47 protein-coding genes, 2 tRNA genes, 1 rRNA gene and 2 other annotated features are annotated in these 51,429 nt (G+C 35.2%); of the genes, 12 read left to right on the top strand and 38 right to left on the bottom strand.

Translation table 11 applies throughout. The features are described from left to right. On the bottom strand, window positions 1-259 hold a 259-nt coding region (locus HNR27_RS09040; RefSeq protein ID WP_429339542.1), incomplete at its 3' end, for a hypothetical protein. Between the two features lie 197 nt (window positions 260-456). On the opposite strand from HNR27_RS09040, the gene HNR27_RS09035 reads away from it, so the two are divergent. Together HNR27_RS09035 and HNR27_RS09030 are read left to right on the top strand one after the other, a co-directional pair. Beyond that, entirely contained in the window at window positions 457-1,509 is a 1,053-nt protein-coding gene (locus tag HNR27_RS09035; protein WP_429339541.1) for a CotH kinase family protein, read from the top strand. A 40-nt stretch (window positions 1,510-1,549) separates the two neighbouring features. Then, window positions 1,550-1,930: an SET domain-containing protein gene (locus tag HNR27_RS09030; protein ID WP_429339540.1), complete on the top strand. Its 381-nt coding sequence runs from the start codon at window positions 1,550-1,552 to the stop codon at window positions 1,928-1,930. Window positions 1,931-2,391: 461 nt separating this feature from the next. Here HNR27_RS09030 and HNR27_RS09025 read toward each other — a convergent pair whose 3' ends face one another. The 8 genes from HNR27_RS09025 to HNR27_RS08990 form a co-directional block, all read right to left on the bottom strand. Then, window positions 2,392-3,075, bottom strand: a complete 684-nt coding sequence (locus HNR27_RS09025; RefSeq protein ID WP_212921539.1) for a DUF2642 domain-containing protein — start codon at window positions 3,073-3,075, stop codon at window positions 2,392-2,394. A 408-nt stretch (window positions 3,076-3,483) separates the two neighbouring features. Further along, window positions 3,484-4,905, bottom strand: coding sequence for a hypothetical protein (locus tag HNR27_RS09020; protein ID WP_429339539.1), 1,422 nt, complete (start codon window positions 4,903-4,905; stop codon window positions 3,484-3,486). Between the two features lie 52 nt (window positions 4,906-4,957). Further along, window positions 4,958-5,554: a hypothetical protein gene (locus HNR27_RS09015; RefSeq protein WP_429339538.1), complete on the bottom strand. Its 597-nt coding sequence runs from the start codon at window positions 5,552-5,554 to the stop codon at window positions 4,958-4,960. 338 nt (window positions 5,555-5,892) lie between these two features. Continuing rightward, window positions 5,893-6,891 carry an SPFH domain-containing protein gene (locus HNR27_RS09010; protein ID WP_429339537.1) on the bottom strand — a complete coding sequence of 333 codons (999 nt, stop codon included), beginning with the start codon at window positions 6,889-6,891 and terminating at the stop codon, window positions 5,893-5,895. Window positions 6,892-6,930: 39 nt separating this feature from the next. Continuing rightward, a complete protein-coding gene (locus tag HNR27_RS09005) occupies window positions 6,931-7,701 on the bottom strand; it encodes a TPM domain-containing protein (protein ID WP_429339536.1) in 771 nt (256 codons plus the stop codon). Further along, window positions 7,698-8,726, bottom strand: coding sequence for a TFIIB-type zinc ribbon-containing protein (locus tag HNR27_RS09000; RefSeq protein WP_429339535.1), 1,029 nt, complete (start codon window positions 8,724-8,726; stop codon window positions 7,698-7,700). The genes HNR27_RS09005 and HNR27_RS09000 overlap by 4 nt, the downstream gene beginning before the upstream one ends. An 84-nt stretch (window positions 8,727-8,810) precedes the next feature. Beyond that, on the bottom strand, window positions 8,811-9,416 hold the full coding sequence (locus HNR27_RS08995; RefSeq protein WP_429339534.1) for a PspA/IM30 family protein: 606 nt from the start codon (window positions 9,414-9,416) through the stop codon (window positions 8,811-8,813). Between the two features lie 237 nt (window positions 9,417-9,653). Continuing rightward, window positions 9,654-10,526 carry a TetR/AcrR family transcriptional regulator gene (locus HNR27_RS08990; protein ID WP_429339533.1) on the bottom strand — a complete coding sequence of 291 codons (873 nt, stop codon included), beginning with the start codon at window positions 10,524-10,526 and terminating at the stop codon, window positions 9,654-9,656. 153 nt (window positions 10,527-10,679) lie between these two features. Here HNR27_RS08990 and HNR27_RS08985 point away from each other — a divergent pair, with 153 nt between their 5' ends. Continuing rightward, on the top strand, window positions 10,680-12,185 hold the full coding sequence (locus tag HNR27_RS08985; protein WP_429339532.1) for a DHA2 family efflux MFS transporter permease subunit: 1,506 nt from the start codon (window positions 10,680-10,682) through the stop codon (window positions 12,183-12,185). Window positions 12,186-12,357: 172 nt separating this feature from the next. Further along, window positions 12,358-12,574: a binding site (T-box leader), on the top strand. 27 nt (window positions 12,575-12,601) lie between these two features. Further along, window positions 12,602-12,820: a binding site (T-box leader), on the top strand. A gap of 128 nt (window positions 12,821-12,948) precedes the next feature. Beyond that, window positions 12,949-14,187: a serine/threonine transporter SstT gene (gene sstT, locus HNR27_RS08980; RefSeq protein WP_429339531.1), complete on the top strand. Its 1,239-nt coding sequence runs from the start codon at window positions 12,949-12,951 to the stop codon at window positions 14,185-14,187. Between the two features lie 236 nt (window positions 14,188-14,423). Here sstT and HNR27_RS08975 read toward each other — a convergent pair whose 3' ends face one another. The 4 genes from HNR27_RS08975 to HNR27_RS08960 are packed head-to-tail and all read right to left on the bottom strand — an operon-like array spanning window position 14,424 to window position 18,194. Further along, a complete protein-coding gene (locus HNR27_RS08975; RefSeq protein ID WP_429339530.1) occupies window positions 14,424-15,431 on the bottom strand; it encodes a FecCD family ABC transporter permease in 1,008 nt (335 codons plus the stop codon). After that, window positions 15,428-16,432, bottom strand: a complete 1,005-nt coding sequence (locus HNR27_RS08970) for a FecCD family ABC transporter permease (RefSeq protein ID WP_429339529.1) — start codon at window positions 16,430-16,432, stop codon at window positions 15,428-15,430. Before HNR27_RS08970 ends, HNR27_RS08975 begins: the two co-directional genes overlap by 4 nt. 51 nt (window positions 16,433-16,483) lie before the next feature. Continuing rightward, window positions 16,484-17,398, bottom strand: coding sequence for an iron-hydroxamate ABC transporter substrate-binding protein (locus HNR27_RS08965; protein ID WP_429339528.1), 915 nt, complete (start codon window positions 17,396-17,398; stop codon window positions 16,484-16,486). Next, entirely contained in the window at window positions 17,349-18,194 is an 846-nt protein-coding gene (locus tag HNR27_RS08960; RefSeq protein ID WP_429339527.1) for an ABC transporter ATP-binding protein, read from the bottom strand. Before HNR27_RS08960 ends, HNR27_RS08965 begins: the two co-directional genes overlap by 50 nt. Window positions 18,195-18,355: 161 nt before the next feature. On the opposite strand from HNR27_RS08960, the gene HNR27_RS08955 reads away from it, so the two are divergent. Together HNR27_RS08955 and HNR27_RS08950 are read left to right on the top strand one after the other, a co-directional pair. After that, window positions 18,356-19,405, top strand: coding sequence for an NAD(P)/FAD-dependent oxidoreductase (locus HNR27_RS08955; RefSeq protein WP_429339526.1), 1,050 nt, complete (start codon window positions 18,356-18,358; stop codon window positions 19,403-19,405). A gap of 235 nt (window positions 19,406-19,640) precedes the next feature. Beyond that, window positions 19,641-21,350 carry a serine hydrolase domain-containing protein gene (locus HNR27_RS08950; protein WP_429339525.1) on the top strand — a complete coding sequence of 570 codons (1,710 nt, stop codon included), beginning with the start codon at window positions 19,641-19,643 and terminating at the stop codon, window positions 21,348-21,350. Window positions 21,351-21,506: 156 nt separating this feature from the next. On the opposite strand, the gene HNR27_RS08945 is transcribed toward HNR27_RS08950, so the two are convergent. The 5 genes from HNR27_RS08945 to HNR27_RS08925 all read right to left on the bottom strand — a co-directional run bounded on the left by HNR27_RS08945 (window position 21,507) and on the right by HNR27_RS08925 (window position 24,769). Further along, entirely contained in the window at window positions 21,507-22,256 is a 750-nt protein-coding gene (locus tag HNR27_RS08945; protein ID WP_429339524.1) for an ABC transporter permease, read from the bottom strand. Next, on the bottom strand, window positions 22,257-23,018 hold the full coding sequence (locus HNR27_RS08940; protein ID WP_429339523.1) for an ABC transporter ATP-binding protein: 762 nt from the start codon (window positions 23,016-23,018) through the stop codon (window positions 22,257-22,259). 170 nt (window positions 23,019-23,188) lie between these two features. Beyond that, a complete protein-coding gene (locus HNR27_RS08935; protein WP_429339522.1) occupies window positions 23,189-23,530 on the bottom strand; it encodes a DUF1048 domain-containing protein in 342 nt (113 codons plus the stop codon). Window positions 23,531-23,596: 66 nt separating this feature from the next. Continuing rightward, complete coding sequence (locus HNR27_RS08930) at window positions 23,597-23,917, bottom strand: PadR family transcriptional regulator (RefSeq protein WP_429339521.1); 321 nt, start codon at window positions 23,915-23,917, stop codon at window positions 23,597-23,599. A gap of 345 nt (window positions 23,918-24,262) precedes the next feature. Further along, complete coding sequence (locus tag HNR27_RS08925) at window positions 24,263-24,769, bottom strand: hypothetical protein (RefSeq protein WP_429339520.1); 507 nt, start codon at window positions 24,767-24,769, stop codon at window positions 24,263-24,265. Between the two features lie 538 nt (window positions 24,770-25,307). Between HNR27_RS08925 and HNR27_RS08920 the strand changes: the two genes are divergently transcribed. After that, window positions 25,308-25,991, top strand: coding sequence for an Ltp family lipoprotein (locus tag HNR27_RS08920; RefSeq protein ID WP_429339519.1), 684 nt, complete (start codon window positions 25,308-25,310; stop codon window positions 25,989-25,991). A gap of 1,148 nt (window positions 25,992-27,139) precedes the next feature. Continuing rightward, window positions 27,140-27,475, top strand: a complete 336-nt coding sequence (locus HNR27_RS08915; protein WP_429339518.1) for a YjgN family protein — start codon at window positions 27,140-27,142, stop codon at window positions 27,473-27,475. Between the two features lie 294 nt (window positions 27,476-27,769). Here the strand turns inward: HNR27_RS08915 and HNR27_RS08910 are convergent, their stop codons facing one another. The 6 genes from HNR27_RS08910 to HNR27_RS08885 form a co-directional block, all read right to left on the bottom strand. Continuing rightward, the gene (locus tag HNR27_RS08910) at window positions 27,770-28,369 is read right to left on the bottom strand and encodes a class II aldolase/adducin family protein (protein ID WP_429339517.1); all 600 of its coding nucleotides are present in this window, start codon (window positions 28,367-28,369) and stop codon (window positions 27,770-27,772) included. Window position 28,370: 1 nt separating this feature from the next. Then, a complete protein-coding gene (gene otnK / locus HNR27_RS08905; protein ID WP_429339516.1) occupies window positions 28,371-29,642 on the bottom strand; it encodes a 3-oxo-tetronate kinase in 1,272 nt (423 codons plus the stop codon). A 33-nt stretch (window positions 29,643-29,675) separates the two neighbouring features. After that, a complete protein-coding gene (locus HNR27_RS08900) occupies window positions 29,676-30,935 on the bottom strand; it encodes a TRAP transporter large permease (RefSeq protein WP_429339515.1) in 1,260 nt (419 codons plus the stop codon). Then, entirely contained in the window at window positions 30,932-31,411 is a 480-nt protein-coding gene (locus tag HNR27_RS08895) for a TRAP transporter small permease (protein WP_429339514.1), read from the bottom strand. The genes HNR27_RS08900 and HNR27_RS08895 overlap by 4 nt, the downstream gene beginning before the upstream one ends. A 73-nt stretch (window positions 31,412-31,484) precedes the next feature. Then, complete coding sequence (locus tag HNR27_RS08890) at window positions 31,485-32,492, bottom strand: TRAP transporter substrate-binding protein (protein WP_212921563.1); 1,008 nt, start codon at window positions 32,490-32,492, stop codon at window positions 31,485-31,487. 16 nt (window positions 32,493-32,508) lie between these two features. Then, window positions 32,509-33,534, bottom strand: coding sequence for a zinc-dependent alcohol dehydrogenase (locus HNR27_RS08885; RefSeq protein ID WP_429339513.1), 1,026 nt, complete (start codon window positions 33,532-33,534; stop codon window positions 32,509-32,511). A 207-nt stretch (window positions 33,535-33,741) separates the two neighbouring features. Here HNR27_RS08885 and HNR27_RS08880 point away from each other — a divergent pair, with 207 nt between their 5' ends. Continuing rightward, window positions 33,742-35,508, top strand: coding sequence for a sigma-54-dependent Fis family transcriptional regulator (locus HNR27_RS08880; protein ID WP_429339512.1), 1,767 nt, complete (start codon window positions 33,742-33,744; stop codon window positions 35,506-35,508). A gap of 406 nt (window positions 35,509-35,914) precedes the next feature. Here HNR27_RS08880 and HNR27_RS08875 read toward each other — a convergent pair whose 3' ends face one another. From HNR27_RS08875 to groES, 5 genes are all read right to left on the bottom strand, one after another. Continuing rightward, the gene (locus tag HNR27_RS08875; protein WP_429339640.1) at window positions 35,915-38,296 is read right to left on the bottom strand and encodes an ATP-binding protein; all 2,382 of its coding nucleotides are present in this window, start codon (window positions 38,294-38,296) and stop codon (window positions 35,915-35,917) included. Continuing rightward, window positions 38,296-39,000: an ABC-three component system middle component 1 gene (locus HNR27_RS08870; protein WP_429339511.1), complete on the bottom strand. Its 705-nt coding sequence runs from the start codon at window positions 38,998-39,000 to the stop codon at window positions 38,296-38,298. Before HNR27_RS08870 ends, HNR27_RS08875 begins: the two co-directional genes overlap by 1 nt. Next, a complete protein-coding gene (locus HNR27_RS08865; protein WP_429339510.1) occupies window positions 38,997-40,400 on the bottom strand; it encodes an ABC-three component system protein in 1,404 nt (467 codons plus the stop codon). The genes HNR27_RS08870 and HNR27_RS08865 overlap by 4 nt, the downstream gene beginning before the upstream one ends. Window positions 40,401-40,989: 589 nt before the next feature. Further along, entirely contained in the window at window positions 40,990-42,612 is a 1,623-nt protein-coding gene (gene groL, locus HNR27_RS08860; RefSeq protein WP_212921566.1) for a chaperonin GroEL, read from the bottom strand. Between the two features lie 54 nt (window positions 42,613-42,666). Then, complete coding sequence (gene groES, locus HNR27_RS08855) at window positions 42,667-42,969, bottom strand: co-chaperone GroES (protein WP_280530757.1); 303 nt, start codon at window positions 42,967-42,969, stop codon at window positions 42,667-42,669. Between the two features lie 243 nt (window positions 42,970-43,212). Here groES and HNR27_RS08850 point away from each other — a divergent pair, with 243 nt between their 5' ends. Both HNR27_RS08850 and HNR27_RS08845 read left to right on the top strand, forming a co-directional pair. After that, a complete protein-coding gene (locus HNR27_RS08850; protein WP_212921568.1) occupies window positions 43,213-43,932 on the top strand; it encodes a CPBP family intramembrane glutamic endopeptidase in 720 nt (239 codons plus the stop codon). Window positions 43,933-43,935: 3 nt separating this feature from the next. Further along, on the top strand, window positions 43,936-44,136 hold the full coding sequence (locus HNR27_RS08845) for a YdiK family protein (protein WP_212921569.1): 201 nt from the start codon (window positions 43,936-43,938) through the stop codon (window positions 44,134-44,136). 17 nt (window positions 44,137-44,153) lie between these two features. Here HNR27_RS08845 and HNR27_RS08840 read toward each other — a convergent pair whose 3' ends face one another. Further along, on the bottom strand, window positions 44,154-44,804 hold the full coding sequence (locus tag HNR27_RS08840; RefSeq protein ID WP_212921570.1) for a redox-sensing transcriptional repressor Rex: 651 nt from the start codon (window positions 44,802-44,804) through the stop codon (window positions 44,154-44,156). 187 nt (window positions 44,805-44,991) lie between these two features. Here HNR27_RS08840 and HNR27_RS08835 point away from each other — a divergent pair, with 187 nt between their 5' ends. Further along, window positions 44,992-46,914 carry an ABC-F family ATP-binding cassette domain-containing protein gene (locus tag HNR27_RS08835; RefSeq protein ID WP_429339509.1) on the top strand — a complete coding sequence of 641 codons (1,923 nt, stop codon included), beginning with the start codon at window positions 44,992-44,994 and terminating at the stop codon, window positions 46,912-46,914. Between the two features lie 306 nt (window positions 46,915-47,220). On the opposite strand, the gene tsaD is transcribed toward HNR27_RS08835, so the two are convergent. The 8 genes from tsaD to rrf all read right to left on the bottom strand — a co-directional run. Continuing rightward, window positions 47,221-48,228: a tRNA (adenosine(37)-N6)-threonylcarbamoyltransferase complex transferase subunit TsaD gene (gene tsaD / locus HNR27_RS08830; protein ID WP_429339508.1), complete on the bottom strand. Its 1,008-nt coding sequence runs from the start codon at window positions 48,226-48,228 to the stop codon at window positions 47,221-47,223. Further along, window positions 48,225-48,674 (bottom strand): ribosomal protein S18-alanine N-acetyltransferase, encoded by a 450-nt coding sequence (rimI, locus tag HNR27_RS08825; protein WP_212921573.1) that lies wholly within the window; start codon window positions 48,672-48,674, stop codon window positions 48,225-48,227. The genes tsaD and rimI overlap by 4 nt, the downstream gene beginning before the upstream one ends. Further along, complete coding sequence (gene tsaB / locus HNR27_RS08820) at window positions 48,667-49,371, bottom strand: tRNA (adenosine(37)-N6)-threonylcarbamoyltransferase complex dimerization subunit type 1 TsaB (RefSeq protein WP_429339507.1); 705 nt, start codon at window positions 49,369-49,371, stop codon at window positions 48,667-48,669. Before tsaB ends, rimI begins: the two co-directional genes overlap by 8 nt. A 16-nt stretch (window positions 49,372-49,387) precedes the next feature. After that, entirely contained in the window at window positions 49,388-49,843 is a 456-nt protein-coding gene (gene tsaE / locus HNR27_RS08815) for a tRNA (adenosine(37)-N6)-threonylcarbamoyltransferase complex ATPase subunit type 1 TsaE (protein ID WP_212921575.1), read from the bottom strand. A gap of 4 nt (window positions 49,844-49,847) precedes the next feature. After that, complete coding sequence (gene thiL / locus HNR27_RS08810) at window positions 49,848-50,819, bottom strand: thiamine-phosphate kinase (protein ID WP_429339506.1); 972 nt, start codon at window positions 50,817-50,819, stop codon at window positions 49,848-49,850. Between the two features lie 125 nt (window positions 50,820-50,944). Further along, window positions 50,945-51,021, bottom strand: a tRNA-Asp gene (locus HNR27_RS08805). 46 nt (window positions 51,022-51,067) lie between these two features. After that, window positions 51,068-51,144, bottom strand: a tRNA-Met gene (locus tag HNR27_RS08800). A gap of 191 nt (window positions 51,145-51,335) precedes the next feature. Beyond that, window positions 51,336-51,429: ribosomal RNA gene (gene rrf, locus HNR27_RS08795) — 5S ribosomal RNA — on the bottom strand; the annotation flags it as partial.

The following is a 51,429-nucleotide window of genomic DNA, read 5'->3' as shown; positions in this document are numbered from 1 at the left end:
TTTCCTCTTCTTCAAGCACTAGTAAGTCCAAGTCTTCTACCTCCACTACTGGTACGACTAGCACAAGCTCTTCTGGTGGTAAAGGAAAAGGCAAAGGTGGATCTAGTAGTAGCAGCACCCATTCCTCTTCTTCAAGCACTAGTAAGTCCAAGTCTTCTACCTCCACTACTGGTACGACTAGCACAAGCTCTTCCGGCGGAAAAGGAAAAGGAAAAGGAAAAGGTGGATCTGGTAGTAGTAGTACTGGTACCTCATCCACAGGTTCTACCACCACAAAAACATCAACATCTAGTACATCAAGCTATAGCAGTAGAAGGAAACGTCGAAGAAACAGCACTAGTTAATATCTAAACATTAATTAGGATTGGAGGGGTACTATAACTCCTCTTTCCTATAATTTTTTAATGAAGAGGTGATGTTATTGTGGAGATCCAAATACCAAATTTTTATATTAATATGAAGGAAGAGGATTTGGAAGAGTTAAGGAGTGATATTTGGAACGACTTACCTTTACCGGCAAACTTGATTATCGATAAATCCATCTACGATATTGATATTTCGTATAGAGGATCTTATACAAGACCTTTTCGTAAGAGATCTTATTTCATAGAATTTATTGAGCCTGATATGTTTAATGGAGGAAGGGAAATCCATTTAAATGCTGAATATAGAGACCCCTCTCTTTTTCGAAATAAGCTTTCTCTAGATTTTTTTTATGACCTTGGCGTCTTATCACCTAAAAGCTACCACGTCAACTTAATTAGAAATGATGTTCCTAAAGGTGTTTATTTAGTATTAGAATCTGTGGATGACTTATTTCTAACAAATCGGGATCTCCCAATAGGTCCCATTTATTATGCAGTTAATAATAATGCCAACTTCTCTTATACCAGAGATGGTCGTAAAAAGAGATCCAGGATTTCCGGTTATAGACAAAAAATCGGAAACAAAGAAGATGATGAAGCACTTAGGAATCTAATTGATATTATCAATACTACTTCTGACATGGAGTTTTCTAAGACTATTCCGGGTTTTGTGAACATCAATAAATACATTCATTGGATGATTGGTGCGGTATGTACTATGAATAATGATGGGTTTACACATAACTACGCACTTTATCAAAACACACATACTGGACTCTATGAGGTAATTCCTTGGGATTATGATGCTACATGGGGAAGAAAAGTAGATGGGGGAATAATGAATTGTGACTACGTACCAATTCAAGGAAAAAAAGGGAACTACCTCTGCTATCGTATCTTGCAAGTTCAAGAATTTAGAAAGCAATATAAAGAGAGATTGGAAGAAGTGCTTGAAACAAAATTTACTGTGGACTATATGGAGAACAAAATCACCGCCTTATATCAACAACTTCTCCCCCATGTAATGAATGATCCCTATAAAAAAAGAAAAATAGATAAATTCAAAAATGAACCAGAAATCATCTGTCAATTTATTCTAGATAGAAGTAATTATTTAAAGCAACATTTTAGCGAACTTGATTAACTATACGACTTGGTATGGACACGCGAGAGGAGGAATATTATTGCAAAAGATTTCCGTCCAAGATACAGGAAAATATGGAAGAGGTGTTTTTGCATTGTGCGATTTTGAAGAAGGAGATCTGATAGAATCTGCACCTGTCATTGCTTTACCAAAGTCTGAACGGAAATACATTAAGAAGACAATGCTAAGTGACTACTTCTTTAATTGGGGGAAAGAGAGGAAAAACCCCGCTATCGCATTAGGGTACGGGTCTTTGTATAATCATTCTTATACACCTAACGCAAAATTTATTGTTAATCTAAGTGAAAATGCCATTGACTTTTATTCATTGAGGAAAATAAGAAAAGGAGAAGAAATCACCGTTAACTATAATGGTGATCCAACTGATAAAACAAATGTGTGGTTTGAAGTGATCGACTAGCACAATTATTAATTTAACGCTTCATGCTTTTTAAGAAGGGATATACAACTGGACGTCCTCTATATATCGTGCTCCTTTTTTCTGATGTATCATTTCTTTTGATATACTACAGTTTCAAGATTTATTAGGATTGAATTATGTAGTGTGTGTTGAAAAGACCATTTCAAAAAGCCTTTCATCCATTACGAAAGGCTTCATTTATGTTATTTAACAGAGTCTGGCTTTAAGCACTTTAAGGCAGAATCCCACTAAAACACATTCATTTATTTTAGATACAACGTCTATATCTAAATAAAAACTGCCTTAACAGTATTTGTTTCAGGGCCAATTAAGGAAGTATTTGGTCGACATTAATCTAATAAAGAGATTTTTCCTAGCAAAATAATACTAACAAAAAAGCAAAAAATATGTAGAGACAGAAGTAAGCTTCTTTCTCTACAATTAGATAGTCACAAATCTACTTAAACTTGATGCAATGTTTTTATATGATGCATATTGATAAACAATGGTTTTGATCGTGCACTTTGAATTTTTACTATCGGTCCTGAAATTTCAATTATTCTTCCAATATGATAATTCTTTTCTCCAATATTTAAAACGACAACATCATCTAAAAACTTTTCAATTTGAACCTCAAAGGTTCTAGCAAGCTTAGGGTTTGTTGGCTGAACGGGGAAATTATGCATATCTAATCCATATGGTCGTTGATCTTGAGAATATGGAATCAACCATTTAAGATGATTTAATGTTATATACATCGTTTTATATATCGGTGAATGGAAAACAAAGTAATTATTCATTATACTTGTTATATATCCATGTAATGGTTGATTTGCGGTCACATAGATTTCTACAAATATACCTTTTGCTTCTGTAAGAACCTTACGTAAAGACCAGTCTGTTTCTTCTAAAGATAGAATACTAGTTAAATCTGTTGAATTTAAAGGATAGGAGATTTCATTCGAACTATCTTCTACTGCTCTAATATTTTGGATATGAACAATCGGAATGTATACATAGTCATTTCCGTTGAACAAAACCAATGTATCAGTCCCAATATCAATAATTTTTCCATTAACTAGCTTTTTACCAGAAATCTCTACTACACATGGTTCGTTCAACAGTCCTTGTAATATTGTTTTCATACTTTCACCCCCAATCAAAAAAAGCTCTATCACCTACGTCTACTGTAAAGGTTTATTGAAACGAGTTAATCCTAGTAGAAATGTACTCACTCCACAAATCTCTTACCTACCATATTTTCATTTTCTTTAAAAATTTAATTTCATAGAACTTCTAGATCATTATTGCAATTGCAAGGAATTTTATGTCTTAAAATACTAATCCTGATTATTATTTCTACATACTTATAATTAGGTGAAGCTCTTTACAGTAAAATGTAATAAGTACTCTATTTGCACCAAAATTGAAGTGTCCATGGGTTTATCGTAAAAATGTAATAATTCTGGAGATGTTTTATGTGGATTTCTAGTAAAAAGCAATAAAAAATAAAGGATAAAGGATTTTGATAGAAGTAAAACTGTTCACCACTTTTATATATCTTCTTTATTTAATTTTTGAAGCATTTTTTCAGCATGTCTAATTAATGCATGATACTGTGCTTTTAATACTTCTTTCATTTCAGATGATAAAGGACGTTGAGTTTCCTTATCGAGCTGCTCAGGTTCTTCAGATGAAGAATGGATATTTTTTTGCATATTATGAAATGATTTTACCTCAGTAATATTCATACTCGCCCTTAACTCTTTAGGATTATTGCTCTTTTGTAGCTTGAATCTTGGTTTCTCCATTTTTTCTTTATTTCTCTTATTTATGTGAACCATTCTATAAGATTGGAAGCTGTTTTTTTTCCATTCTTTTTTATTCTGTTTTTGCATTTTTATTTCTGGCATTTGCAAATCTGTTCCCATTGCAGCTTCCGTAAAACGGATCTCCTCGTTAGCTCCTTCATTATATAGTACTTGATCTATTACTTCAGAGTCCTCCTCTGTAATTGATACTTGATTCTTCGCTTTAGTTCTTTTCAGTGCTTTCTTTTTAACGGGGGCTTGGACTTCTACGTCAATATCTACTATATCTTCTATAACAGATTGATGCCCTTCTCCTTCTATTTTTTCCTCTTTGACAGGTGATTGTTCATTTATTTCTACTTCTTCCGTTTCTTTCTTAGGTGCATGCTTATTTACTTCTGCTTCTTCTGTACCTTTCTCTATGATAGAGGCTTGGTCATTCACTTCGAATTCTTCCGTTTCTTCTTCTATGACAGAGGATCGGTCATCCATTTCGTCTTCTTCCGCTTCTTCTTCTATGACAGAAGTTCGATCATTCATTTCTGCTTGTTCTGTTTCTTCCTCCATGGTAGACGTTTGCTCAATTTCTTCTTTCTCTGTTTCTTCCTCTATGATAGAAGTATGGGAAGTAGACCTAAGATTATCAGCTTGTTCCCTTGTGGGAGCTTTATCTAGTAATTCATTTGGGGAATCTGAAGGGGGATCCTCTTCGGCTTTTTCTGCATGAACATCCTGCTTCATTTCAGGATGTTCACCTTCATAAATGTCGGAAATACAGGATTTTTGAAAATATAACTGTTTACCATTATTTACCAAAACAATATAATTACTGAGGATATCTGTTAATACTCCTGAGGTACCCTTTCCAGATAAAATATTGATGGTTACCCAGCTATATTTTAGTGCCTCCAAAACGCTATCTAAGGACCATGCATGCAAATATGTTGACCGATCACCTTTTAAATCATAGTCCCTAGAGTTTTTAGAAAGTGCTATTATATGATTGATGGTTAAATAATGGATTTTATCTAAAATAGCTATAATTAGATAATCCTCATTAACATCTAGTAAAACACCTTCTATATAATTATCATTCTTAAGAAACAATCCAATATTGGTTCCTTTTAAACTATGAAGGACTTTACCTAGAGTAGAGTAAGTCATATAGAATCCCCCTTTTCCCCTAAAGCAAACAACAATAACTATACAATAAATACTACTCGGTTTTTTCTTCTGCCTTTTCTGGTTGTTTTTCTTCTTTCCTATCTGCTTGTTTTTCTTGCGTCTTTTGTGAATTATTGCTTCGTTTACTCTTATTGTTTTTCTGAGCATTTTGATTTTGGTTTTGATTTTGATTTTGGTTTTGTTCTTCATTTGCATTTTGCTTTTCAACTTTTGCACCATAGCTTATATTGCGAAGATGGAAAGTAGATACACGTACAACTTCTTCTCCGGAAACTACAACAATATAGTGATCGGAAACTTCTTCTAGTACACCTTCTAGCTTTTCAGGACCTCCACGGTTTATCTGTATCCAACGGTGTTTTAAGTTGTTCAAAATTTCATGAAACTTATTTGCACAGAGGTATTCAAAATCCTCTGGAACTTCTAGTTCAAAGCAAAATCCCTGCTTAGCATTGCTTGTTAAGCTTTTTATATGCTGTGTATTATAGTAAATGACACCATCATTTTCGGTTAACACCGCTAAATAATCGTCTTCTACTGCTAACACTTTACCGACACGTGATTCAGGTCCACCTCTATCAATTTTAACAACCTTATCCATAAAAGAGAGTAACAAGTCCTTATTCATTTTCTAACCTCCTATTATATTTTCCATATATCTATATGTGTCATAGCAGGTTGTTGTATTAGCCAGAGGCCTATTTTTACCATATTTTTAAAAATTAAGGTATTACCAAAGAGAATTTGAGCTATTACTCTTCATACTTCCTTCTGAAAAAGCAAGCTTCAGTTAGGACATTTTAGAATTAATAAATAATATGCCTAAGTACGGTAAACAGTTCCTATTGTTCCATGGGTATTCTTGAAGAATGGACATAAAATTAAAAAGACTGGAGCAAATAAAATCACTCCAGTCAAATTTAATATTTACTTTTCCTTTAATATCTTAATTAGATTAAGACTATGTTAAATCAACTTCTGACCACAATTAGAGCAAAAGTTAGCTCCTTGCGTCTTCTGACCACAATTTGGACAGAAATTTGGGATGTTATTTGTTGAATTTCCTTGTGATGGTATCGGCTGACTTTGATTTTGTGAATTATTTTGATTTAGGCTCTGATTCATATTCTTCATCACTTCACCGGCCATCGTCATCCCCATCATCATTCCAGCCATATCTGTTGCTGTACCAGAACCCTGTAATTTACCTGAAGCCATCGCATCTGTAATGGAAACCTGCTGGTAGCGTGATAGATCACCAATCATTCCTTGTGAAGCTGCCTTTTTAACCATATCCTGGATTTCCTGAGGATAGTTAAAGCTTGATACATTGAATCCCGTCATGGTCATTCCCATCTCAAGAATTTGCATATCTAAATCTTCACGAATTCCATTAGATATTTCTAAAGCATTTACCTGTAGATTAAAAAGATCCTTACCCTCTTTCGTTATCCACTTCATTAGTAATTGATCCAGGATAGAGGTAATACGAATCTTCACATCATCAACTAAATAGCGATCCTTAATCCCTGCAATATTATCGATTAGCCCAATATAATCATTAACCTTAAATTCGAAGGTTCCATTTGCTCGAATTGGTAGCCCTCCAGGTAGATTTAACTGTGGAGCAGGGATATTAATCGCATTTTTTGTCCCCCACTTCACGTTAAAGATTTTTGTATTAACGAATAGAACCTCAACACGAAGACCACTATTAAATCCAAACTTAAATCCTTTTAAAGTGGATAGAAATGGAATAATTTCGGATTCAATATTGTAATCACCTTCATCCTTGAAGATTCCTTCAATCTTTCCATTGTAAAGAAAAATAGCATCCTGACCAGGGCGAATGATTAAACGACTTCCCTTTTTTATTTCACTATTTCTCCATTTCCAGAAAATCATATCATCACGAAACTCATCCCATTCGATAACATCTGCAAATTGATTTTTGAAAAAAGCCATGTGCAACTTCCTTTCATTCTATCATTTCGGTGTAACCTATTAAAATTTTCCTCGACTCCCGCTGTAGGAGTGTCCCCCACTGGTAATTCCTCCTCCTCCACCGCTTCGATTATTATTTTGAGGCTTTCTACGTTTTGTAACACTTTTCGTTAAATAAACATCCTTACGCTCTAATACTTTAAAATCACCTGTATAGGTTCTTTCATTAACTGTTACTTTCCCACCAGAGTTATATGCCATAGAACCGACTACTACCCCAGCTACCCCTATCGCTAGTAAAATATGAAACCACGTTTTTAATAGAAAACTTTCTGGGTTAACAAAAGGCATGTAACCCATATATTCAGATCCTGTTTCAATGAACAAGGAAAACGCCTCATAGTAATTTCCACCTGATAAGTAGGGGGTAATCTTTTGTCTAATTAAATCTGCACGCTTATCATTGATATATTTTTCACCTTTATAAAAACCGAATATCATAACATCTCTTTTTGCCATATTTAAAGCTACGATGGCAGTATTTCCATGAGGCTTATCAAAGCCGAATGCCATGTCATCATAAAAATCCTCTATATATGGTTGAATATCTCGCCCATCGGCATCTGGTGTAGTCACAATGATAAAATCCATTTCATGCTCTTTCCCATGCTTGAGCGCTAGGTCCTCTAATTCTGCTATTTCATCCTCTGATAATAGATTAGCATAATCATATACTCGTTGTTTATTTTCTTCTGCAAAGGCTGAGGTAAGGAATCCAAATATAAATACAAGAGAAAGAATACTAGTTAAAAATAATACCCGTTTTTTCACCAGATATCCCCCCCAACCATAACGGTAATTAATTTTGCTGCAACAAAGGTAACAGCTGCAATACCGCCAAACCAAGCTGATACTTTCGCAAAGCTTAGTGGTGGCCTTCCAACTACTTTGCCATTAACCCCATTCATAGCAAAGGTGTGTTCCTGCTTGTCATAATCATAATAAACCATCCATACAGGCAGAAGAACATAATGGGCTTTAGTCTCATTCGTGTCTACATTTTTTTCTATGTATTGTACGGACGAATATCCACCAATAGTAGAGTGAATATATTTATCGATGTAGCTGCTAACCTTTGATTTTACACGTGGGAATAAGTCCTTATTATTGTAGTTATACTTTTCTGCTAAATATCCCGCTAAATAAGGTGTTTTAAAGTCTTTTAAACTACTATAATCATATGGCTCTAATTTATCCATTAAATCATCATTCATTTTCTCGGAAGCATCCACCGGAACTTTATTGAAGGTTAAATCAATTTTTCGACGGACATCATAATATTTTGTTTCCGTATAGATATAGTCTCCTTGTGTATAGGAGCTAACCTTCGTTGCCTTCGCAGTCACATCAGCGACACTATGCAAATCATAAAGCCAGAATGGGACATATATGCCTGTAATTCCTTTTATTCGATCTGCTGACATAAAGCCTTTTGGTGTTAGCCTACCATTTTTACACCATTTCTTAAATGCTTGAATGGCTTCCTCCTTGCTAATTTTAAATGGAATCACTTTATCAGGCGCAAGATTACCAGATACGCGGTCAGCCAGGACTACTGCAGCTCCACAAAAGCTGCAGGAAGTAGCAGAAGTATCTGCATCCGTTATAACAGCAGCCCCACAATTATTACATACATATTCTTTTGCTTCATCATCTGAAAATCTGGTTGAAATAAATTCTTCAGAAAAGTCCTCTACGGAATCATTTCTTCCACAACTCTGACACGTTAATTTACCTGAAGCACTATCAAATGCCATGTCATCGCCACAGTTTGGGCATTTATAATGAATGAGCATAATTTCACTCCTTCTGCTTACAATATTTTATTTTTTTATCCTTTTCATATCATCTATTTCCTTATTTATATGAACACTGTTATCTTATTTTGATGAAATTCTTTCTATATCATCATCTAATCCTCTTTTTAGTTGTTCAATTGCTTCCGCCTCTGCTAGCGCCCGTTCTGCCTTTTCCTCTAATTGATCAAAGGCTGTTAAACGAACGTTTGATTGAGATGGTCCGAGCTCATTCATCCGCTGCTTGCTCTTAGCTTCTGTCAGACGACCAACTAGAATGTCCCGACGTTCAGAAAGCCCATTAAAATCCTGTCGGAGCTTTTCTTGTACTAGCTTCATTTGTTCTACATGAACTGTCGCTACCTCATATTGTGCTTTTAGTTCCTGTGACCGCGACTTAAAATTTAATTTCTCTTCTAAAAAATGCCTTGCTTTTCCCTCGTCACCGGATTCTAATGCTTTAACCGCATAGCGTTCCATCTTTTCCATCTCAGAAATACATTGATCTAATTCTCTTTTAACCCGTTTGCAATTTGCTTCAATGGCGCCATATTCCGCCTTCGCTTCTCTTAAATCTCGCTCTATTTCCCTTAATGATTGATTAACTATTAGTTCCGGATCCTCTGCCTCACTTATTCTTGCATGAATATTACTAGCCAAAATGGTCCGAACTCGCTTCAAAATACCCATTTCTCCACCACCTAACGAAATTAAATCATACTATATATACGCAATGCTTTGGTAAAAGGTTTCAAAGGGTGATTGCTATTAATATACTAGTGTTTTGTTTATTTATATATTAAAAAGGTAATTAGCAGAACAAATAGGTTACATGGCATTCATCTGTTTTAGTGTTAAAGCAAAAGTATTCCATAATATTAGAAAAAGCTTCCCAATCACTACTATTATCAGACTGGGAAGCTTCTTTTATATCAATTTTATATAATACCAAACCATATAGGTTAAAGCGTCTATTTGTGTTTTCATGGGTGACTGCTCGAAGGATTCCTTTAACGGATTCAATAGTGCTTGAACAACACTTTTACGAATTCTATCTCTTTGTAGCTCTGTTAATATTGTATCAAAAAAATCCTTTTGTTCGATTGTAAACTCTTCCTGTTTTCCAATATCATCTGCCAACGCCAAGATTTCTTCTAATGTAACTACTTTATCCTCAATCTTGGAGCGTAGAAAATCAAGCGCAGAATAATTTAATAGCTGTGATTTCTTTTCCATCATTTGCGGAATAATTTTTTCAATATAGGAAAATAATACACTAACAACCTCATCCAATGAACGAGTAGAATTAGAAATTCTCATAACTAGAAGAATGGTATAAAGCATTCCAAGGAACAGAATAGCGGCTTCAAAGGCAAAAGGCCTAATCTGTTCACCGTATACTTCAACAATTCGTTCCGAAATCCATTCTGCTTCATATATTCGATGCTGAAAGACGTACTTTTTTAATTCAGGATCGTTTGAACTTAAAATTTTCTCAAATAGCTCATTAATATTTCTCTCTTCATTCAAACGATTAACAATGGAAATTTGTTCAATTAAAACTTTACGATCTTCTTTGTCTTTCCCGAGCTCTAATTCTTTTCGTAATTGGCTCATATCGTAACGTACATCTTCTAGGATTTCTACAATACAATCGTTCTTCGTTGCAAAATAATTATAAAAAGTTCCCTTTGATATTTTCGCATGATCAATGATATCCTGAATAGAAGTTTGTTGAATACCCTTATCGACAAATAATTTAAATGCAACATCAGCTACATGTCTTTTCCGCTTATTCATAAGTCCTCCTAATACACTACCCCTTTTGGAAAAGTATAAAATTGTTCCTCTAAAATAGCAATCGTTTATACTTCAAGTATAAAATTATTGATTTTATTAGACACATAGTTTAAAATCTTTTAGGTGATATTAAATTATAGAGGGGGATATGGAATGAATGCAACTTTAAATGAACAAAAAAAACCTCCATATATTATGTTAGTTGTTTTATTTGTAGGAGCATTTGTATCTTTTTTAAATAACTCATTACTAAACGTCGCGCTACCGACAATCATGACTGACTTAAAGGTAGAATATACAACCGTTCAGTGGCTTGCGACTGGTTATATGTTGGTAAGCGGAGTGCTAGTTCCGGCATCCGCATTTTTAATTGTACGCTTTACAAACAGGCAATTGTTTATTACGTCAATGGCGATTTTTACAATTGGGACAGCCATGTCTGCAATCGCCCCAAACTTTGCCATCTTATTAATTGGACGTATGATCCAGGCAGCAGGTTCTTCTGTCATGGGACCATTATTAATGAACATTATGCTAGTTAGCTTCCCACGTGAAAAACGTGGTGCTGCAATGGGTGTGTTTGGATTAGTTATGATTACAGCACCTGCCATTGGACCAACCTTATCTGGTTATATTGTACAATATTATGATTGGCGTTTTCTTTTCGAAATGATCTTACCGCTTGCGGTTATTTCGCTTATTTTGGCTATTTGGAAAGCTGAAAATGTCATGGATAGATTCAAAAATGCAACCATTGATTATTTATCTGTAATTCTATCTACCATCGGATTCGGTGGCTTATTATACGGTGTAAGTTCTGTAAGCTCAGATGGCTGGACTGATCCTATCGTTTTAACAACATTAATTGTTGGTGCAATTGCACTAGCTTTATTCATTGTTCGTCAATTAGTAATTGAAAAGCCACTATTAGATTTACGTGTTTATAAATATCCTATGTTTGCATTAGCTTCTATCATTTCCGTTGTTAATGCAATGGCAATGTTTTCTGGAATGATTTTAACACCTGCATATGTACAGGATGTACGTGGAATTTCACCACTTGATTCTGGATTAATGATGTTACCAGGTGCAGTTGTGATGGGTATCATGTCACCGATTACTGGTAAATTATTTGATAAATTTGGACCAAAGATGTTAGGTATCATTGGACTTACCATTACAGCTATTTCCACATATATGCTATCCGAACTACAAATTGATTCTAGCTATACCTATATCATTTCGGTATATACGCTTCGGATGTTTGGTATGTCCATGGTAATGATGCCTATTATGACAAATGGATTAAATCAGTTACCAACACGATTAAACCCGCATGGAACTGCAGTTAACAACACTGCCCAACAGGTTTCTGGTTCAATCGGTACAGCCATTTTCGTTACCATCATGAGTAATGTTGCTACCTCAAAAGGTGAAAGCTTAATGGCTAAGGTGGATCCTACTACGTTAACCGAAGAGTCAGTTGCTGTAATGGGTCATAAAGCATTATTAGCAGGAATCCAGTATTCCTTCTTTATTGCGGTTATCGTGAATATTGTTGCTTTGATTTTAGTATTCTTCATTAAGCGTGTTGATGTTAGCGGTGAAGCTGCTGAAAAGTTGGACGGTGGAAATGAAGGAAGTCTAGCAAGGGAATAATATCCAGGCATAAGCTTCTTACTTCATAACTAATAATGGGGCTACCAACAATAGTTTATAACATTGTTGGTAGCCCCATTCTCTTTATCTTTTAAAATAACAAGAAATACTATTGAAATATCGAACCAGATGATATATCATAAATAATAATTTACTTAATCATTTAACTTTTTAAAAGGCAATGAAGAGGACATGGGTTACTTTTTCAGTTTACAGAGAGGGAAGAATTTGCTGGAATCTTCCTAAACATAAGAAGTAGCTTACCGCCTTGGAGCTGTATTAGGGAATATAGTATCTAATACCGTGATGCTGCGTTAATGCATTGGAGCCATATGTCATTACATATGGGAAGTTGGGTGGAACCACGGGTTAACACACTCGTCCCTTTTATAGGGATTAGTGTGTTTTTTTATATGTTAAAAGCGATGAAAAGGACATGAATTATTTTTCTTATTTCACAGAGAGGGAAGATTAGCTGAGAACTTCCTAAACAAAGGAAAATAATTTACCACCTTGGAGCTGTATTAGGGAATATAGTATCTAATACCGTTATGCTACGTTAATGCATTGAAGCCATATGTCGTTACGTATGGGAAGTTGGGTGGAACCACGGGTTAAACATACTCGTCCCTTTTATAGGGATTAGTATGTTTTTTTATTTATATAAATATAGTATTAGAAAGTGAGGGATGTGATTAACTAACACACTATAATTTCTAAGTAGTTTGGTTTTTAAATAATATGATCGACGGAGGGGATTAACATGAAAAATGGATTACGAAAATGGAATCAAATAAGCATTGTAAAGCGAATTCTTTTAGGTTTAGCAATTGGAATTATTTTAGCTCTAACACTACCTAATGGTGCAAAATGGATTTCTATTTTTGGTGATTTATTCGTAGGTGCATTAAAGGCAATTGCACCAATTTTAGTATTTTTCCTAGTCATCCATGCCATCTCTAATCATAAAAAGGGAAATAAAACAAACATGAAGTCCATTATTTTCTTATATGCAATTGGGACTTTTCTAGCTGGTCTTGTAGGAGTTGTTGCAAGCTTTGTTTTCCCAGTTTCATTATCTCTTACCACAGGAGCAGAAGATCTAACGCCACCAAGTGGTATTGTAGAGGTTTTAGAAAAACTACTTTATAATATTGTCGACAATCCAGTAAATGCCCTAATGAACGCAAATTATATCGGTATCTTAACATGGGCAATTTTACTTGGAATTGCATTAAGGAGTGCAAAGGAAACGACAAAAAATGTGTTGGAAAATTTCTCTAATGCGATATCGTTATTAGTAAAGTGGGTCATCAATTTAGCACCAATCGGAATTATGGGTCTTGTCTTTGATGCTATTGTAACGAGTGGACTTTCAACTCTAGTATACTATGGAAGGCTACTTTTAGTTCTCCTTGGATGTATGCTTTTTGTAGCCTTAGTTGTAAATCCATTAATTGTTTACGCAAATATTCGTAGAAATCCTTATCCACTAGTATTTACTTGTTTAAGAGAAAGTGGTATTACTGCATTCTTTACCCGTAGTTCTGCTGCAAATATTCCCGTAAATATGAGATTATGTGAAAAATTAAATTTAGATAAAAACACTTACTCTATCTCTATTCCTTTAGGAGGCACCATTAATATGGCTGGTGCAGCGATTACGATTTCTGTTCTTACTTTAGCCGCTGCACACACACTTAATATTGAAATAGACTTATTTACGGCAGTTATTCTTATCGTCCTTTCTGCCATATCTGCTGCAGGTGCATCTGGGGTTGCTGGTGGATCGCTATTACTTATTCCACTAGCTTGTAGTTTATTTGGTATATCTAATGATGTAGCAATGCAAGTGGTTGCAGTAGGCTTCATTATTGGCGTATTGCAGGACTCCTGTGAGACTGCACTTAACTCCTCTACAGATGTCTTATTTACAGCGACTGCTGAGTATGCTAAAAAACGAAAAGAAGAGTTAAATTCACATCAAACTGAAGCAATTTAAATTCATAATGTAGCGTAATGTATATGTAAAATAGCAGATTGGAGTAGTTTCTCAATCTGCTATTTTTTGTTATAAATTTTGAGCTAGAATTCCAAACTTATAACAATTATTTTACTTTTTTTGATGGATCTCACCATGTATGTACCTGAATTTCAAGTCACCAAGCTTCAACATCATGTGAACCATTTCCTAACAATAGATGAACGTATAGCATTTTCAAGCAATGTCCATCTATGCTATGCTCTCTTAATCAATAAATAGATAAAATAAGGAGCACCAATTATCGCAGTCATAATGCCTGCTGGAATCATTGTATCCATTATATTTCTACCAATGGTGTCAGCTAGTAGGAGTAATACCCCACCTAGAAGAGCAGTAATAGGAAGATAAAGTTGAGCACGTGGGCCAACTAATGCTTTAGCAATATGAGGAGCCAGTAGCCCAATAAAAGCAATTCCACCTGTTACCGATACCGTTGTCGCTGCTAAAGCTATGGCTATTATTAGTAATATGAATCGTTGTTTTTCAATGGAGATTCCAACTCCAGTAGCAACCGGCTCATTTAGGGAAAGCAAGTTCAACTGATTCGCTTTAAAAAATGTCCATGGTATCAAGATAATAACCCATGGCAGTAAAGCTACGATAAATGGCCAATCTGTGCCCCAAATATTACCTGCAAGCCATTGAGCAATAAAATCTACCTTAGCATGTTCGGCACCAGAAATAATGATAATCATTGCACCTGATAGTGCCATGGAAAAGGCTATCCCAATTAGCACTAATCGAATTGGTTGAAATCCTCTACCCTTTTTATATGAAAGAACATAAATCAGAATCGAAGTTATAAATGCGCCAAGAAAACCGAAAATAGGGATAAGAAAAACGAAATTTCCTGGTTCTAACGGTAAAAATAGAAAGCAAACAGCAACAGCTAGTCCTGCCCCAGCATTAATACCGATAATCCCTGGGTCGGCTAAATCATTCCTTGTGATCCCTTGTAAAATTGCACCTGAAATAGCTAGACCCATCCCTGCTAGAATCGTAATTAAAATTCTAGGTAATCGAACCTCAAACAGTACAAAATGCTCCTTAAAGGTCCCTTGACCAAAAAAAGTTGGAAGAATTCTATCAAAGGACACAGAGGAATAACCTACCCCCATTGCTATGATAGCAAGGACTATCATGGAAAGCAGAAGCAGCGCAATCATAATCCGTTGTTTTCTAATGATAGTTGGATGAATCATGAGAATGCTTTGCCCCCTTTATGTACGACGATTAAGAAGAACGGAAGACCTAAAAATGCTACAATAGCTGCGACTGGGGTCTCATAAGGTGCATGGATAGTACGACCCATCAGGTCTGCGAGCATCATAAATCCCGCTCCAGTTATTGCAGAAATAGGTAGAATAACTCGATAGTCTGTTCCCACTATTGCTCGAACAATATGGGGAATCATTAGTCCAAGAAAAACCATATTTCCCGCTAAGGCGACCGCTGATCCAGTTAATACAATAATTAAGATGAAAAGAATTACCTTTACTTTCATGATATTTTGCCCTAATCCAATTGCTACTTCCTCGTGTAAGCTTAGTATCGTAAGCTGGCGTGAAAAAAGTGTAGCTACAATAACCCCTACTAGAATAATAGGGACAATAATTTGTAGTTGGCTCCATGTTGTTCCAATCAGTCCACCAGCAGTCCACATTGAAATATCTTTAGAAAGTTTAAAATAAATGCCAATCGCATCTGCTATAGCGGTTAGAAATGCAGTTATAGCAGCACCTGCAAGCACAATTCGGAAGGGAGAAAATCCAGCTCTCTTCGTCGCACCTATCCCAAATACTAACCCAGCACCTAAACCTGCACCAATAAAACAAGCAACCATCATAGAAAAGTAATTTAATGCAGGAAAAAATGCCAGCCCTATAGCTAAGGCAAGGTTTGCCCCTGCAGTTAAACCTAAGAGGCCAGGATCAGCAAGTGGATTTCTCGTCAATCCTTGCATAATAGCTCCAGCTACTGATAGAGCTGCACCAACAAACATAGCCCCGATAACACGTGGAATACGTATCTCATGTAACATATTAGCGGTCTCGGATGAACCATTTGTCGTAAGGGATAACCAAATAGATTTCAAGCTAATGTCAGCTGCACCAAGAGCCAAGGACATACATAATGCACCTATAAAGCTAACCAATATTATCAACGTTTTATAAAATAAATGTCTTTTTCTCATAATCCTCATACTCTCTCTTAAGTGTAATAGAGAGGGACAACTTATGTTATCCCCTATACACTAGTTTTTTAGAAACGCCTTTTCAAAGGTTTCCAATTGATAGTCAAGTGTTAGAGGATCATTAAAGTAAAATTCATATGCATCAACTTCGATAACTTGATTCGTTTTAACAGCTGGAATATTTTTAAATGATTCAGACTCTAAATAGCTATTATCTTGATCGGAAAATTTACTAATTACCAAGTAATCGCCAGCATACTCAGGAATAACCTCCTGTGAGATAGCATAATAGCCTGGTTCAAGTGCAGTTTCTTTTACTTTTTCAGGCATTTCTAATTCCATCTCTTGATACAGAATTTCAGTTCCCCGACCCCAGTTATCACCATAAATATAGATTTGCTTATCGAAGCTTTCTAAAACAGAAACCGTAGTAGCTTCTCCAATTGTTTGACGAACTTTATCTCCTAAATCTGCTGCGCGTTTTTTGAAATCCTCAACCCATGCTGTAGCTTCTTTTTCTCTATTTAATAATTTACCAATCTCAATATGCTGCTGTAAGTAATCCACCTTACCATATGTAAACGTTACGGTAGGAGCTATTTCCTTTAATTTATCAATGTTCGTTATGTTGGATAATCCAATAATTAGATCAGGCTCTAATTCGATTATTTTTTCTAGATCATCACTAGAAACTTCTTCTACATCCTGTAATTTATCCTGAAAACGTGGATTCATTTTCGACCAGGAATCTACCCCTACAATATTGACATCTAATGCCATAACATTCCCTGCAAAAGAAGATAAAACTACAACACGCTGCGGATCTGCTGGCACTTTTACTGGTCCATTTTCAGATTGATAGGTTATCGTTTTTTCTTTCGCTTTTTCTTCTTTACTTCCCTCAGTAGATGTATTGCCACACCCACTAAGTATTGCTATGAACAATATGAGAACCAGTATGGAAACTTTCTTCATTCTCTTTCTCTCCCTTAATTAAGTTATACGTCATACATATTGGTTTTTTTGTTATGGGATCCTGACGAAGCACAGCATCAATTTGAAAGACTTCTTTAAGTACTTCCTTATTGATTACTTCATCACTGGGACCGGTTTTTACTACTTTTCCATCCTTTAATGCAATGATATAGTCCGCAAATCGCGCAGCTTGGTTAATATCGTGAAGAACCATAATGATTGATCGCCCTTGTTCCTGGTTTAATTGCTGCAAGAGTTCTAGGACCTCTAGTTGATGAGCCAAATCTAAATATGTAGTGGGTTCATCCAGAAAAATAATATCTGTTTCTTGTGCTAATGCCATCGCTATCCAAACACGCTGTCTTTGCCCACCTGATAATGAGTCAACTGTTTTATATTTATAATCAATTGTCCTTGTCCTCTCTAGTGCCCAATCTATCACCTCTAAATCCTTTTTAGTTAACCTGCCAAATCCCTTTTGATAAGGAAAGCGTCCATAGGAAACGAGTTCTCCAACTGTTAATCCAGCCGTCACTTCATTGGTTTGTGGAAGAATAGCCATCTTTTTCGCTAATTCCTTCGTATTCTCCTGTATAATGCTTTGGCCATCAAGGAGTATCGAACCATATTGATGTGGAATGATGCGAGTAATCGCTTTTAATAATGTTGATTTTCCACAACCATTCGAACCAATGATGGTTGTTATTTTCTTATCAGGTATCTGAATGGATAGATTTTTTACAATGATCCTTTCTCTATATCCAATAGAAACGTCTTCCACGTGTAAACGGGACATTACTTACCTCCACCTTCTATCTAAAATTGCTAAAAAACTATTGATAATGATTCTCATTGTCGCTTATAATGTCAATATAAATGAAAATGATTATCATTGTCAATAACTTATGTAAGAAAGGTTTTAAAATACTTGAAATGTACGGAGAGGAGCGTAGCCGTTTGTCTAATTACGATTGTTACGACATCACCATCATAGGTGGCGGGCCAGCAGGACTTTTTTCTGCTTTTTATAGTGGACTTAGGGAGATGAAGACGAAGATTATTGACTTCCAAACACAATTAGGAGGTAAAGTACATATCTATCCAGAAAAAACCATTTGGGATGTTGGGGGAATCACTCCTATTACTGGTGCAAAATTAATTAATCAGTTAGTAGAACAGGGACTAACATTTAACCCAAAGGTTGTTCTAAATGAAAAGGTTGTGTCGATTGAGAAAAACGATGCTATCTTTGAAATTCATGCAGCATCAGGTGCAGTGCACTATTCTAAAGCCATTATCATTGCTACAGGAAGTGGCATTTTAGAACCACAAAAGCTAAACATTCAAGGAGCAGACAGATTTGAGATAACGAACCTTCATTACACTGTGAAATCATTAAATCGATTTAGAAATAAAACAGTTTTAATATCAGGTGGGGGAAATACAGCTATAGACTGGGCTAATGAACTAGAACCAATTGCTAAAAAGGTATATATTACTTATCGAAAGGAACAACTAAATGGACACGAAGCAATGATCACCCAATTACTTAGCAGTTCAGTTGAGAATTTTTCCCATACCAAAATTTCAAATTTAATCGCTAGTAGTACACAAGATAGAATAGAGAGAGTCGAATTAGAAAATGGTATAACTGGCAAAAAATCCCTTGTAGAAGTAGATGATGTCATTATTAGTCATGGTTACGATCAAGACCTTACACTTTTTCAGAACAGCCCACTAAATATTAATTTAGTTGATAATTATTTCATTGAAGGAAATGAAATGGGTGAAACGAAAATAAAAGGTCTCTTTGTTGCCGGAGATATTTTAAAACATAAAGGAAAGGTTCATCTAATTGCTGGAGCCTTTCACGATGCAGCAAATGCCGTTAACAGAGCAAAGCAGTATATTGAACCAGAGGCTAGTGATGTGGCGATGGTTTCGTCACACAATGAAATTTTTCAAGAGCGAAATAAGAAACTAACCAAGAACTTGATAGAATCCTGATTTTCTAAAATTCTTAGATAAGCGTTAAGGCACGGACTATCCGTGCCTTAAACCAAACCGGGAACTAAGCCTATCCCCTCCTCCATTAGTCATTGATTGTTCATGTGATTCTAGTATTTTTTAATTCGTAAGTTGCATATACACGAAGTAATACTTCTACTATAATCAAAATATGTAAGCGCTACAAAGATACTCCACAGTCTATTAAATTTATGAAGGATTAAGGAGGATAAAAATGATTCGTAAACTAATGTACGGTTTGTTGTCTATTGTCCTATTCACGATGATTATATTCCATACTGAAATAACCATCGCCGAATCCAATTACTTTAATGGACCGATTATTGAAAAGAAAAATCAAAAGAAGTCATCCTTAAAAGCCCATCCGAAATTCTCATGGGGGACTCCAGGCCCTTCCTCACCTGTTCTACATCCCGGTTCAGTCAAGGGAGCGGGTATGGTGGAGGAACCATTATTAAATATAGATTCCATGATCGAATCTATGATTGATAGTGGAACATTTCCTGGGGCTGTAACCTTCGTTGCACGCCGTGGACATATTGTTCAGCATGAAGCATATGGTCATGCATACCTTTATGAGGATGACGAATTTACGGAAGCTGACAACAAAATCAAAATGAAAAAGGATACCATATTCGACCTTGCCTCGATTAGTAAAATTTTTACTACGACCGCAGCAATGAAGCTGTATGAAGATGGGTCTTTTAAACTTGATGATCCTGTTGCAAAACATCTTCCTGAATTCGCAATGAATGACAAAGAGAATGTAACGATTCGTCAATTAATGACCCATACATCCGGTTTTCCACCAAGCGCACCTGTCTATAACGTTGAAGGCGACAGAGAGGCGCGCCACCAATATGTTCTCCAGTATCCTCTCACAAATGAACCTGGTACTGTTTATACGTACAGCGATTTAAATATGATTACCTTAGGAATTTTGATTGAACGACTATCTGGTCAAAGGCTTGATCATTATGTGAAGGAGAACATCACAGATCCGCTTAACATGAAGGATACAATGTATAATCCACCAAAATCATTAAGATACAGAATTGCAGCAACAGAATATATGCCATGGACAGATAGAGGAATTGTTTGGGGACAAGTTCATGATGAAAAGGCATGGGCTCTTGACGGTGTTGCAGGACATGCTGGTGTCTTCTCCACCGCTAAGGACTTAGCAATTCTTGCACATATGTTTCTGAACGATGGTCGCTATGGTGGAAAACAACTATTGAAACCTGAAACGGTTAAACTACTCGTAGAAAATCAAATACCTGAATTCCCTGGTGATGATCATGGACTTGGGTGGGAATTATCACAAATGTGGTATATGGAAGGTTTATCGGAAGCAGCCTCACTTGGTCATACCGGTTATACAGGAACATCAATTGTTATCAACCAGAATAATGACACGATTGCCATATTGCTGACAAATCGTGTTCATCCAACAAGGAATACCGTTTCAACCAATCCAGCAAGACGGATGTTTGCAGAACTTGTTGCAGATGCCATTCCTGTTGCGATGCCAACTAAAAAAGCAGAAGCATGGTTCGCAGGCTATGGAGACCTTCTAAATCGGAATCTAACCGCAGAGGTGAATTTAAATACAGCAGCTACGCTTTCTTTTGACACATGGTATCGAACAGAACAAGACGCTGACTTTGGATTTGTAGAAGTAACAAGTGATGGGGAACATTGGCAACAGGTAATGGAGCCCTTTACTGGTACAAGCATCGATTGGCTTTCAAAAGAAGTGACGATTCCAGCTGGTACTACACATATCCGTTTCCGGTATAATACAGACACATATTATCATGGACGTGGTTGGTATGTAGACAATTTGAAGCTTACTAATTCTGCTAATAAAAAGCTACCTATAGATGTAGTCAGTGATGGCTGGACGAAACGTAATTATTAATATATACGAGAAATCTGTGTGTGGCATGTAACAAGTCTTAATTAAGAAAGGGATTCTCATTAACTTACTTACTCATTGAGAATCCCTTCCTTAAGATTTATGGACTTAATATAACTTCTGTTTGGTACAACCTGTACGGTTTTGGCATTCGTATACTTAGACGAACTGCCGTTTAAATAGTTTACTGGCGAAGTAATAAGATACGACCATAATACCAACACACCAAGCAAACGCAATCCAGAGATTGTTGTCAATAGACCCTTCATACAGAAGGGCACGGATTGAATTCACGATTGAAGTGACAGGCTGGTTCTCGGCAAATACACGGACGACTTTAGGCATGGTTTCTGTCGGTACAAAGGCTGAACTGATAAACGGCAGGAAAACCAGTGGATACGAGTAGGCTGTCGCCCCTTCCATAGATTTTGCGGTCAAGCCTGGAATGACCGATAGCCATGTTAGCGCTAAAGTAAATAATCCAAGTACTCCAGCAACTGAAAACCAATCTAGTAAATTAGCATTGGTACGGAAGCCGATCAAGAGTGCGACAAGAAAAACCACGATGACCGTAAGCGCATTTGAAACAAGTGAGGTCAACACATGAGCCCATAATACCGATGAGCGCTTGATAGGCATCGTAATGAAACGTGCCATCAGTCCACTCTGTACATCTGTAAATAGCCGAAGGGAAGTGTAACCAACACCAGTAGCGATAGCCATAAGCAGAATTCCCGGCAATAAATAATTGACATAATTGTCCGTGCCTGTTTCGATGGCCCCGCCAAATACGTAAACAAATAGTAACATCATCATAATCGGTGTAATCGCCACCGTAATAATTGTATCCGGGCTACGCATTATGTTCCGCATTAAACGACCTAATAATACCCCTGTCTTTCTCTTCATTTACATCTCCTCCTTTTTACTAATGATAGCTAGGAAAATTTCCTCCAATGTAGGCTGCTTCTCAATATATTCCACTTTTGCTGGTGGGAACATCGCTTTAAGCTCGGTAAGGGTCCCAGTAGTGATGATTTTTCCATCGTGCAGGATAGCGATACGGTCTGCTAGTTGTTCAGCCTCCTCCAGGTATTGGGTAGTAAGCAATATGGTCGTACCACTATCAGCAAGCTCCTTCACAGTATTCCATACTTCAATTCGAGCTTCTGGATCAAGTCCTGTTGTCGGTTCGTCGAGGAAAATGACTTCCGGCTTACCAATCAGACTCATGGCGATATCAAGCCGGCGCTTCATCCCCCCAGAATACTGGTCAGCTCGTCGATTAGCCGCATCGGTCAGGCTAAATTTTGTAAGCAAATTTTCTACAACTTGAGCGGGTTTAGAAACTCCCCTAAGCTTTGCAATCATCATTAGATTTTCCCGACCAGTAAGCATTCCGTCTAGAGCTGCGAATTGCCCTGTCAGGCTGATGCTCTGGCGAACCTGATCGGATTGGCGCTGAACGTCAAAGCTGCAAATACTTACTTCCCCACCATCAGGCTTCATCTGCGTTGAGAGGATATTCACTGTTGTTGTCTTGCCCGCTCCGTTCGATCCCAGCAGGGCGAAGATTTCACCCTGCCGTACCTCAAAGTCCACCCCTTTTAAGACTTCCTTGTCTTTAAAGGACTTCTTTAATCCTTTTACAGATATCGCTGTATTGCTCATACTATTCTCCTCCTTTTTTACATACACGTTGTATAGCTAGATTCCTTGCTTGCTATTCAGTCTGACTGGTAACCTGTATTACTTAGTACCACTGTAAAAATAAAACTGAATAACGAGGACACATTCCACATTTACAACTAGCTATTCAGTCAGTATTATCTATCGAGTTTTTACTTTTTTCTCAATCGATCCTGGATACTCTGATTCAAGTCTTCACGATACTTAGCGACATAGGTTTTAGCGTTTGCCACCAATTCGTCGGCAAAGGATGCCACATCATCTCCAGTAATATCTAGCACCTGTCTTCCTTCTGCCGCTCCTTCTTCAAACAAATCAATAAGTTCATATTGCATTTGCAGCATATCCATCCCGTTACCTGTAGCAAAATTCCACATGTAGTTTTGAATTTTCTTAAATACGAACTGGTAATCCTCTGGCAGAGCGTCCACCCTTGCCATCATCATTTTGTATTCTTTTTTATCACCGATCAATTTTTTGAACATCTCTAACATGTTATTTTTCCTCCTTTTATTAGCTGAATAAGTCATCGATAGTATCAGATGATATATCTTATGAAGCTACTTTGACCTTAAAATATTAATTTTTGATGATACAAAATCCCACTTTTTCCAAAATAACTCAAGTTCCTCGCGACCAGCCTCATTCAGGGTGTAAAACTTGCGAGGTGGCCCCATGTCTGATGGCTTTTTTTCTATATTTACCAGCTTCTTCTTTTCTAATCGTACAAGGATAGTATATACTGTCCCTTCCACGACTTCTGTGAATCCAAGCTCGTTTAGGCGACGAGTAATCTCGTAACCGTAGGTCTCACGGCGGCTGATGATCTCTAGCACGCAGCCTTCTAGGGAACCTTTGAGCATTTCAGTTAAATTCTCCATGTTTGGTGTCACCTCTATTTTGTATGACTTGTATGCAGTGTTACTTAGTACTAAGGTAAAATTTTACTTAATAGCTTTTGGGTAATCCCGCTATTAAGTACTACTTATTACAAGTATACTGTAACACTGAGTAGTGAGGGTGTCAACTGCTTTTCTTAATTTTTTTTGCAACCATACTTTCTGGGGGTGTTAGTAATACGATGCAGCCGTTTTCTTTCTTTAAAAAGAAGAATAGCCTCCCGCTAGTTATAAAGACTGCGGGAGGCTTCTTTTTACATCGACAAGTATTTTTTATCTTTTTAACATCTTGACAAAAAATAGCAGAAAGGATTTTTATTTTGGTTACTAATTAAAAATATAATTATCCGAAAATACTTTAGTACCTTTTATATTTATTGGAAGCTCTTTTACATGGAGATAATATTTTCCTTCATCTAAAGTAATTACCTCTTCAAGATTTTCATAGTTATTACCCATCTCAATGGTAATTTTCAGCTCCTGATAATCATCTTGAGGATTTTCACCATATACAATATAAAAGTTTTTAAATTGGTCATATTCCTGTCGATTATTCCCAAAGGAAACTAAAACCAAGTTGTCATTTTCTAATATCGCATAACCAATACCTTCTTTATTTTTAAACAAAGCAATTGAATATTTTTTGCCAAAATCCTTTTCCATTAAAATTTCTTCAACCTTGATTTGCTCCTCTTCATCTAAGGCACTAAATTTTTCAATTTCTGCTATTCGATCAGTATTTTTACTAGTTTCTGCTTTAGAGCTAGCACTAAAGTATGCAGCAATAAAAAATAAAGCAACCGCTAAAAAAGTAATTGTTACTATTTTTTTCAAAAGTATCACCTCTTCTCTTTAAGGAAACTTAAACCTATGAAAGGTAAATATTTACTTTAAGATCTAGAACCCTCAAAGTTTATGGTCGACCATATTAGTATTGTGGTTTCTTAATGAGGTTAATTTCCATATGTGGCTAAATAGTTGGGTAGTACATTTCAATATAGGATAACTATATAGTAAATGGATAAATTAATATCCGTTACATGCTGAATTGGGAGATATAAAGATATTTTAAAGAACAGAATACAGGTAGGGAATGATTCATAGAAGTAGTGGCTTTTCTAATCAAAACATGGATTACTATACTTAATACTCATAGTAGCAAATAGTTTAATAATGATAAAGTTTTTTCTTACTTTTCAGAAGAATTTGCACTAGTTAACAACAATGGTACAAATGCAAGGAACTTATAGTCAAACTTATATAAATAGGTTTATTGATTATAGGTTATCCATTGTTGTAAGAAAATTATTATTTTAGTTACAGTTTTATGATATAATCATATCTCGGAACAATCTTAAGGGGGAAAACAGAAATGGAAAAACAGAAAAAACCGTTTTATAAAAAATGGTGGGTTTGGCTAATTGCGATTATTATTATTGCTGTGGGTGTTAATGGCATCGATGGTGATGCAGACGCTAGCAAAAAAGAGACTAAGCCAGCTGTCACCGAAACAGCGAAAGATAAGAAAAAAGAGGACAAGGAACCTGAAAAGAAAAAAGAGGAACCAAAAAGTGAAGATACGAAAGAAGAGGATGACGTTCCAAAGGAATATACGTCTGCCTTGAAAAAAGCTGAATCGTACGCAAAGACAATGAACATGTCTAAAAGTGCTATTTTTGACCAATTAACATCAGAATATGGTGAGAAGTTTTCTACAGAAGCAGCCGAGTATGCAATGGGCAAGCTCGAATATGACTGGAAGGAAAACGCTTTGATAAAGGCTGAGACCTATTCCAAAACTATGCATATGTCAAAACAAGGAATTTATGAACAACTTATTTCAGAGCAAGGTGAAAAGTTCACTGAAGACGAAGCAAAGTACGCTATTGATAATATGAAAGCCGATTTTAAAGAAAACGCTTTGGAAAAAGCAAAGAGTTATCAGGAAACAATGAGTATGTCACCTGAAGCGATTAGAGACCAATTAACCTCTGAGTACGGTGAAAAGTTTACACAAGAAGAAGCTGATTACGCTATTGAGAATTTAAATAAATAAAATCGCAAACATGCCCTCACCTTTTTACTTGGTTGAGGGCTAACTACTATAAATTATTCTTAACTTTAGACGGTCTATTAATCTTGAGAAAACAGGAAAGTTCTCGAGTTATTCGATCTAATAAATTACATTATTATATCAGTATATGAGGACTTTGAAGAGGAGGATAATATGAAACTAATAAAATTGTCTAATCAACAAAGACTTGCAGTTATATTACCCGTGTTTTTTGTTACTATCATATTTTTATTATGTGCATGGAATTTTTTTATTACTAAAGAAGTTAGTTATCTGACAGAAAAATGCTATTCCGATGGTGGTTATCCAAATATACAATTATTTACTTTTGATTATTCCTTTTCTTGTGACTAAGAATATTAATACGATCTGTATGGAGGATATCATTAAAATAAAATTACTTTTTTATTTGATAAAAGAATTGAAAAGTGCGTGGAATAATAATCAACTCACCCGCTTTTCGTTTTTTTAAAATGTTCATTAAAAATCATTAAAAATTAGTCCATTACTTTTTATAGCATATCCTCCCCCTATCTAATAATCGAATATTCGATAGGTTAATAACCCTTCTAAGAAATGAAAAAGAAGCTTCCCAAATGTTCGCTGAACACCCCATTATTAGAAACATTATGTTAACATTTTATTTTCATCTTCAATAAAATCCTTATATATCAGTGAATCAAGCTACTTATTACAGCATGCATCCATTTGAAAACTTGTAAAAATTAAGAGATCTCTTATCTGACTCCTAAAAAGTTATAAAATATAAATAAATCCTATCTTAATAAATCAAGTATACCTATTTTAATTTGAACATTATTTTGGTACTATATAATAGACATACTTTTTTAAATTTTTAAACAATAATGAACATACTATAACTATAAATAAAATACGGTTTTAATTCTCATGTTTCAAGATAGTTCAGTTTTAAATAACAATAAACAGGTTGTTGAAGCTTCCAATATCTTTTACAATTAGATGATACTATCGAATAATTTTTATAATAAATAGCAAATTTTACAGTGCTTAATTTATGTTTCACGACCTCGCTAACAGGAGCAAAGGACAGCTAGAAGAGGTTTATAAATATATAAAGTTTAATAGAAGTCAAAAAAGGGGGAATAGAAATGACTACAGAAGTAATTCAAACTCACAAGGGAAGAACATCGTATTTTGATGGCGGTTTAGCACAGTATATTGGATGGAGTATATTAGGATTTCTTGTAACTGTTTGTACACTAGGAGTTTGCTTTCCATGGGCAGTAACTATGATTTACAGGTGGAAAATTAACCACACTGTAATTGAGGGTAAAAGAATGAATTTCAATGGATCTGCAATTGGACTTTTTGGTAACTGGATTAAATGGTGGATTTTAACTGTTATAACTATTGGAATCTATGGATTTTGGGTATTTATAAAACTAGAAGATTGGAAGGCCAAGCATACTACCTTTATGAATTAAAATAGGGTGTACATGAAGTCGTACACCCTATTTTATATGTGAAAACGGAACACATTTCCATTTTAATGACCGACTTGTATACATGTTGGACAAACATTTTAATGCGACATCAAAAGATAGTATGAATCTAATTACTATAGAAGACTATTATGATGCCATTTTGTATTTTGTAGATTAAAATTTTTAAAAACCTTACAAAGTGACCATACCCGATCGGTAATACATATTTAATCTTTTACCCATCGTAAAACGTACAAAAGGATTCAGTACCTATGGTACCGAATCCTTTAAAATTTATGAATTTATTAGGACAGCTTTTTCATTCCGAAGCTCCCATGCAATTCTAGCACTTTCTTCTAGTTCTTCTAGTACGTAGAAAGCAGAGATTAAATCCTGATCGCCTACAATAGGACCATGATTTTGCAATAGATAGCCATCACTATCATTCACACGTTCCTTGAATAATGAAAATAATTCCTCAGAACCCGGCTTCGCGTAAGGTACTAATCCTACTGTTCCGAGTTTCATTCGTAGATATGGTGTGTAGTTTGGAATAACATCTGTAACATTATCATGCTCCATACAAGACCATAGCGTTGAATAGAAACTATGGGTATGAAGTACCGACTTAATTCGAGAATCTTTTTCATAAAGAGCCATATGCAGTGGGAGTTCTTTACTAGGTTTGATCCCACTAATATGATTACCGTTTAAATCTACAACAGAAAAGCTGCTTTCTGTCAAATTACCAAAACAAGTACCGCTAGCTGTAATATAAATCTTATCCTCGTGCATAAAGCTTAAATTTGCAGATGATCCTGTTGCTTTATTTCTATCAAACAGGACTTTACCTACCCAAATCGCATCGTTCAGTTTTTGTTCAAAATTGGACATTTCAATCCTCCTTTGTTAACTTAGCAGCTCGCAGGAAGAAATCTTTTTGCCCAAAGTTTCCTGACTTTAAAACTAGCCTTAAATCTTTATTTTTAAGTGGTACCATAATTGGTACACCTGGTGCAATGCTCTCTCCAATTTGATAAGAATCATATCCGAGAATCTTCGTAACTGCACCTGATGTTTCCCCACCAGCAACAATAATACGATTGTAGCCATTCTCAACAGCTTTAGTCGCTAAGTATGCTGTGGTTTGTTCCAATAAATAAGATACTTTTTCTGTACCAGCTGACTGTGCTTTCTTAACATTTTCAGGCTTATCTGAGCTATATACAAGTACGGCATCATCATTAGAAGCTTGTACGTGATCCCAGATTTCTTCTTTTGTTTGGGTGCCATTTCCTAAATCAATCGGATTAATTTTAATATATTTACCATTACTGTCTTTAAATGTATCAATTTGATCTAATGTTGCTTGGGAACAGCTACCAGCTAAAATGATTGCTTTCCCCTTTGTTGAACGAATAAGTTTTTCAGATACATGATTGCTCTCTTTATTATATTTTTTTCCAAGTGCTGTCATGAGTCCCGACCCACCTGTTAATAACTGAAGGTCTCCGAACAGTTCAACAATCTTCTCTGCATGCGTTTCTTCCATATAATCAGGAATAATATAGAAACGTTCATGTTCAAGCGCAAAATCTTCCACTATTTTTAAAATTTTCTCATTTTCCATTTCGAGAATTTCATGATTGAGCTTTAATGAAGGGTACTTCCCTTGTGGCTCCATTAATTTTGCTAAATCCGATTCCCACATTGGTGTTAATGGGTGGAACCGCATATGCGTTTCATTTAATGGAACACCATTTACGATTAAGTGACCATCTTTTACAATTCTTCCATTTACCGGTAAAGCTGGAGCGAGCACTGTGTATGGAATATCATATTTTTCAAGAACCGCATCGATTATTGGCCCAATATTCCCTTCTTTTGTTGAATCAAAAGTAGAACAATATTTCACATATAATTGAGATGCACCGTTATTTTTCAACCATTCGAAAGCCTCTAGTGATTGTTGTACAGCTAACGTCGTTTCTTCTGTTCTTGTTTTCAATGCGATGACAATAGCAATATTCTCCTTGGTATCGAAATGTTCTTCAGCAGGCGTACCATTAAATAAATATGTTTTTATTCCTTGCTGAACAAGAAAGGACGCAGCATCACTCGCACCTGAGAAGTCGTCTGCGACTATACCTAAAACAATTTTCCCCACACTATCATGCCTTTCTATATTCAATATTAATATTTAGTAAAGTAAATGCGTAATTGCTGGTACAAATGCTACTAAGATAGCAATGAAAATCATAATGATCCAGAACGGAATCAATTTCCTCGATAACTCCAAGATTGGAACTTTGGAAATGTTGCTGGCTACATACATTGCTGTACCAACTGGAGGTGTTAATAGTCCGATTGTTAATGTGATAACCATTACAATACCAAACTGCACAAGGTCCATACCCAAACTCGTCGCAACTGGAACAAGAATAGGTGTTAACAATAGAATAGCTGGACTACTGTCTAAGAACATTCCAACCACTAGAAGAAGTCCAATGAGAATCAATATAATAATGGTAGGATTATCTGTAATACCCAATAAAGCATTCGTTACTTTTTGCGGAACTTGTTCGCTCGTTAATAACCAACCGAATAAGGAAGTTGCCGCAATGATTGAAGTAATTACCGCAGTACCAAGAGCTGCTTCATAGAAAATTTTTGCAAAGTCTTTGATTTTAATTTCTTTATAAACAAATACTCCGATAATTAATGCATAGACAGATATAACAGCTCCACCTTCCGTAGCAGTGAATATACCTCCTCTAATCCCTACGATAATAATGACAGGCATAAGAAGCGCCCAGAACGCAGATTTAAAATTCTTCCACACATTTGCCCAAGAGAAGCTACCTTCTTTTGGATAGTTCTTAATCCTAGCAATAATATAGCAATAAATCATGAAACCAACTGCGATTAATAGCCCAGGAATGATCCCTGCCATAAATAAATCACCAATGGAAGCCTGTGAACTCGCACCATAAACAATTAGTGCGATACTCGGTGGAATGATCAGTCCGATACTTCCTGCAGATGCAACTAGAGCCGCAGAAAATCCCGGGTCATAATTTCTTTTCTTCATTTCAGGAACCATAATTGATCCTAATGCTGCAGTATCTGCAACCCCAGAACCGGAAACTCCACCTAACACAACACCAGACACACTAACTACTTGTGACAATGCTCCGCGGAAACCTCCAACGATGGATAAAGCAAAATCAACAATTCTTCTCGTAATACCACCATGACTCATAATAGCACCCGCCAACATAAACAGAGGAATAGCCATTAATGAGAAAGAATCAAGCGAAGTGAAAAATCTTTGTGCTAACAATTCAATCGGTAATCCTGTGTAATAAATTGCACCGATAGAAGAGATAGCTATAACAAATGCTATAGGGACGCCTAAGATGAGTAAACCTAAGAACACACCAAATAATATACTAGTCATGAATTAGGCATCTCCTTTCCTTTTAAATCTTGAATCATATTGCTAATTACAAAATAAACGATGAGAACACCCGATATTGGAATAATAATATATACAAATTCCATAGGTAATGATAGGGAAGGACTGTTTTGACCACTTCCAATTTCCATCATTTTTATTCCACTGAATGTAAATAGAACCCCAAAGCCAGCAACTAAAATATTGATAATGTATTGCAAAACCTTTTTCACATTACCTCGCACACTTTTTAGTAATATATCAAGTGCAATATGCCCTAATGTCTTTACCCCTACTGCCATTCCAAGTATAGACATCCAAATAAATGTGTATCTACCCAATTCTTCTGTCCATGTGAAGGGACTACCAAATATATACCTAGAAATAACTTGCGCTGTAATAGCTAAAACCATAGCGAGCATCAATAACCCTAACACGTAGTAAAGGACTTTCATGATTAGATGATCGACTTTCTGCATTTCTGAACCCCCTAAACCTTTTCATAAAGTCAGAGAGAGTAAAGTAGTCCTTTACTCCCACAATAAATATCAACTATTTTTTAGCTTCTAAAATTTTGTTATATAAATCGATGTCTACAGTCTTTGCAAACTTCTCATGTGCAGCTTTTGCAGCTTCAGCAAATTCAGCTACATTTGGCTCGACAACTTGTAGACCTTCTTCTTTCATTTTTTCAAGGATTTTTCCAGTTTCCTCTTTCACTAAATTGTTTTCAAATTCAGTTGCAGCATCACCAGCTTTCTTGATAATTTCTTGTTGCTCTGCAGTCAACTTAGAGAATGTATTTTCACTCATAGCTAGTGTTACATATTCATACTTGTGAGCGGTTAGAGAAAGATATTTTTGTACTTCATGAATTCTCCCACCATATGTGAATGGAATTGGATTTTCTTGCGCTTCGATAGTTCCTTGCTCAAGCCCTGTGTACACTTCATTCCATGCCATTGTTGTTGGAGCTGCTCCCATTGCATTCCATGTGTCTTCCATTGCTTTAATTTCAGGAATTCTAATCTTTAATCCTTTAACATCTTCAAGTGTTTCAATTGGCTTATTTGCTGTTACGTGTCTTGGTCCACGATCCCACCAGTTTAAGATACGAATGTTAGAAGACTCTAGTACTCTATCAGCGATTTCTTGACCAACTTCACCGTGAACAACTTTGTTATATTCTTCTTCATTTTCTAGTAAATATGGTAATTCTAGTAATTGGATGGAAGGCTCAAAGTTACTTAATACACCTGCAATTAAAGCAAAGTCAATTGTTCCCATTTGCATACCTTCTGCCATATCTCTGTCTCCACCAAGTGTAGAGTTTGGATAAATTTCAACAGTCATGGAACCATCAGATAATTTCTCAACTTCTTCTTTGAACTTCAATGCTCCCTCATGCCATAGATCGCTTTCAGATTGAATATGACCTAATTTAAGAACAACCTGTTCGCCATCCTTAGCTTTTGATCCTTTTGAATCTCCCCCAGAACATCCTGCAAGAACTGCACTAATTAATATTAAAAGTAGTGCTCCATAAAGTAATTTTTTCATATTAACTTCCCCCTAATTATTTTTCTACTTCTATAATTACTTTTACTACATTTTCTTTCTTTTCATCTAAAATACTTAAGCCATGTTCCGTTTCCGCAAACGGTAATCTTTGGGTAATAAAGGCGTTTAAATCAAGACCTTCATTCACCATTTCCGTCGCTTTCTCGAAGTCCTTTGTTTCGTATGTCATTGCACCAAACAACGAAATTTCATTAAAGACAAAGTTGTATGTATTAACAGGGATTTTTTCTGTAATCATGGCAACAATACCAACTTCCCCGCGACGTCTTGTCATTGATGAAGCTTGGTCGACAATTCCAGGTGCCCCTGCACAAACTAATGCAACATCAACACCTCTACCATTCGTGAATTCTTTTACTTTTTCAACAACATCTACTTCTAATGGATTCAGTGCAAGTGTTGCACCTTGCTGTAATGCCATATCTAGATTGAATTGTTGGGTATCTGTACAAATGATATTTTTATAACCTGCTTCTCTTGCAGCGACTAAAGTTAATAAACCAATTGTTCCTGAGCCTAAGATAGCAATCGTATCTTTCTCAGAAACTGAAATTCTATCAATAGCATGTACCGCTACAGCTAATGGCTCAATTAGAGTTCCTAGCTCATAAGAAATGTTATCACCAATTTTATAAACAACCTCTTCCGGTGCATTGAAATATTCAGCAAATGTTCCAATCCATCCTGGTGTTCCAGGTGCCTTTTTATTTAAACATAGATTCACTAAGTCTTTTTCACAATATTCACATCCCCCACATCCAATATGTGGTTCAACTGTAACACGATCCCCTACTTTAAATTTTGTCACATTTTTTCCTACTTCGACTATATCACCTGCAACTTCATGCCCTAAAATAACAGGAGGCTTTCTAAAAGCATGGGTGCCTTTATATAAGTGTAAGTCCGAACCGCAAATCCCTACGGTTTTAACCTTTATTAATACTTCATTGTCTTTTATTCTTGGAACATCGATGTCTTTTATCTCTACTTTGCATTCATCGACAACGTAAGCTGCTTTCATGTATAACCCTCCGTTTGATTTTTTATTCCTCTATATTTTATGTATAACATAAAACGCTTTCAACATAATTTCGGTAAAAATACGTTTCAATTTGCGACATTTTGTAGTTTTGTGTCGAAACACGAATTACTTTTACATTAATTGTTTCAATTTTAAATGACATGATTGTATAATAATGTATGAAAATGAAAATTAGGAGTAAATGAAATGAAAAATATAAAACTACTCGCAATCGCCCCTTATAATGGATTAAAGGATCTAATATTAGAAGAGGCGAAAGCACGTAATAATTTGGATGTTGAGGTTCATGTTGCTGATATGCTAGAAGGGGTTGAGCTAGTAAAAACGTTACAGAACAAGGATTTCGATTGTATCATCTCACGTGCAGGAACAGCTGAATTAATTAGAGAAGTAACGGATATTCCTGTCATTGATATTAAAATATCTATTATTGATATGATCAGTGCAATTAAACTAGCAGAAAACTACTCTGGCTCCTATGCAGTCGTAGGGTTTCGAAGTATTACTGAAAAAGCAGAAATTGTCCGAGAGCTGAACGATTATTCCATTGATATTCAAACCATTAACTCCTTATTAGAAATAGAAGGATATTTGACAGATTTAAAAATGAAAGGTGTCAGCCTCATTGTGGGTGACGTGATTACTTCAAGTAAAGCAAGAGAGCTTGGTCTAAACACTATCCTTGTTACCTCTGGAAAGGAAAGTGTTAAAAATGCATTCGATGAAGTAGTGAATTTGTTAAAGCTTCTAGTAATTTTTGACCAAAAAAATATATTGATTAAAAAAATTATGGACTACTCGGATATGGAATATATTGCATTTAATAAGGAAAGAAAGGTTGTCTTAACAAATATTAAAACGAAACGTCAATATTTCACAGACTTTGCTAAGGAGATAGTTGACCAACTATTCAAAGAAAAAGAATGTGAAATCATAAAAGAAATGGATAACAGTTTAACTTTAATACGCGGGAAATTGTTTGAATCCAACGAGGAAGTATATGCATGCTTTTACTTTAGAGCGATAAAACCTTCAACTAAATTAGCAGATCCAGCAATTACATTTCTAAATGTTTTTGATGAGTCTAAAACAAATCTAGAAACGATTCCAACCAACAATAAGCAGTTGTTAAAGGTAATAAAGGATGTAAAAAGCTATTCCAACGCAACCAACCCTTTATTACTAATCGGTGAAATAGGAACAGGGAAGGATTTCCTGGCACATGCCATTTATAAGAATGGTCCATATCAAAAAAGTCCATTAATCGTTATTGACGCAAAATATATGGATGAGAAGAAATGGTTGAACTTGATAAATAAAGACAATTCCTTCTTAACAGAGAGTAACATTACAATCTATATGAAAAACCTGCAAATGCTAAACGAAGCCTGTCAGCAGTTATTGGAATCCTATTTTATCAATACGTATATTCATAAACGGAATCGATTTATCTTCTCTTTTGTTAATGGCTATTCCGATGTATTTGACAAAGGACCGTTTCTCCAATTCATACGTAATGAGCTAGGTGCTTTCCCTTTAGTAATGCCTACGCTAAATGATAGAAAAGAAGATATATCCAGTCTAACTAGTTTATTTATGAGTGAACTAATATTGAAGTACGGAAAACAAGTAATTGGACTTGAACCTAAGGCGCTTCAGCTACTGCAAGAATTTAAGTGGACAAATCATATCGATCAATTAAAGAGGATTATTGAGGAATGCATTATATTGACTGATACGTATTTCATCAGTGAAGAATCCGTTCAGAGTGTTCTTGCAAACGAAAGATTCCCTACTGCAAATACAACGACCTACTTAGATTTGCAAAAACCTTTGGACGAAATTAATAAGGACATTATTAACCTTGTTTTATCTGAGGAAGGGTTTAACCAATCAAAAGCTGCAGAACGGTTGGGCATTAGTAGGAGTACGTTGTGGAGGAAATTGAAGTAGTGGGTGTGGGGAGATCACTAGACGTTGACGTGAGTATACGTCTTAATATTTTTATCCCAACTATTAGAAACAAAAAGGCTTCTCAAAAGTTTGCTTAAACTTTTGAGAAGCCTTAATTAATTATACTTGATATAGCATTTCACTCGCAACTTACTTAAATAACCTCTTATGTTATGGTGTTGAGGGTAGATTACATTATGCCACCCGTCTTTGAGGGGATATTTTATATAAACATACAACAGCAAAAGTACGATATTACAAGCATTTATCTATCTTAATATTCCATAACATTCAATGAAAATTAAAAAGTAGTTAGCAAAAAGTTAGCATTACATATTATTTGTTTTAATTGCTATGTGTAAAAATTGTAAAATTATTTCTAGCCATTGACTGGAACCCTTTCACTTTAAATACTATTGGAATAAATTTCGTTTTTAATATTTATTCTTTTGGTATTTAAATTATATTTTGCAAATTTATAACGTATATACCTAGATACTTCTTCTTCATGAGTAGACATTATTATCTGTTTTTCCTTAAATTCATTTCTAAGTATCTCAGTCAATGAAGCAATGTTAATTTCATCCATTGTTTGAACTGGATCATCTATCATAATTAAATCGATAGACTTCTCTCCATATACTTTGTTTAAAGCTAATGTAAGTGCAATTGCTAAACCAGATAACTGTCCCGATGATAGATAGTTAATAGCATCATGATCAAATTTCATATCGGAAACAAATTTGATACTTTTTTGGCCAAAATTGTCACTTTCACTTATGAATAAGCCACAGCCTTTTTGATAGTTTTGTATAATCTTACCACTGTAAATATAAAATGGTATTTCAATATCTCTAATAATGTTTTTCCAATGATCAAGTATTCTTTCTTTATATATATCTATAATTGCTTCGAACTTTTGCTGAGCCAGTTTTAACTTACTCAATTTCACAGTTATATAATCAATTTCTTTCTGTAGATTATTTATACTTTCAGTACTATTATAATAATATTGATACTCTATATATTGAACTTTTTTAATTATATCCTCCAAGTCGATTTTAAAAACTTTCTTAAGATCATTCTTGAAAACTGAACTCAATATTTTCACATTGTCTTTGTGGTTAGAATAACTGTCTACCACAGGTTTTATCTGCTGTAATAAGTATTCGATAAGTCGCGATAACCTTGTTTCTAAATCATCATCTTGCTTCTTGAATCCATTGTTTAAAAATATATTAATATCCAAATTGTTTTTTTTACACCATTGAACAAATTGATTTATAGAAGATTTATTAGATATAGCACTAACCAATTCATTATAAAAGTCCTCATCCACAATATTATCTTCTGTCGATAAGTATCCTTCTATTAATAACAAAGTATTATTAACATATTTAAAGAAAAACTCATTATAAAATTCATCATATTTTTTTGTATCTTCATCTAACATTTCTAAAAACAGTGTTTTCTTCTCATCAATTGAAGCAATCAATTGTTCATACGATTTAAATTGGCTTCCACACAAAGGGCATTTTGTATTATCGAATTCCTCTTTAATTTTATTAAACTGAACTAATAATGATTCCCTCGTAAGATTCAACTGATGAATTAACTCAGAAACCTCACCCATTCTTGATTTATAAACTTTCAGACTGTCTATTTCATTTAGAATGTCATCAGTATTTATCGAAGTGTCTAATATGTTGTTTAATTCCTTGAAATAAGTAATATTTAAGTTATCCTTCAAATTCTCTTTACTAAGTTTATTTTTTATTCTTTTTAATGACACTTCATTATCTCTTAATTTTTTTATACTTTGGTAATTTTCAAGTTGATTATATGTAAGGATAGTTTGTTTAAGAAGTGTTTTATTTTCTATAACTTTATAAATATAATTATTAAATTCAGTATCCCTAAATTTTTCTCGATCTTTAACAAGAATATATATTTCTCTTAGTTCCTGTAAGAACTTATCTCTACTTTCTTTATTTACTATCGTTAACTCTTTATCCCACTCTTTAATATTTTCCTTTTCTTCTAAAAGCGAAAAAAACTCTACTTCTTTTATGTTTTCAGATTTTATCTCTTTTAACCCATTTTTCAATAATTCTATGGTTTTTTTCCTATCAGCTAATAAGCCTTTTGGTCCATCTATCTCTCTTAATTCACTGGTGATTTTGTACTTCAATTTTTCTAACTTTTCTAACTCTCTTTCCTCTTTATATGTATCAAATAATTGCGAAATATCATCCATTCTATCTTTAGCATCCTGCTTTAAAAATAAAGTGTTTTCTTCTTGTTGAACATAATAAAAAAGGCTAAAATATCTTTTTAAGTTGTCTATCGATAGAATGCTTCCAATTTCTTCTTGGGTAATAATTTTTCCTTCTTCAATAGGTATATTAAAGTCGGATAATAGATATGTTTCAAAAATATCCCAGTTATCAGGCTTTTTATCTACAGCTTTAAAGCTATTTTTAGAATTAATTCTCTTGCCAATAATCAAGTTCTCAATCTCACCTGAAAATTCGACTTTGATTTCGGTGTCTACATCATGATTATTCGAAAATAGAACCTCACGGAATCCATACCGCCCATCAACTGTGTTCTTTATTCGACTTATTACTCCTGTTAATATTAATTCTATAGCATCGAAAATAGTAGTTTTTCCAAATCCATTTGGCCCATCTAATACAATCAAGTCTGTTCCTGAAAAATCCAATAACAGCTCTTCAATATGCTTAAAATTTTTCAAATAAATTCTACTAATTTTATATCTATTCATCACTCAATACCATCCTCTATTAAAGTAAGAATATTGTCTGATATTTTCTCATTATTTTCATCAAGGTTAAGTAGGGTATCTTTAAATGTAAATAGTTCTTTTTGTTGCAATTCTTCATTTATTACTGCACTTAGATCTTCCATTTTTTCCAGTCTCTTTTCTAGCCTTAAAAAAGGTATTTTAATCATTAACTTTGTGCATATTTCATATAAAACAGTAGTGTCATTTTCTTCATTCTTTTTAAAAGCTAAAAACTTATTAGTATCATTGATAATTCTATTTAATATGCTATTGGAACTTTCGTCCTTTCCTCCGAACAACTTTTCTAATTGTTTATAGCTATCTATATTATAAGTAATTACATACTTTTTAAAGAAATAAGGATCCTCTTCAATTTCAAATATTTTATCAGTTATTTTTTTTGTTTTACTATTGGTCGTATTCACACAAACAATCATCGATAGATTTTTATCCATTTTTTCATCATATCCATTTACTAATTTCTTTATAGAATTAAAATATGTCGGCACTTCATTAGATAAAAAATCTTCCTTTATATCATCCACATACAATACTAAATAATAATTTACAGCATACTTACTGTTATTCACCCAAAAATCAACAAGGTTCCCTTCGAAGGGAGTTTCTAATTCAATATTACTAAAACCATTATCATAAAATATTTGTCTTATTATCTTATTCAATTGATTATTTCTCCCTTAGCGTTATTTAAATCTATTAGGCTAATATTTTTAATTTTGGTGATCCTATCATGGTAATCATTTGATCTCTGCATCTCTAAATCCTCTGGCTCGGGGACATTTGAATGAAATTTAGTATCCTCTAACGTATCCATATTGATAGAAGTTGTAATAATCTTATCTACTTCATTTAATAATTCTGGATGTGCATTATTTAAGATAGCTTTAGCCAATTTTTGATTTCGAACTGGATGATTTTTATCAATTATTGTTGATGGTAAGTATGTAACATTTATTCCTTCCTGATTTTTTTGATTGTAGACCCACATGTTTTGTTCCAATTCCTTTTTTACTTGTTTTGTTATTTCGAAGAAACCATCATTTAATCCTGTTCGGTTTAAACATTGCTGTATCATTTTTACAATATGGTCGGGATGATCTTTATTAACTTCATTGTTTGGTGTAATTTTTAAACAAAACTCTAAGAACTGCTCATCATCCAGTTCATAAATCTGTTTAATTATTTTATTTACTAGAAGTATTTCTTCAGCCGATATTGTTTCCATTTGATATTCCTCTTGTAAATCATCTAAATAACTTTGAGAAATACTATTAAATTCATTCTTTAAAAAATACGCTGCATATTCTTTACTAACTGATTCAAAATTATGTTGCACTACTTTTTGAATTTCTATAAAATTTATTGATACTTTTTCCACTTTATTTCCCGATTGAATATCAATTTGTCTCTCTCGAATATTCTTATCTATTAAACCTAATAAAAAGTGATACGCTCTAACCACTCTTGTCTCTGTAGCTGCAGTTCCAATAATTTGTTTTAATCTAGCTTTAATAAGTTCTTCTATCTCTTCAAGTGAACAAAAATAATTACCATTTTCGTACTCATATAAATCAAATTTTTCAAATAAATCATGATACTTTCCGGACCCAATAACTTTATCACGACATTCTATTGAACTAGCATATTTTTTACCTTTTGATTTAGCTTTACCTGTCTCCTTTTCATTCATTGTATACGTTAGTAATTTTTCCTCGAGTTTTTCAAAGTTTGTTAATTTTTGAGTGACATGTAAATAAGCATTTTCGAGCTCTTTTATTTCTAACAATTTTGCTAATAATAACCAAGTTGCTTCTTTATATGATGATGTAGCTGTGTCTGGCATTGTTTTAACTTGGTGTATAGAAATATATCTTCCCTCTTTTTTAATAGAAAAATCTTCAAGCCATTCTAATTCTATCTCAAATTTTTCTATATCTCCTTTAGGGATTTCCTCCATCAACTTTAAAGCTACATAAATCGCTACTTTACCTTGATGATTATAACCGTTCCAACTAGGACTGGCATCAGTAGTATATGGAGCCATTACCTCGAGCATAGTCATTTCTTTTACCTCCTTTTTAAAATAGTATTTCTAGTAAAACTATAAAACTATGAACTTATTAGTTATCTAATTTAATTTTCCTCTACAAATTCTATCGTGATTTTCTTTAATCGTTTATTTTTACATTACAATTTCTTTACAATAATCATATCAAGCTATTCATAATGTAACAAGTTAATAACTAACTCAATAAAATAGTTTGTTACTAGAATTATGTAAGTATCCTATTGTTTAGGTTAATTTTTGATTGCTTCACATATATAAATTATGTCCTTTCTCTTGGCATTCCCATAGGTATTGCTTAATATGGCTGTAATTAATGTCTCCCACATTTACTACTCCATTATCAATGCAATAATTGATAAATTCTCCAAGCAACGTCTGATAATTCCTTATGTTCGTCTTCGTTGCGTTCTTAAATCTCCTATCATCCAAAAAATCTTGAAAAGCAAATTTTAACAACATAAAAAGACTACCTCCGTAAATTAGGAAGTAGTCTATACTTTAGAAAAAAATCATTTACATGACTGGTTCTCAGAAAGGGTGAAGTATAGCTTTAACTATTTCTCAGATGTTTGGCTCAAAAGCCTTACATCATTCCACCCATTCCACCCATATCAGGCATTCCGCCGCCAGCATTCTCTTCAGGAATGTCAGCTACTACTGCTTCAGTAGTTAGGAACATAGCCGCTACAGATGCTGCGTTTTGTAGTGCAGAACGAGTTACTTTAGTTGGGTCTACAATACCAGAATCAACCATGTTTACCCATTCTCCAGTTGCTGCGTTGAAACCAACACCAATTGCTTCGCCTTTTAGACGTTCTACAATTACAGATCCTTCTAGACCTGCGTTAATTGCGATTTGGCGTACTGGCTCTTCTAGTGCACGAAGAACAATTTTAGCTCCTGTTGCTTCGTCACCTTCTAGGCTTAAGCCAGCTACTTTGTTGTATACGTTAACTAGTGCAGTACCACCACCAGCAACGATACCTTCTTCAACAGCTGCACGAGTTGAGTTTAATGCGTCTTCGATACGTAATTTACGTTCTTTTAGTTCCGTTTCAGTTGCAGCACCAACTTTGATAACTGCTACACCACCTGCTAATTTAGCAAGACGCTCTTGTAATTTTTCCTTATCGAACTCAGAAGTAGTTTCTTCTGCTTGAGCACGGATTTGAGATACACGAGCTGAAATAGCTTCTGGGTTTCCAGCACCTTCAACAATTGTTGTATGTTCTTTTGTGACAACAACTTTAGATGCGTTACCTAGTTGCTCAATAGTTGCACTCTTAAGCTCTAAGCCAAGATCTTCTGTAATCACTTGACCACCAGTTAGGATAGCAATATCTTCAAGCATTGCTTTACGACGATCACCGAATCCTGGAGCTTTAACAGCTACAGCGTTGAATGAACCGCGAAGCTTGTTTAGTACTAGTGTAGCTAGTGCTTCACCTTCAACATCCTCAGCAATTAATAATAGTGATTTACCTTGTTGAACTACTTGCTCAAGCACTGGTAAAATTTCTTGGATATTGCTGATTTTCTTATCAGTGATTAGGATATATGGATTTTCTAGAACTGCTTCCATTTTATCTTGGTCAGTAACCATGTATGGAGAAGCATATCCACGGTCAAATTGCATACCTTCTACAACTTCTAGTTCTGTAGAGAAGCCTTTTGACTCTTCGATTGTAATAACTCCATCGTTACCAACACGTTCCATTGCTTCTGCAATTAAGTTACCAACCTCATCATCAGCGGAAGAAATTGCAGCTACTTGTGCAATGGATTCTTTTCCTTCAATTGGTTTTGAAATAGCATGTAGCTCTTCCACTGCAGTAGTAACAGCTTTTTCAATACCACGACGAATACCTACAGGGTTTGCACCTGATGTAACGTTCTTTAGTCCTTCACGAATCATTGCTTGTGCAAGTACTGTAGCAGTTGTTGTACCGTCTCCAGCAACATCATTTGTTTTTGATGCAACTTCAGATACAAGCTTTGCACCCATGTTTTCAAATGCATCTTCTAGTTCAATTTCTTTTGCAATGGTTACACCATCGTTCGTAATTAGAGGTGAACCAAATTTCTTATCTAGAACAACGTTACGACCTTTAGGTCCTAAAGTTACTTTTACAGCATTAGCTAATGTATCCACACCACGAAGCATTGCGCTGCGTGCGTCTTCACTAAACTTAATTTCTTTAGCCATATATAATGCCCTCCTTAGAAATAATTGTTATTATTAATGCTTTCATTCTAATTGTTATTGAACAACAGCTAAAATATCGCTTTCACGTAGAATTAAGTATTCTTTTCCATCGTACTTCACTTCAGTTCCAGCAAATTTAGAGAAGATGATACGATCTCCCTCTGAAACCTCAAGTTGAACTCTTTCTCCACTTTCTGTGACGCGGCCAGAACCTACTGCGACAATGCGTCCTTCTTGTGGCTTTTCCTTTGCAGAGTCTGGAAGCACAATACCGCTTGCAGTCTTCTCTTCTTGCTCAACAAGCTCGATTACAACACGATCTCCTAGTGGTTTAATCATGTAGACAACCTCCTTAATTCTTTTAAAGTGTTTTTATAAAATGATTGTTAGCACTCATAACTGTTGAGTGCTAATTCCAATTAATATAATAAATAATTTTGTTTGGTTTTGCAAGCACCATGCAACGAAATTTTTTAATTTTTCTTGTACAGGTTTATTCTATTATTATATAGACGATGAATATGATACAATACACAGGAACATTTCGCATTATGTACGATACTGATAACAACCTATGTAGACTTTAAGGAGCTGTTTTCATTGCCAAAAAGGTACTGGTTGGTCATACTAACCTACATCATTGTGCAACTTTCAGGTGGTATTTATATACCAATCCTAAAACAATTTTTTTCGAATCATGCATTAATGGTATCCGTCTATTACACGATGATAGCTAGTTTTGTAATCGGGTTAATTGTTATATTGACTTTAATGAAGCCGGATATGGAATTAAAGCAAACTCGTAGTCGCCCTAGTACTGAAAATATAGCCTTATGGGCCATCCTGGGTGTTTTTATGGCTTACTTTGCACAAGCTATCGCAGGAGTAATAGAGACCAATATACTAGGTATTGAGCTTGGTTCAGAAAATACCCAAAACATTATGGACATAACAAGAGCTGTCCCATTGTTTGCGGTTATTCCAGCAATAATTGCGCCGATTCTAGAAGAAGTTATCTTCCGTAAGATTATTTTCGGATCTCTCTATGAACGGACCAATTTCTTTATTGCTGCTCTTTTGTCAGCCTTTATATTCGGGATTATCCATGGGGAACCAGAGCATCTTCTCATTTATGCATCCATGGGATTTGTCTTTGCATTCTTATATATAAAAACAAAATCAATCATCGTACCAATAATTGTCCATATGACGTTAAATACCATTTCCGTCATCGTACAATTTACTTTTTCCCCTGAGGACTTAGAGAGATTACAAAAGCAGGTAGATAGTATTCAGATGATTTTAATTGGAGGTATATAAAATATGCGATTTACTGCCAGGACAATGGCACTCATCTATTTTGCTATGGCCATTGTGTTTATATACTTTGCCGTTCGATATGCGGATGAGACGGTATGGAACTTTCTTACCATCTTCTTAGCAGTTATTGCTACACTAGATATTGTGACAGGCATTCGTTATTTACGATTACACTATAAATTAAAGAAAATAAAAAAGGGGTAGCAACATGCTACTCCTTTTTACTCACTATATAGTTCTGTTTTTTCTAGCGGGTAATGCTTTAAAAAATAGACTAATGCTTGAAGCTCTACAGCTAAATCAATATGGTGAACCCGAATATCATCTGGTACTGTAATCCTTGCAGGAGTAAAATTAAGAATCCCCTTTATCCCCTGAGCCACTAACCTCTCTGTCACACGATCCGCTTCCATAGCTGGAATAGTCAAGATAGCTACCTTCACATCATCTAGTCTCTCTTCTAGCTCATTAATATGGTAGATAGGTACACCACCAATAGTTTGTCCTACCTTATTGTCATCGGCATCAAAAGCAATTTTTATTTTCGTATTATTATTTTTCATAAAGTTATAATGAAGAAATGCCGTACCTAAATTCCCTACACCAATTAAGGCTACATCAGTAATCTCATCCTGATCCAATGTTTTACGGAAAAAACCTAGCAAGTACTCCACATTATATCCATAACCTTTTTTTCCGAGCGCACCGAAATAAGAAAAATCCCTGCGAATCGTAGCTGAATCTACTTTCACAGCATCACTTAATTCTTTCGAAGACACACGTGTTTTTCCTTGCATTTGTAAATTATTTAAAAAGCGATAATATAGTGGAAGTCGCTTTGCTGTAGCTTGTGGTATTTTATTTTGATCCAAGCTTATTCCTCCTTAATTAATGTATCCCTAGTCATCCAATCTAATCTCTAATAACATTATTTACTATATCCATTTCTATTTTAACAAATTTTTATAAGGTAGTGTGAGTGTTTTCACAATTTTGCTTATGTGTATATTGCCGAAATCGTACTTTGTAAGATAAACTGATAGTACTAGAGGTGACATTATGATAATTATGCAATTAAATGATATTTCCAAATCATTCGGTGCCGAGGAAATATTAGCTAATATAAAACTAGAGATAAAAGATAAAGACCGTATTGCAATCGTTGGCCGTAATGGTGCTGGTAAGTCAACCCTATTAAAAATTATGGCAAATGAAATGACTTATGATACTGGTGAACTTATAAAACCGAAGGACTTAACGATTGGCTACTTATCCCAGCATACTGGCTTAGAGTCAGGTAATACCATATGGAATGAAATGCTTGAAGTCTTTCAAGAATTAATTCAGCAGGAAAATAAACTTCGTGAAATGGAAGGTAAAATGGCGAACCTAGGTCAGCTAGATGCGGATGAATCTTCCAAGTTATTATCCGAGTATGATCGCCTACAGCACGAATTCGAATCAAATGGTGGTTATGCATATCAATCTGAAATAAAAGCCGTTTTAGCTGGACTTAGTTTTCTAGACTATGATGACCAAACACCAATCAATGAATTAAGTGGTGGTCAAAAAACGCGTCTTGCATTAGGGAAGCTTTTATTAAAGAAGCCTAATCTGTTAATCCTAGATGAGCCAACAAACCATTTAGATATTGAAACATTGACATGGTTAGAAAAATACTTAGTTGGCTATCCTGGTGCGGTTGTCATCGTATCCCATGACCGCTACTTTTTAGACAAGACGGTATCTATTGTGTATGAAATATCCCGCCATCGCACGAAAAAGTATCATGGGTCATATAGTGATTTTCTTAGGCAAAAGGCTTTGAACTTTGAGCAAGAAATGAAAGAATTTGAAAAGCAACAGACCGAAATAAAAAAGCTAGAAGAGTTTGTACAACGAAATATTGTAAGAGCCTCGACAACAAAACGAGCGCAAAGCAGGCGAAAACAGCTCGAAAAAATGGATCGAATAGACAGACCACTTGGTGACGAGTCATCTGCTTCCATCACCTTTGAAATTACGAAACGGAGTGGAAATGATGTACTGAAAATACAAGATCTTGCTTTTCGTTATGAAAATGAGGCAGAGCCACTATTTGAGCATGTCTCCTTTCACATAACACGTGGGGAAAGTATAGCACTTGTTGGTCCAAATGGAGTTGGTAAAACAACGTTACTAAAAAACATTTTAGGAAAGTTAAATCCATCTAGTGGAGCAATTCAGCTTGGTACGAACGTTCAAATCGGTTATTATGACCAAGAACAAGCAAATCTTAGCTCACATAAAACAGTCCTAAATGAGCTTTGGGATGAGTATCCAACAGTGAATGAAAAGGATATTCGAACCGTACTAGGAAACTTCTTATTCTCTGGTGATGATGTCTTAAAGCCAGTACAATCTCTAAGTGGTGGTGAGAAAGCCCGCCTAGCACTTGCTAAGCTTCGAATGCAAAAAGCAAATTTATTAATTCTGGACGAGCCAACAAACCATTTAGATATAGATAGTAAAGAAGTCTTAGAGGCAGCATTAATTGATTTTCCAGGTACCATCATTTTTGTATCCCACGACCGTTATTTTATAAACAAAATAGCTGATAAAGTGGTTGAAATGAAACAAGGTGGTGCTACGGTTTATCTTGGTGATTATGATTATTATTTAGAAAAGAAGGAAGAAGAGGCCGAGCTTGAGCGTTTACAAAATGAAGATAAGCATGACAAGAAACCAAATGAAAAACGGTTAAGCTTTAAAGAAGAGAAAAAGCTTCAAAGCGAGCAACGGAAGCGTGAAAGACAAATCGCCAATTTAGAAGAAACGATTGAAAAATTGGAAGAAGAATTAGTACAGCTTGAGGAAAAAATGACCGAGCCAGAAGTCTATGAAAACCACGAGAAGGCTTTGGAATATACCAATAAGACGAATCAGGTAAAACAAGAAATTGAAAAGCTAATGGAAGAATGGACAGCTTTACAGGAAGAATAAAGACAAATAGCTTTTAAAATAGATAATCAGACTAAAATGCCATCACAATGATGGCATTTTTTTATATAGGTTAAGGGAATGAATAGATATTATGTATGAAGGATTGTAGATGCAAACTGCTCCGAATGAAATGATGACCTTATCCACAATCCATGTTCCTTATAAACTCTTTTATTATCAATTATCAACAAAGTTATGCACATTATCCACAAATCAAACAAGAGTTATCCACTACTGTTGTCAACAGGTAAAAATCTATTTTACCAAAGTATATAAAAAAACATCCACAATAGCTGTGGATATTTTTTATTTTAATAGTAACGATGGATTCGCATTTAAATCTAAACCTGCTCGTTTTCCCTTTTCAAAATCTATAGTACCTGCAGCAGCAATCATTGCTGCATTATCGGTGCATAGCTTTAATGGAGGAATTAATAAAGGTATTCCAGTTTCAGAGAACCTCGCCTCTAATTCAGCACGTAATCCCCTATTCGCAGCTACCCCTCCGGCCACTATAACTTGCTTTACTTGATATTGTTTAGCTGCTTTCACGGTTTTTGTGACTAGTACATCAATAACACTTGCTTGAAAACTTGCAGCGATATCCTCTGGTTTTAATGTAATCCCCTTCTGATTGGCATTATGGATTTTGTTGATAACCGCGGATTTCAACCCACTAAAGCTAAAATCATAGCTATCCTCTTCTAGCCAAGCACGAGGAAAATCAATAGAGATTTCTCCCTCTCTTGCTAAACGGTCTATATGTGGACCACCTGGGTACGGTAGATTAAGCATCCTTGCCACTTTATCATATGCTTCACCAGCTGCATCATCTCTTGTCTCACCAATTACTTCATAACTGCCATGTTCCTTCATTAGGACTAACTCTGTATGTCCACCTGAAACAATTAAAGCTAAAAGTGGAAATTGAAACTCTTCCATCAATCGATTGGCATAAATATGTCCTGCAATATGGTGGACCCCAACAAGCGGTTTATTATTTGCAAATGCTAGGGCTTTTGCTGCATTTACACCGATAAGCAATGCTCCAACTAAACCTGGTCCTTCCGTAACTGCAATCGCATCTATATCATTAAAGCTCAAGTCTGATTCTTGAAAGGCCTCTTCTAGAACAAGTGTAATCTGCTCCACATGATGTCTAGAGGCTATTTCTGGAACAACTCCACCAAATCGCTTATGACTTTCGATTTGGGATGCCACAACATTTGAAATAATTTCCCTACCATTTTTTACAATAGCTACTGCTGTCTCATCACAGCTAGTTTCAATTCCAAGTATATATGTATCCTTCATGTTAAATTCACCCACATTACAAGCGCATCCTCATTATTATCCGTATAATATTGTTTTCGAAGCCCTCCAGGAACTAGGCCAAACTTACGATACATCCGTTGAGCTATTATATTTGTTACTCTTACTTCTAATGACAGGCGAGTAACACCTAACCTAACCGCTTTTTGTAAGGAAAATCGAAATAATGTTTCCCCCAATTTCTTGCCACGAAAGTCAGGTAATATAGCAATATTCGTAATCTGTGCATCATCATGAACAATCCACATTCCAACATAGCCAACTATTTTATCTGCTAGTTCCATAACATAGTAATGAGCATACTTATTTTCTGTTATTTCCTGTCTAAAAATTGCTTCCGTCCAAGGTGTAGTGAAAGAGGCAGCTTCCACAGTCATTACCCCACGAATATCTGCTAATTCCATTTCTCGAATTAATACATCAGCCATTGGCTTTATCCTCTTGCGCTTTTATCCATTTTGCTTCTGCCTCAGCTAACCTTAAATAATTTGGTGTCAAGGTATGTACTTGATCTTCAACCTTATCTATAGCTGCTAGAGCTAAGTCAGAAGGATTCATGATATGGTAAGGCATCTCTGGTATTTCTGCATATGATGATAGCCTTTCTTTAATCAGTTGACGGTGCTTCTGAATATCCGGACTAATAAATAGGATATTACGTTCCATCTTTTCTAATTGCTTTAGCCAATCCTCAATTAAAACATTTTGCTCTTTCTCTACCAGCACCAAGCTATCTCCATTAACCTTATATAATCCAGTATAAATTAAACCCCTTCTAGCATCGAAAAAAGGACAGATTAGAGAATTGGTCAGTAATCCCCGATAGGCCAGTCCTTCCAAACTAGATACTCCTACGACTGGTATTTTTAATGACCATGCTAGGGTTTTAGCAGTTGTCAGTCCAATTCGAACTCCAGTATAAGAGCCTGGACCTTTTGCCACAACAATTTTACTTAACTGCTTAGGCTCCAAGCCTACTTCTTGCAATAAATAATCTATTGCCGGCATTAAGCGAACTGAATGGTTTTTAGCGATATTTGTGATGATTTCCCCTAACACCTCGTTATCTTTTAAGATAGCGACTCCTAATGACTGTGTCGAGGTATCTATAGTTAGTGTATACATATTGCTACTCCTTTTCCTATCCAACTAAAGCTTCTACAATATCCTGATAACGGGATCCAGTCGGTTCAAATGTAAGTAGTCGTGAATCTTCATCCAAATAGTTGATAATGATAGTTAATCGTTCAGATGGAAGAAAATCTTCAATATATTGTGCCCATTCTACAACACTAATTCCATTTCCATTAAAATATTCTTCAAAACCTATATCTTCATCTGAACCCTCTAATCGATAAACATCCATATGATAAAGCGGAAGCCTACCATCGTATTCTTTTACTATCGTAAATGTCGGACTACTTAAGGTTCTACTTATACCAAGACCTCTTGCAAGTCCTTTTGTAAAAGTCGTTTTTCCCGCCCCCAAATCTCCCTCCAAGGTAATAACACTACCTGCATCAAGAAGATTTGCTAGCCTTTCTGCAACGTTTATCGTTTCTTCGGCATTATTTGTTTTTAATTCATACTTCTCCACTATTTCACCTACTTAAATGGTTGTATCCCTTTTTATCTAGACGTTCCATCTTATTGCTTCCATTATCGATTAGCACGGATCCTAATTCTTGCTTTGATGTAACATAACCAATTGGAGTGACCTGCACATTATTTCTTTCTGCAATTAATAATAGTTTGTCCCAATCTTTTTTAGGTACAGTACCCATCAGCTCAAAATCTTCACCACCAAACATTTTCCAGTTATATTGTAATTTAGGGTTAAACTGATCAAATGCTGGATGTACCGGTATATTTGCCTCTTCAAGCACTAGAGTCACATTAGATGCCTCCGCTATTTCATTTGCTTCACTAGCTATTCCATCACTTATATCATTTAAACTAACTCTCAACAAGCTTTCCAGCCCTAGTGCGAAATCTACTCTTGGAAAAGGCATTTGGTGTTTGTTTATGAAATACGAACGCTCTTTATAATTACCTGGATGGTTTAAAATATATAATCCCGCTTGTGAGTCTCCTAGAAATCCCGTTACAAATACAATGTCACCTTTTTGTGCTAAAGAACGATACCGAATTCTATCTTTTTCCCCATAACCAATAACCGTTATAGAAATAACTAATTCCTTTCCAGAAACGGTATCTCCGCCTATTAAGTCCATATTAAACAAATCGGCTAAATCCCTCATACCTTGAAAAATAGAATGTACTTCTGTCATTTCCCAATCTCTCGGAATAGAAATAGCAACAAGATAAAACGCAGGCTTTGCTCCCATGGCTGCCATATCACTTAAATTAGCCGCCAAAGCCTTATAACCTATATGATACGATTTCATGGTATGCTTTGCAAAATGAACATTCTCTACAAACATATCCTTGGAAATCACTATTTCCTTTTCATAGGAATCAAAAACAGCCGCATCATCACCTATACCTTTTAATAAAGTCGACTGTTTATGAATAGACTGCTTTATCGTATCAATAAATGAAAATTCGTCCATTGCAATCACCAAACCTTCTCGTACAGCTAAATTTAATGATAGCAAAAACTTTGCCATGTTACTAATATTAAAAAACACATGGTCTCAGTGGAAACCATGTGTAAATATGTATTATGGAATTAAACTGGCGGTCCGGACGGGACTCGAACCCGCGACCTCCTGCGTGACAGGCAGGCATTCTAACCAACTGAACTACCGGACCATTTTTCTTTTAAATAAGTGAATTATACACAGTAAGTTTAAAATTTTGGTTGCGGGGGCAGGATTTGAACCTACGACCTTCGGGTTATGAGCCCGACGAGCTACCAGACTGCTCCACCCCGCGATAATATAGAAGTGAAAATTTGAGCGCTAATTTAGATGTTAGTATTATCTAAGAAGTGACCCCTGCATCTTCTAGCATATTCAAAGGAGCTTATGCTTCGGGGTTACTCGTAGCGGATTCGGTAGAGGTAACGCTCGTTGCTCCACCCCGCGATAATAAAAAGGTAATAAACATTTGATTATAATAATAATGCCTGGCAACGTCCTACTCTCGCAGGGGCAATGCCCCAACTACCATCGGCGCTGAGAAGCTTAACTTCTGTGTTCGGTATGGGAACAGGTGTGA

This window comes from Ornithinibacillus bavariensis, from assembly GCF_050433565.1.
Taxonomy (GTDB): domain Bacteria; phylum Bacillota; class Bacilli; order Bacillales; family Amphibacillaceae; genus Ornithinibacillus; species Ornithinibacillus bavariensis.
This window is presented reverse-complemented; position numbering and strand designations above follow the sequence as displayed.

What these genes read in the sequence shown, in the direction of transcription:
- HNR27_RS08895 (WP_429339514.1), bottom strand. Translation starts at nt 31,411, where the DNA reads ATGCAGAAAGTCGATCATCTAATCATGAAAGTCCTTTACTACGTGTTA.
- HNR27_RS08885 (WP_429339513.1), bottom strand. Translation starts at nt 33,534, where the DNA reads ATGAAAGCAGCTTACGTTGTCGATGAATGCAAAGTAGAGATAAAAGAC.
- HNR27_RS08975 (WP_429339530.1), bottom strand. Translation starts at nt 15,431, where the DNA reads ATGATTCATCCAACTATCATTAGAAAACAACGGATTATGATTGCGCTG.
- groL (WP_212921566.1), bottom strand. Translation starts at nt 42,612, where the DNA reads ATGGCTAAAGAAATTAAGTTTAGTGAAGACGCACGCAGCGCAATGCTT.
- HNR27_RS09015 (WP_429339538.1), bottom strand. Translation starts at nt 5,554, where the DNA reads ATGAATAAGGACTTGTTACTCTCTTTTATGGATAAGGTTGTTAAAATT.
- HNR27_RS09020 (WP_429339539.1), bottom strand. Translation starts at nt 4,905, where the DNA reads ATGACTTACTCTACTCTAGGTAAAGTCCTTCATAGTTTAAAAGGAACC.
- HNR27_RS08920 (WP_429339519.1), top strand. Translation starts at nt 25,308, where the DNA reads ATGGAAAAACAGAAAAAACCGTTTTATAAAAAATGGTGGGTTTGGCTA.
- tsaB (WP_429339507.1), bottom strand. Translation starts at nt 49,371, where the DNA reads ATGTATACACTAACTATAGATACCTCGACACAGTCATTAGGAGTCGCT.
- tsaD (WP_429339508.1), bottom strand. Translation starts at nt 48,228, where the DNA reads ATGAAGGATACATATATACTTGGAATTGAAACTAGCTGTGATGAGACA.
- HNR27_RS08845 (WP_212921569.1), top strand. Translation starts at nt 43,936, where the DNA reads ATGCGATTTACTGCCAGGACAATGGCACTCATCTATTTTGCTATGGCC.
- HNR27_RS08910 (WP_429339517.1), bottom strand. Translation starts at nt 28,369, where the DNA reads ATGTCCAATTTTGAACAAAAACTGAACGATGCGATTTGGGTAGGTAAA.
- HNR27_RS08990 (WP_429339533.1), bottom strand. Translation starts at nt 10,526, where the DNA reads ATGAATAAGCGGAAAAGACATGTAGCTGATGTTGCATTTAAATTATTT.
- thiL (WP_429339506.1), bottom strand. Translation starts at nt 50,819, where the DNA reads ATGGACGAATTTTCATTTATTGATACGATAAAGCAGTCTATTCATAAA.
- HNR27_RS08970 (WP_429339529.1), bottom strand. Translation starts at nt 16,432, where the DNA reads ATGAGGATTATGAGAAAAAGACATTTATTTTATAAAACGTTGATAATA.
- HNR27_RS08950 (WP_429339525.1), top strand. Translation starts at nt 19,641, where the DNA reads ATGATTCGTAAACTAATGTACGGTTTGTTGTCTATTGTCCTATTCACG.
- HNR27_RS08880 (WP_429339512.1), top strand. Translation starts at nt 33,742, where the DNA reads ATGAAAAATATAAAACTACTCGCAATCGCCCCTTATAATGGATTAAAG.
- HNR27_RS08900 (WP_429339515.1), bottom strand. Translation starts at nt 30,935, where the DNA reads ATGACTAGTATATTATTTGGTGTGTTCTTAGGTTTACTCATCTTAGGC.
- HNR27_RS08940 (WP_429339523.1), bottom strand. Translation starts at nt 23,018, where the DNA reads ATGAGCAATACAGCGATATCTGTAAAAGGATTAAAGAAGTCCTTTAAA.
- HNR27_RS08915 (WP_429339518.1), top strand. Translation starts at nt 27,140, where the DNA reads ATGACTACAGAAGTAATTCAAACTCACAAGGGAAGAACATCGTATTTT.
- HNR27_RS09035 (WP_429339541.1), top strand. Translation starts at nt 457, where the DNA reads ATGAAGGAAGAGGATTTGGAAGAGTTAAGGAGTGATATTTGGAACGAC.
- HNR27_RS08930 (WP_429339521.1), bottom strand. Translation starts at nt 23,917, where the DNA reads ATGGAGAATTTAACTGAAATGCTCAAAGGTTCCCTAGAAGGCTGCGTG.
- HNR27_RS08995 (WP_429339534.1), bottom strand. Translation starts at nt 9,416, where the DNA reads ATGGGTATTTTGAAGCGAGTTCGGACCATTTTGGCTAGTAATATTCAT.
- HNR27_RS08960 (WP_429339527.1), bottom strand. Translation starts at nt 18,194, where the DNA reads ATGTCCCGTTTACACGTGGAAGACGTTTCTATTGGATATAGAGAAAGG.
- HNR27_RS08835 (WP_429339509.1), top strand. Translation starts at nt 44,992, where the DNA reads ATGATAATTATGCAATTAAATGATATTTCCAAATCATTCGGTGCCGAG.
- HNR27_RS08890 (WP_212921563.1), bottom strand. Translation starts at nt 32,492, where the DNA reads ATGAAAAAATTACTTTATGGAGCACTACTTTTAATATTAATTAGTGCA.
- HNR27_RS08935 (WP_429339522.1), bottom strand. Translation starts at nt 23,530, where the DNA reads ATGTTAGAGATGTTCAAAAAATTGATCGGTGATAAAAAAGAATACAAA.
- HNR27_RS09010 (WP_429339537.1), bottom strand. Translation starts at nt 6,891, where the DNA reads ATGGCTTTTTTCAAAAATCAATTTGCAGATGTTATCGAATGGGATGAG.
- sstT (WP_429339531.1), top strand. Translation starts at nt 12,949, where the DNA reads ATGAAAAATGGATTACGAAAATGGAATCAAATAAGCATTGTAAAGCGA.
- HNR27_RS08965 (WP_429339528.1), bottom strand. Translation starts at nt 17,398, where the DNA reads ATGAAGAAAGTTTCCATACTGGTTCTCATATTGTTCATAGCAATACTT.
- HNR27_RS09000 (WP_429339535.1), bottom strand. Translation starts at nt 8,726, where the DNA reads ATGCTCATTCATTATAAATGCCCAAACTGTGGCGATGACATGGCATTT.
- rimI (WP_212921573.1), bottom strand. Translation starts at nt 48,674, where the DNA reads ATGGCTGATGTATTAATTCGAGAAATGGAATTAGCAGATATTCGTGGG.
- HNR27_RS08945 (WP_429339524.1), bottom strand. Translation starts at nt 22,256, where the DNA reads ATGAAGAGAAAGACAGGGGTATTATTAGGTCGTTTAATGCGGAACATA.
- HNR27_RS08865 (WP_429339510.1), bottom strand. Translation starts at nt 40,400, where the DNA reads ATGACTATGCTCGAGGTAATGGCTCCATATACTACTGATGCCAGTCCT.
- HNR27_RS08985 (WP_429339532.1), top strand. Translation starts at nt 10,680, where the DNA reads ATGAATGCAACTTTAAATGAACAAAAAAAACCTCCATATATTATGTTA.
- HNR27_RS09025 (WP_212921539.1), bottom strand. Translation starts at nt 3,075, where the DNA reads ATGAAAACAATATTACAAGGACTGTTGAACGAACCATGTGTAGTAGAG.
- HNR27_RS08875 (WP_429339640.1), bottom strand. Translation starts at nt 38,296, where the DNA reads ATGAATAGATATAAAATTAGTAGAATTTATTTGAAAAATTTTAAGCAT.